This window comes from Fischerella sp. (assembly GCF_013388695.1).
Classification (GTDB): domain Bacteria; phylum Cyanobacteriota; class Cyanobacteriia; order Cyanobacteriales; family Nostocaceae; genus PCC9605.
In genome coordinates this window covers 1-57,671 of sequence record NZ_JACAEU010000103.1, presented here as the reverse complement: position 1 = coordinate 57,671, position 57,671 = coordinate 1, and the positions used below count along the sequence as shown (strand labels likewise).

Genomic DNA, 57,671 nt, shown 5'->3' with positions numbered 1-57,671 from the left:
TTCCAGAGGCTATGTCAGGAAATAGAAGCATTGTGGCAACCGGATAGATCTTTGGGCACTTCCCAGGAGTTCCCTAAACGTAAGCAGCAAAACTTATACCCAGGACTAACACTCCTGTTTCGCGCATCTCTCTACAAAGCTAATCGCGATCGGCAAATATTAGAGCAATGTTGCCGAAGCTTTTTGTACGATCGTGAGTGGCATTGGGCTAATCCTCATCCAGCTTTTATTCCGTGGTACAGCGAAGCCTGTGCACTGCTGTTCGATGAGACAGGCTACCGAATGTTCCGGAATTTTGTTTTTGAGATGAATGATTGGCTGCTACCGATGCAGCAGTGGGATAACCAGCAATACGTCGATGCGCGGGGTCGATTTTACGATCCTACACAACCAGAATACGGTTTACCCAATGCCGCTGCAACGGGAAGTTATCTACAAAGTCTAGTCAATGCTTATCGTTTGGCAGTGCAAAATGATGAGACAGAACGAGCCAGAGCCTATAAATTGGCAATCTGGCGCGGATTACGCAGCATTCGCCAGTTGCAATTTAAAGACGACGTGGATATGTTCTACATCCGGGAACGAGCAAAAGTTGAGGGCGCTGTCCGTAGGACTGTCTACGACAATACGATTCGCCTCGATAACGTCCAGCAAAGTCTGATGGCGATTCTCAAGCTTTGTCATCTACCAGAATTCACCAACTAAGCACCGCAACCGAGGAAAAGTTTTCGCTTGATTAAGCGGGGGGTAGATATCGCTGTTCTGATGGCGGAAATTACAGATACAGGATTACCATTTCTAACTTGAACTAGTCGATCAGTGTCCAGTGCGTCCCATCCGCCGTGGTTTGACTATAGCCACACCAGCAGGAATGCGAATGATTGCAAAGCCACAGGTAAAGCGTGTAAGTACGATAGTAGCAGTTTAAGCAACTAGGAGGGCATTGCCCTCCATACAGGTTGTCAATTGCACAACAATTGCTAGGGAACTACTTTGATTAAGCGAGAAACAGTCATGTCAATTAGCCTATCAAAAGAGGCTGGACTATGTCCTCCATGCTCTTGTCCAGCAGGACACAAATCTTCTTTTTTGGGTACAAATCCCCATTCAGCAGGAGAACAACCTATAAAAAAGTGTCTAATCATTTGAACCCGTGCCGTTGCCACAAATTCTCCCGCATTGTTATATGTTATGGGGCCACTGGCAATGAGGTATTGAGCAGAAGTAGGGGAAGGAGGTTCATCGGTGACTCCTGCATGTCCAAATTCTTTAATTACCTGTTGTGAATTTGATGGATCGCCAGAGTTAAATGTAACCTTGTTATTTGTGTAAATTTCTGATAGCTCAGGATATTTTTGTGAATCAGTTCGGAGTGTATATTTCGGCCCTGCTCCGACATGCGGGACAATCTTTGTATCATCTATCTTATAGGATTTAGGTAAGAAATATTGAGGGCCAATAAAAAAGGTAACTGATTCCCCTGGCTTAATAACTAATGGATTGGGAGGAGAGGAAGTTCCACCATAATAGGCTCCAAGAGTTGGATGGTATTCTGATGATGGATTTACTTCAAATGGTTGATCTTCTCTAGGCATGATGTCTAGAGCTTCGTAAACATCAATATCCAAGCAGTTCTTACTTGGATAGGCAGGACAACCTGTTATTGTCTGGGCTACAGCCTTTGAAGTTTTTGTTTGTCCCCAAGAATCCCAAGTAACAATTGCTGCTGTAATACTAGCAATGGCAATACAAGCAATAATCGCTGTCGTAATAAACGCGATAAGCTTTTTCATAAGTCAAACTCCAAGTTACGAAAAGCTTACAAGCAATCTCACCATTATTTGATTTTTTGCTCGGTGATAAGCTGATGTGCATTTAAGTTGCATAATCAGGGCGGGCGAGACGCCCACCCCACAAGAGTTTGATTTTTTTGAGAATGCAAATTAAATGCCTTTTAGCTTATTGCTAAGCTGAAATTGCAAATTACTACTGGTACTCCAGATGTAGCTTTTGCGATTACGCAATTTTTTATAAAACTTTACTTTTAGGTTGTTAAATACACGTAGAAAGTAAGGAATCGCGCAAACCTTGTTCTCCAAATTCTCGTATTGCCTAGGAGTAAATTTGACAAGCTTGATTTGGTAAAGAAAATTGTGCTGTATCGCTACTTCAATTTAGAGAAGCAAGGTTTTGATCTATTCTGGAGTAGAAATAATCCAAAAAGCGCGGTGAATCATGGTTGTGAAGTTGCAACGACCGATATTGGTGGGAGGTTTGGGACTTTCGTTTTCCCTGTGGATTTTACAAAGTTGGCACGATTCGATAGTGCAATTGGGTGAATATAGTGTATTGAGTTTGTTGTTAATTGGTGGCGGTTTGTTGTTATTAAAGCAAAATCGCGCCAAAGACAATTCACAAGTGCTAGATAGTTTGCCCGTAGATCGGGAAACTGTCGAAAGTGCGATCGCCAAAGCTGAAGTCGTGATTAATCATTTAGCAGGCGAAGCAGAAAATCATGTAGAGACGTTGCATGCAACGTCTCTACTGCGAGAAAAAATTCCCCAGTTGTACCAAGAGTTAGACAGGCAAGAAATTCATCTAGCTGTCACTGGCGGTAAATCGGTGGGTAAATCTACTTTGATTGAAGTTTTAAAGTCCAACTGGCAACCAGAAATACAGCGACAAGTCTATTTGCAAGAGACAGCGCCTTTATTTGCACAAGCAGGCGAAACATCAGATGCAACTGCGTTAACAAAAGCAAAGGCAACTGATTTTATTCTGTTCCTGACAAACGGCGATTTGACAGATACAGAATTTCAAACCATACAACAGCTAAAAGCAGAAAATCACCGCTTAATGCTGGTGTTCAACAAACAAGATCAGTATTTAGTAGATGAACGCGCTAGCGTTTTGCTGTCATTAAAACAGCGGATACAAGCAAATGTTGTGGCAACTGCGGCCTCTCCCGTTCCCGTTAAAGTCCGCAAGTACAACGATGATGGTTCTGTGCAAGAGTGGATGGAACAACCAGCGCCGGATATCCAGCAATTAACGCAGGATTTGGGCGAAATTTTGACACAGCAAGGACAGCAGCTGGTATGGGCAACGACGATGAGAAAGGCATTGTTGCTGAAAGCTGAAGCGAAAAACTACTTGAATGGAATAAGACGCGATCGCGCTAACCCAGTCATTGAACAATATCAATGGATAGCCGCCGCCGCCGCTTTCGCTAACCCAGTACCAGCCCTAGATATCCTGGCAACAGCAGCAATTAACGCCCAAATGATCGTCGATTTGGGTAATGTCTATCAGCAGAAATTTTCCCTAGAACAAGCAAAAACCGTAGCTGGGGAAATGGGGAGTTTAATGCTAAAACTGGGTTTAGTTGAACTTTCTAGTAAAGCTATTGGTACTGTTCTCAAGAGTCACGCTGTTACCTTTGTTGCTGGTGGTGCAGTCCAGGGTGTAAGTGCAGCCTATCTAACACGCTTAGCAGGGCTGAGCTTGATAGAATATTTCCAACAGCAGGAAGTAGCAGCAAATACTGCCACTGGCTTTAATGTTGAGAAATTAGGGCAAACCTTGCAAAAGGTATTTCAACAGAACCAGCAGGTTACATTTCTGCAAGGCTTTGTTAACCAAGGCGTAAAGCGTTTGTTACCAGAAGTTTCTGAGGGTGAACTAGTTGGTGCCCAGAAGGCGGTGGGATAATTTCGCAGATCGACAGATTTTGTAGCGGATGTAGCGGATGGAATGTGTTTGATTAGCATAGGTAATCATCCGTTACATCACCTTTAGCGCCAGAGTATTGCACAGAGGTAAGGGATGATCTATGTATGCACAGCACCAACATCTGACCTTAATGGAGTTTTTGGAATGGATTCCCACGGGAGGACGATACGAGCTACATGATGGGGATGTTGTAGAAATGGCACAGCCCTCTGGAAATCACGCAGCTGTAACTGGATACTTGATTCAACGATTAACAGTAGAGATTGACCGATTACAGCTGCCCTACTTCATTTCACAGCAGGTGATGGTATCACCAGATGGGTATCAGCGATGCTATCTACCCGATATCACCGTCATCAATTCTACTAAACTGGAGGCTGAGCCGTTCTGGGAGGAGCGTTCAACCCTGACGCTTGGGGCATCAATCCCTCTGGTTGTTGAGGTAGTTAGTACTAACTGGCGAGATGATTACTACACCAAGCGTGGTGCTTACGAGGGATTGAGTATAGCTGAATACTGGATTGTTGACCATCAAGCCCTGGGAGGAACTCAGGTTATTGGTAAGCCCAAACAGCCAACCATCTCAATTTACTCTTTAGTAGAAAGTGAATATCAAGTCAGCCAGTACAGGGGTACTGACCGGATCGTATCGCCAACATTCCCAGAGTTGAATGTGACTGTGCAACAAGTTTTTGAATCGCGATCGCGCTTTTAATTGCTGGTGCTTAAACTTGTCTAAACAACAGTATTTACCACTAAGTACAGCGTTTCATTAATTCGTAGCGAAATTATTTATGAAAAGACTCTGCGTGCCTCTACTGTGACTCTTCTACAGGCGTGCGTTTAAAAAAGCTACGATTTTACGCAAAGCTGTACTAAGTCTGATTACTCCTAAGCTATTTTTGCTCAATTTTGGACGCTACCAATTCTTTTACTTGCTCAAATAACTCTTGAGCTTGCCTGCGAGTGCTGGCAATTTTTTCTAAAAACTCCGCTTTTCTGTCTTCACTTAAAGATTGGGCATTAATAAGTATATTCCAAAGATTTGCTTCAATAGCTCCATAAAGAAGTGAACTGCCTGCGCCTACATCGCTAACAACAAATCGATTTGAGAACATAGCAGCATCTTTTGCTAAATGTAAACCTTCCAAAATGTTGGCGCAAGCATTGAGAGGCACTTCAATTGCTTTATTTGTTGCATCAGCAAGAGCTTTTTTTCTGGCGTTCTTCTCCTCGTCGGTTGACTTCGGCAAAGAAAGAGCAGACATATACTCGTTGAAGCATTCAATATCTTCAATCGCCGAATTTTTAGCAGATTCTAGCATTGCTTCCAGTTTGCTGCTGAGTGCAAATATATTGTTGGACTCGTCAATATCCTTTCGCTTGGAAGAGATCCGCAACGCCATCAGAAGCAGCCCAAAGCCCATGCTAGCACTTACGCACGCTACGGAGCCTCCTCCCGGAGTCGGGCGATCGCTTGCTGTTTGAGCGATGAACTTTTGTAGAGGGGTTTCCCAAAGGGAATCTGGACTGGGTTGTTGTTGAATTTCAATCGCCCTGATCAGGTTTTTCAAGATAAAGGCAGTCGTTACTGGCCCAACACCACCAGGAACGGGTGTATATGCTTGAAGAATTGTCGCAGTGGAAGTAACGTCTAAGTCTCCGCACAGTTTTCCGTCTAGTTCTGCAATTCCAGCATCAATAACCACTTGTCCCGGTTGCAAAATATTTCCATCTAACAATTTGGGCTTACCTGTTGCAGCCACTACTATTTCACAATCTTTCAGGGCATCTTTTAAGGAAGCAGTCTGAGTATGGCAGATTGTCACTGTTGCGCCTCGATTTACTAGCATCGACGCGAGAGGACGGCCAACAGTTCGCCCTCGCCCCACAATTGCGACTTTTTTACCTTTGATGGGACAATAGGTTTCTAATAGTTGAATGCAGGCTTGTGGTGTTGCAGGTAAGATGGCACTGTCTTCTTTACCGAGAGCGAGAAGACCCATATTATATGGATGTAGACCATCTACATCTTTGCATGGTTTCATTCTCAGTACAGCTTGTTCGCTGTCGATGTGAGATGGGAGGGGAAACTCCAAGATTATTCCATGTACGGATTGATCGTCAGCAAGCATCTGGAGGGTTTCATTCAAAGTTTCCTGACTGACATCTGGACTCAATTCGCTGTGAACAACTTCAATTCCCAAAGACGAGGCTGTTTTTTTCTTGGATTGAACGTAGCTGAGAACAGCGGGATCGGATGAACAGGAAACAACTGCCAGTTTCGGGTAAATGTTCGCTTCTTTGAGTTTGTTGACTTGAGTAGTAATTTCTTCTTTGATTGATTTGGCGATCGCATTTCCACGCAGTTCAATTGCAGATTGCACGAGAGTGTACCTCCAACAGTAAAGGGCTAGCAAAAGTAACTAAATTTCTCGTCAATAATATGACGTTTATCTTTCAATATCCACGCTACGACTCCACCCATGTTGGATTGTTTGTTGCACATACCACAGGCGTTCTGTTGGGTCTTTAACAGCATCTAAATATACGGACATTATGACCCCAAGGAATTTGTCGAACAAGCTGTTGGACAATTTGCTCTTCTGGATACGCCTCAGCAAAAGCTCTCATGTACATGAGATTAGTACGTGAAAAGCCTTTCATCTCTGGAAAAGCTTTTTGCAAATCCGCTGCAAGGCGGTTAATTACTTTTGCTCCCCAACCTTGCTGCTGCTGTCGCTGGAGAATGTCTCGTCCAATTTGCCAGTAAAGCAATGTTAGCTCTTTGTTGACTGCTAACGCTGCCCGCAGTTGAGCGTTGGAAATTTTAGTTTTTAATTCTAGCAGTAAGTCGTCATAACCAAGGATATCAGAGGCGCGGGTTTTTGATAGATCGGATTTACGGTCTTGAGGCATAAACCAGCAAATAGCAGCGAAAATATAGCGCTAATATACTTTAGTTTAAAGTCAGCAGTGTTGATTACATTTTGTAAAGAATAATGACAAGCGATCGCCATTCTATATTTTCATTTTTTGCTGGTTTACGAGTCGTACTTAACTCATTGTCATTTAGCCACTTATCTGCTTGATGTTAAGTAAATTACCTCACTATAATAATGTGTTATTTGTAGCTGTAACCAATAAAACTAAGCAATGGGTCTATGTTTAAGAGAAAATGCTAGGAATTGTGGATTAATTTATTAAAATAGTCTTAAATTTTTATAAAGGTTTATAATCAATTACTAGTAAGAGAGACGATGGCAGCAGAGTATCCAGACATTGATATTGCGCCATATATAGATCACACCCTGCTGATACCAACGGCTACAAGCGAGCAGGTTGAGCAATGGTGTGAAGAAGCAGAGAGATTTCAATTCGCAGCAGTTTGCGTATATCCAGTTTACGTGAGGCAAGCTGCCGAACTCCTCCACGGTAAAAAGCCGAAAGTTTGTACTGTGATTGGCTTTCCCACTGGAGCGACGACTTCAGCAGTTAAGCTGTACGAAGCCCAAGAAGCAGTAGAAAATGGCGCTACTGAGTTGGATGTAGTCATAAACTTAGGTTGGTTGATCGCTGGCAAAACTGATGAGGTGCATAAGGAAATCGCTGAAATTTGTGAGGAAACAGGGCAAACAGTAAAAGTAATTTTGGAAACCAATCTCCTGACGGATGCTCAGAAGCGACTAGCTGCGGAAATATGTATGGATGCAGGGGCGTCGTTTCTTAAAACCAGCACGGGTTGGAACGGAGGTGCAACAGTAGCGGATGTGCAACTTCTTTATGAAGTTGCCCGAGACAGAGCAGCAATTAAGGCATCAGGAGGTATTCGCACAATTGACCAAGCTCTAGACTTAATTATGGCTGGTGCTACGAGATTGGGCACTTCTCGCGGTGTCGATTTGCTAAGGCAGCGCGATACCCTGGAAAAGAGTAAGTAATCATTTGTCATCTGTCCTACCCTACGGGAAGCCGCCCGGAGGGTGTCTACGTCCTTTGTCCTTTGTAATGACCAATGACTAATGACTAATGACTAATGACTAATGATCAATGACTAATGACTAATGAGTAGAACTTATAAAGCAACTGGAATTAATTTGAAAACACAGGCTTTTGGCGAATCGGATCGGCTAGTGACAATTTTGACACAGGAGTTTGGTCTGATTCGGGCGATCGCACCTGGTTCTCGCAAGCATAACTCCAGCCTTGGTGGTAGGAGTGGGACGTTTGTAGTAAATGAATTATTGATTGCCAAAGGGCGATCGCTAGATAAAATTACGCAAGCACAAACAGTAAAATCTTATCCCGGTCTTGCTAAGGATTTGGTCAAATTGGCAGCTAGTCAGTACTTGGCAGAGATAGTACTGTGTCAGGCTTTAAGCGAACAACCTCAAACAGAACTGTATGAGTTACTTAACGAACATCTGAGACGCTTAGAAGCTTTACCCAGTGCAAACACGTATAGTGTAATGGCGCATCTGACACATGGACTATTTCAGCTTTTGGCTTTAGCTGGACTGACGCCGCAAGTACAGATGTGTTGTTTATCCGGACGCCCCTTAAAACCCGATTTTACAGACCCTAACTGGGTAGTAGGATTCAGTATTAGTGCTGGTGGAACGATTTGTTTAACAGCTTGGGAACACGTGAAGAAGGAGGGGGAGGTGGGGAGATGGGAAGGTGGGAAGAACCATCACCCCATCACCCCATCACCCCATCACCCCAACCCTAAGGTAAAGCATCCTACAAGTGTCTACACCCCATCACCCCAAAGCGTCGGCTACGAAACCATTATTCATCGCCAAGAAATACCGGTACTTTCCAAACGCCTGAATGCTCAAGAATTGAATATACTCCAGCAGCTGTCGCAATCAGAGATAATGCAAGATGCAGCCAGAGAAGATGACTGGTTATCTGTTGAGCAAATTTTGCGTCAGTATGCTCAGTATCAATTTGGTCGCCCCATTCGCTCTGCTGCCTTGATAGATTCTTATTTTGCTGCTAAACCATGATGCAACCGTCTGATTTGGATACAAAAATCCTGCCACTGTCACCAAGCCATGCCAAAAAACAGAATAGGGCATCAGCGCCTAAATTACAAAATCACCTAAGTGCAGTTCCCAAGTCAACACCCAGTAAAATCTATCCTCAAGAAATGTCTAAACAAGACTTTTCTAGAGATGAACAAAACTGGACACAGGAATCACCAACCAATGTTAAAAAATCTGACTCTAGTGAAGCAAAGGGTCTGACTTCGCCAGTAGTAACTGCTGCTGTACCGGAAAAAATGGCTCAAGAAAAGTCTGGTGCAGATGGCGGTGGAGCAGCATCAAGTGATATACAAGAACGTGGGTTTTGGCCTGTATTAAAAAACCCCAATTTTTTGGCTCTTTGGGGTGGTCAAGTTTTTTGCCAATTGGCAGATAAAGTGTATTTGGTGCTGATGATTGCCTTGATTAATTCTCATTTTCAGATGGGCGATCGCACGATTAGCGCTTGGGTATCAGCATTGATGATGGCTTTTACCATTCCCGCCGTACTGTTTGGTTCTTTGGCGGGTGCATTTGTAGACCGCTGGTCGAAAAAAATTGTACTAGTGGGAACGAATATTTGGCGGGGTATCCTAGTTTTGATTATTCCCCTGCTACTATGGCTAACTCAAAATTGGCAACCGATCGGAGTTTTGCCTGTGGGTTTTGTCATCATTCTGGGAGTAACTTTTCTAGTTTCAACACTGACACAGTTTTTTGCACCAGCAGAACAAGCAGCAATTCCCTTAGTAGTGAAAGACAAGCACTTACTTTCGGCAAATTCTCTTTACACAACAACAATGATGGCATCGGTGATTGTGGGATTTGCCATTGGTGAACCACTTTTGGCTGCGGCCGATCGCCTTTGGTTGCTACTTGGTGGAAACGACGGACTCGGAAAAGAAATAGTCGTGGGTGGTAGTTATGCGATCGCCGGACTGATTTTATTGCTCTTGGTCACAAACGAAAAACCCCATGCAGCCGAAAAAGAATCTCCACATATCTTTGCCGATCTGCGGGATGGATTGCGCTATTTAGGGAAAAATTATCGGCTTCGCAATGCCTTGATTCAGTTAATTATCTTATTTTCTGTATTTGCTGCCTTAACAGTTCTCGCCGTTCGCATGGCAGAAATAATTCCCAGCTTGAGGGCAGAACAATTCGGTTTCTTATTAGCATCTGGAGGTGTTGGCATTGCTGTTGGGGCAATGATGTTAGGTCTGTTCGGTCAACGCTTCTCCTATAGCCAATTGAGTCTACTTGGTAGTGTGGGTATGGTAGTATCCCTAATTGGTCTATCAGTCTTTACGCAACAGCTATGGATTGCCCTGCTACTAGTAATGCTTTTGGGAATCTTTGGGGCGTTAGTAGGAATACCAATGCAAACTGCGATTCAAACAGAAACACCTCCGGAAATGCGTGGTAAAGTGTTTGGTTTGCAGAACAATGTCATTAACATTGCTCTGAGTTTACCCTTAGCATTAGCAGGTGTAGCAGAAACCTTTGTGGGATTGCAGGCAGTATTTTTGGGATTGGCGGCGATCGTCTTTTTGGGTGGTCTATTAACCTGGTATGTTTCCATCCCGGATGAAAATTAATATATAGCTACGCTGTTTTCCATAGCTAAAACCTGAATAAAAATTTGAGCTATACCCTACCAGATCCAGATATCCAAATTGTTTTTATTGCCTTGGCATCATGATTGAGATATACACGAAAAAGAAATATTTCGTGGTAAGCTGATGTGGATGGTAAAATATTGCACAATTTCTGCCAGGTATCATTATCATGCCTGCAAGAGCTAGACGCAATTTCCAGCGTCTAGCCAGCTTGTTAGGAAATCATTCTTAAATTAACCACTGATAAATAAAATAAATTAAGTCATTTAATACATTGGTTTAGCAAAAAATTAAAATTTTTTGTTTGAAGTCGATACTGGCTGTATTTTATGATAAGCATTGGGTCAGAAAGTCCACATTGACAAAAAACAACAAAAAAAGACAAAAAGCTGATAGATTAAACCCGCTTTCCTATTTCCTAAATAGTTAATAAAGAATGCGTATAGCTTGGATCGGAAAAAAATCACCCTTTTGTGGCAACGTAACCTACAGTCGAGAAATTACAAATGCTTTATTAGAGCGGGGACACCAAGTTAGCTTCCTGCATTTTGCTCAAGAAGAAACCCAACTCGATAACTGGCCAAATTGTCCAGAAGTTCCCCTACCCTTCATTTACAAGTCCCAGGTTTACACTATTCCCACTTTCAAAGCGACTAAGGTCTTAACCCAGTCGCTGCGACGTATCAAACCCAATATAGTTCATGCTTCTCTCACCCTCTCTCCCTTGGACTTTGTTCTGCCAGAAATTTGTGAGGAGCTAAATTTGCCGCTAATTGCCACTTTCCACACACCATTTGCAGGTAAAGGGGCAAAGCTGGTATCGGGAACACAACTTTTGGCTTATCAACTCTACGCACCTTTTTTAGGTAATTACGATCGCGTGATTGTATTTTCCCAAATTCAACGCGAATTGTTGGCACGTATGGGTGTACGGTCAGAAAAGATTGCTGTCATTCCCAATGGTGTAGATGTTACTAAGTATTCTCCTGGTATCTCTCAAGTTAAAGCAGAATTTGATGCCGATCGCTTGTTTGTTTACCAAGGACGGTTAGCTCCAGAAAAAAACGTCGAACCCCTCCTCCGCGCTTGGAAGCAGGCAGATATGGGTTCAGAAAGCAAGTTGCTGATAGTTGGCAATGGCCCTTTGAAACCTTCTTTGGAACCGTTTTATAATTCTGAACACGGCATTCATTGGTTAGGATTTGTGGCTGATGAAAACCGCCGCATCGAAATTTTACGTGGTGCAGATGTATTTATATTACCTTCGCTAGTAGAAGGCTTATCTTTGTCTTTATTAGAAGCAATGGCCTGTGGAATAGCTTGTTTAGCAACTGATGTGGGTGCTGATGGAGAAGTATTAGAAAAAGGAGCAGGTGTAATTTTGAATCCGAAGACAGTGCGGCCCCAACTTAGAACCCTCTTGCCATTGTTCCGCGATCATCCTGAGTTAACAACCCTGCTAGGGCAGAAAGCCAGAAAGCGGGTGTTAGAACGCTACACCCTTAGCAGTAATATTACTCAATTGGAACTGCTATATGAAGAAGTGATCCGACAGCAGCGCGTACAGCTAAGTTGGGGAGCATAGAAGAAGATGGAGGGAGGGGGAGAGTGAGAGATGGGGAGATAGGGAGAAATCTTCACTCAATCACTTCATCACCCAATCCTCTTTTCTTTGTTACCTTGCTTTTTGCATAAGACTACAGATTGTCTCAACATCTGTGGTCAACATAATTAAACGTAAAATATCTTGTATTTTATACGGGCGGGCAGGATGCCCACCCTACAATATTATTAAAGCTCTTGTGGGGTGGGCTTCTAGCCCGCACTGTTTTTAGTTTATTTATGCCTTTCTACTTAATAGTAATGCGTGTTGCTTCTTAACGGGTTTATAAATTTTTAACAATACCGAATTACCATAACTATTAGTAAATATTTATACTTACAACTAGATGAGAGAGCTAAGAAAGAAGAAAGAAAACTTGCTAATTTGGGACTATACCTTTTAAAACTCGGACTTGAATATGAGAAGCAGCAAAGCTCTCAAGGAGAAGTTGAGAGCTAACACAGGGGTATAACAAAAGGCAAACTCAAGGGGAGTAGTAACACTCCACTCACTTAAGAAAGCTCAAACTTTCCAACGAAGTGGGACTTTTTAACAGCCATCTCAGCTAGATCCCTACTTAGGCGAAACTGCGATCGCTCTATTTTATAAACCCATCTCCCATGCAACTTGATGAAGCCAAACTCAAATGGTTTCGCCGCCAGTTGCTAGCTTGGGCAAAGCTGCACCGCAGGCAGTTTCCTTGGCGTAGCACGAAAGATCCCTATGCCATCTTGGTGGCTGAGTTTCTGCTGCAAAAGACTAATGCGCCTTTAGTTGTTCCTCTGTACCAGGTGTTTATGGAGAAATTTCCCACTGCCAGCGCCTTAGCAACAGCACCAGTTGAACAGGTAGCCGACTTATTACGGCCCTTGGGCCTTTCCTTTCGAGCCGAAAGACTGCATCATTCAGCACAACTGATTATGGAACAATACGGTGGGAAAATCCCTCAAAATGAAGCGGATCTGCTCAAATTGCCAGGTGTGGGTAAATACATAGCACGGTCGGTCTGTGCCAATGCCTTTGGACAGCACAAAGCTGTAATTGATACCAATGTTGCTCGGATTTTGGAGCGGTTTTTTGGATTAGAGGGTGGTCGGGTAAAGTCTCGTTCTCGCTTGCTTTGGGAAGCCTCGGAGCAAGCAGCCCCTGAGACACAAGTAGGAGCTTGGAATTTGACGCTTTTTGACTTTGGGGCGACAGTTTGCACAGCTAGAAACCCGCGCTGTTTTGAGTGTCCATTGCGACAGCAGTGTAATTATTTAGCTAACGCAGAGGAACGCAAAGTAACCGCACCAGGTAGCAGAGTTTTTTGAATTTAAATTTGTATTGAAATTTTTTCAATTTCTTGTGGAGTGGGCATCTTGCCCGCCCAGATCGTGCAATTTAAATGTGGAACAGCTTGCTAAAAATAATGGCTACGTCCTCTTTGTCGCAAGTAGTCATAAATTTTCCATGCCACTAGTCCAAACATCAAATTGAGTAGGAAACGGCTAAGTATAAACCACAAAGTATTAGGGTAAAAAAGTTGGGAGGGGCTAAAAATACTCAGACTTCTTATCAATAAAAATAGTCCAAAAATCGCATTGCCACCCAACATGAGAGCAAATATTACTAAACCTCGCTGCCAAAAACGGTGCTGGGGTGTATGACCACTAATCAGGGAAATCACTGCTTTTCTCTGTATTTTCCGTAGTAATTGTTCTAGTCGCCAGAACATCCACAACAAAAATGGAAATAAACCATAACTAAGTAAAGGCAGTGGTTCTGGATAACGCCAAGCGCTAGATAAAACATTTACAAGAGCATGGCAAATGACAGAATTGAGCCAAGCTTTGGGAATACTTGGGGTGGATTGACGTAAGTTAATGTTTAATCCAACAGACAATCCTAGGGCATATCCCCAAGGTGCAGAGAACATGGCGTGGACTGGTGTGCCAATCGCCCGCTCAAAAATTGATGCCGTGTCGTTGAAAAGATAAATCCAGTTTTCTTGAGCAGTAAACCCAAGAGCAACGGCTATGATAAACAAGAAAATGGTGCTGGGGCGTAATCGATACCTACGTTGAAAGTACCAAATAGGAACTACAACTGCTACTAATTTACAACCTTCTTCGATGGGGCCTACCTCTATTAGTTGCCGCAGGGCAATACCTGTGAGTGTGTGTCTGATTGCCCGCCAGCTTGCCCAAGAGTTGATTTGGGTTTCGACAACGAATTCTAGACTGAGGGCGACAAAACCAGATATTGCCCCGATCGCAAAAAATAACAGCAGCCGCAGCAGGGATGGAGCAGTAAAAACGCGCCCGTAGTAGTAAATCAGAAGCAGCAGGGGAGGTATCGCCGCCCACAGCAGTTCAGGGTAGAGACGTAGCATGCTACGTCTCTATACCTGAGCAATAACGGTACGATGACGAGGACTATTGCTAGTGATGTTGGGTGTTTGGAAACCCGCTTCTACTAACGCTTGCTCAATATCCAAGCTGAAGTATTCATCTAAATAGGGTTCGGTGCTTTTGAGCAGTGTCAAAACGTAAGGAGGCATTTTCTTGTAAGCTTCGGCTTTGGGGTTCATGTCCATAATTGCCAAATGCCCACCCGGACGCAGCAAACGCCGCGCTTCTGCAAAAATCTGCTGGGTGGGAGACTGGGGCAATTCGTGACACACCAAGAAAATTGAGACTAAATCAAAGCAAGCATCTGGTAATCCAGTTGCCTCGGCAGCAGCGTGAACCCAATTTATGTTGTAGTGGTGCTGTTGCGAGCGATATTGGGCAACAGCTAAGAAGTAGGGAGATAAATCTAAGCCTGTGATTTTGGCCTGGGGATAAAGTTCTTGCAGGGCAAAAGTACTCATACCCACACTACATCCCAAATCGAGGATATCTTGGGGTTGGTTGGGAATTTGCTGTTTGAGGATGTCATGGTAGCTTTGACGCAGCTTAGCATCGCCTTGCGCTCCCGCACCAGGCCAAATATTGGCGTGGACGGCATAAGCAGCAACTTCTACTTCTAGGGCTGCATCCCAGCTGAGATTGCCTTTTTCATAGGCGTGGAATGAAGTGACGTAGTACTCTGGGTAGTTTAGTTGCGACTTTTGTACTTTCGTTAGTTCGCTTTCCCAATTATGCGATCGCAGTGCTTGCACTTGGTTTCTCCAAGGCACTCCTATTTTCTCAGCCCGTTTAATCATCATTTCACGGGCTTGGTGCTTAGCTAGGTTATATAGTGGCTTGATTGCCAGTACCCCATTAATCAAGCGCGAAGATAATCCCGGAGTATTATTTACAGCCGTATTCATCAGTAAAGTTGCTCAAATAATCTGCTTTGTGTTGCAATCAGGAAAAAGCCTGTTTATCTGCATCATAGCCCTTAAGAGCAAATTCCTGAAAATCTCGTACGAATCCACTTACTCTTCTACCGTTACGTCCTACTGCCATAATATCTAAGTATTTTCTCGTTCGACGATAAAGAGTATTTTATGATAGTCGTGCCATTATTTAAGGTATTAATAAACAAAGTTTCAGAATATACGTGAATAGTCATACATTCCACTGTTATTACAGGCAGCGCCAATATCAGGATTTAACAACATTGATTTATTTTCAGGCGTTTTTATTTTATGATTACTTTTTTATGAATTTAACCTTTAAGACATGTACAAGAAGTATGTAGACGTATTGAGCTTTACTCCTCTTTATCTGTTAGCTTAGTAGAATTTGCTACCAAAAGTTAGTAAATAAAAATACTTGAATCGTAAAGAGTTCCCAAAGTTACTAGATATGAAGATAAAATCTGAGAGTAGGCCTGTTCTTCATCGAAAAAAAATTAATATTAACAATATCAGCAGGCTATCCTAAGCTATATGAATGTGTTGGAGTATTTTTACTCAATAACACGTAGAACTTAAAACACTCTTGATTGCATGACAACAAAGTGGGTGCATCTGGGGTGAATTTAGGAAATACATGCAACGTAGCAATTTTTCTTTTGTTCATGCAGTTTTCTTTTTTCTTTACTAAATCTATTTAGAGTTATCAGGATTACAAGGTAAGTAGGCATCCATGTCCAACTCTTATTTTGATACAGAAAATAACCGCTATAAATCTTTTGAGCTACCAGGGTCAAGACCACATTACAATCCCGATCGCCCTGGACAGGTTGAGCATATTTTTCTTGACCTCAATCTGAATATTCACAACCAAAGTATTCAGGGCCAGTGCAACATTACTTTGTTGCCTATCCGTAACGGCATTGACCGTTTGACATTGGATGCTGTGAACTTGAACATTGAATCTGTGCAGGTGGATGAAGTACCGCAGAAGTTTGATTACGACGGGCAAAAACTGTCAATTCAACTCGATTCTCCGACACTCATCGATCGGCGAATTGCGATCGCGATCGCCTACTCGCTAGAAAAACCTCAACGCGGTATTTACTTTATTCAACCAGACAAACACTATCCCCATAAACCCACCCAAGTCTGGACACAGGGAGAAGATGAAGACTCGCGCTTTTGGTTTCCCTGTTTTGATTACCCAGGACAATTGTCTACTTCTGAAATTCGCGTTCGTGTTCCCAAACCTTTTCTGGCGATCTCCAATGGCGAACTCATTGCTACAGAAGCAGACAGCGATAGCAAAATCTACCACTGGTTGCAGCAGCAAGTACATCCTACCTATTTGATGACGCTGGCGGTAGGTGACTTTGCCGAAATTCGAGATGAGTGGAACGGCAAACCCGTCACCTACTACGTGGAAAAGGGACGGGAAGCAGACGCCAAACGCAGTATGGGTAAAACTCCGCAAATGATGGAGTTTTTAAGCGAAAAGTATGGTTATCCTTATGCCTACCCCAAATACGCGCAAGTTTGCGTAGATGACTTTATCTTTGGTGGCATGGAAAACACCTCAGCTACGCTGTTAACCGATCGATGTTTGCTGGATGAGAAGGCTGCACTAGATAATCGCAACACGGAAAGTTTGGTTGTTCACGAACTAGCACACCAGTGGTTCGGTGACTTAATCGTGATTAAGCACTGGTCTCATGCTTGGGTTAAGGAAGGAATGGCTTCTTACTCAGAAGTGATGTGGACAGAACACGAATACGGTACAGATGAGGCAGCCTATTACCGCTTGCTAGAAGCCCGCAGTTATCAAGCGGAAGATAGCAGTCGCTACCGCCGTCCGATGGTGACGCACGTTTACCGGGAAGCGATCGAACTTTATGACCGCCACATCTACGAAAAAGGGTCTTGTGTTTATCACATGATCCGGGCGGAATTGGGCGAAGAACTGTTTTGGAAAGCCATGAAAACATTTGTGCAGGACAACGCCCATCAAACTGTAGAAACAATAGATTTGTTGCGGGCAATCGAAAAGGCTACTGGGCGCAATCTCTTGTTTCTGTTCGATCAATATGTTTACCGTGGCGGCCATCCTGATTTTAAAGTGGCTTACTCTTGGGATGGAGACGCAAATTTGGCAAAGATAACAGTGACTCAAACTCAAGCTAAATCAGATCAAAATGGCAGTAATAGCAATTTGTTTGATCTGCGCATCCCGATTGGTTTTGGGTACAAACATGCAGAGAAGCAAAATGATGCATCTTCTGAGTTAAAAATTTTCAAGGTGCGGGTTCACGAACGCGAACAAAGCTTCTACTTCCCACTCGAAGAAAAACCTCAGTTTGTTAGCTTTGATGTTGGCAATAATTTCTTGAAAACTGTCGAGTTAGAATATCCAATACCAGAGTTGAGAGCGCAGTTAGAATGCGATCCCAACCCCACCTCCCGCATTTATGCAGCGGAAGCTTTGGCGAAAAAAGGAGGGTTAGAGGTACTTAAGGCGCTGGCGGCGTCACTGCAAAATGATTCTTTTTGGGGTGTGCGCGTGGAAGTAGCCAAACAACTAGCAGAAATCAAGCTGGATCAAGCCTTTGATGCTTTGGTAGTGGGGTTAAAAGATTCCAATCCGCACGTGCGCCGGGCGGTGATACAAGCACTAGGGAAAATCAAAACTTATTCTAGTTATAAAGCTGTGAAAGCACTGGTGGAAGATGGAGATGCCAGTTACTATGTGGAAGCAACAGCTGCTCACACTATTGGTGCGATCGCTGCTGCCAATCTGGAGGAAAAACCCAAAGAAGAAAAAGTTTTGAAACTGCTGAAAACTGTTTTGGAAGAAAAAGCAGGTTGGAATGAGGTGGTACGGAGTGGTGCGATCGCTGGTTTAGCAGAACTCAAAACCTCGGAAGCAGCTTTAAATCTAATTTTGGAATACACCAAACTGGGTGTACCGCAACCTTTGCGCTTGGCTGCAATTCGCGCTTTGGGCAAAGTTTCAGTTGGTCAAACTCCTGCCAATGTAGAACGAATTTTAGAGCGTTTGAAAGAACTGGCGAAGGAAACTTTCTTTTTAACTCAACTAGCGGTACTGACAGCACTGGGAAATATGGAAACTGCCAAAGCGATCGCCATTTTGCGATCGCTCGCTGACCAAACAGCAGATGGGCGCGTGCGTCGCTATGCTGAAGAAGAAATTGCTAAGGTGCAAAAGAATATTGGTACAGACAGTGCTGTTAAACAATTGCGTGAAGAACTCGACCAACTCAAGCAACAAAATCAAGAATTGAGAAGCCGCCTGGAAAACTTGGAAGCAAAATCTAAGTAGCAGCTTGAATCAAAAAGCTTTGTACTTTGACCAGACGCGAAATTTCGTGTCTGGTCAATTTGTTGTATTGTTAACAAAAATACAAAATGAAATTTAGTTTTAAGTTGATATCTCAAACTCCTACCATTGCATTGGTTTGTTGGGAGTTTATATGCTGCGATCGCCATCTTACGAGAAGCTATTAAGTAGGTCAACATAATTAAACGGGCGGGCTAGAAACCCACTCCACAATATTATTAAAGCTCTTGTGGGGTGGGCATCCTGCCCGCCCCGTTTTTAGTTTATTTATGGCTTTCTACTTATTACCTCTAATATCATATCCGGTAAATCACTTATAAAACATCGATGGGTAATAGGGAGTGGGAACTAGGGACTGGGGAATAGGGACTAGGGAATAGGGATTAGGAATTAATAAATCTTAATATTGCCCGATACCCAATCCCCGATACCCAATCCCCAATCACCAATTAGCAGCCTAGGCGACAGTATAACTATTCAAGCGGGTATTCTATAAGCTGTTGCTATCAACAACGAGTTATATAGCGTTTATTAAGCAACTGAGGTACACCTAAATCTTTTTTACCAAGGTTAGTAGTTTTGAAAACGTACCTCACCAGGTCGGAAACCGCTATAAGTATTAATTCTTACTTAATAATACTAATTCTGAGTCTTTAGTTTCGTCTCAGAATACCTAATTTAAACAGTTAACAACACTCTAATAACTCATAAATGTACTGTTTCAAATATTTTTATGCCCTAAGGTCTATAAAATTATTCACGAAGTTTTTTAGACTTGTTCTTATCAAATGTGATGAATCAAAATAGCAAAACACGCTAACATTGTATCATGTGGCTTAAATTTGCTATATGAATTTTGCGTGAATTCATATAAATTCTTCGTGAAGCTTAGTCTAGTGGTGTGAGAGGGAACGTTACACATATTAAGAATTGATAGGTGTAACGAAGTTTTCATGTAGAAAACACAAAGTTTTTGGTTTTTTTGAATGTAAAAAGTATTCTCAGCATTGAGAAAAAAGTTGTTCTCGATTTTAGTACCTGAAGTTGCCTGCATTTGTGGATATACGTAAATCTGTTCTGATGATTTTTGAACAGTTCCATCCAAGCAGTACTACTCTGTTGAGGAATGCGAAATGAAAGTGATTTTTTTACACAAGCATGACACTACCGAGAGGTACAATCAAACTTTTTGAATATTTTCCAGTAATAAAAACATCTCGGTAATTGCACACAACTTGTGCAGGATGGTTGTTATGCAGAAGCCTGTTCTGACTATTTTTTACCAGTTCAATCCTTGGAACACGACTATTGGTGGAATTCAGACACTGATAAATATTTTTATCAAGTATGCTCCCGTCGAGTTTGATGTACGGCTGGTAGGAACAGGATGCGATCCCAACCAACCCGCAGGTAAATGGCAAAAAGCAGAATACGCAGGTAAGGCAATTTATTTCCTGCCTTTATTTACTTTGCACAATGATAACGTTAGGAGTGCAGTGCCTACTACACTCAAGTACACAGTTGCTTTGTTTGGGCGTTGCTATGCCTCAGACTTCATGCACTTTCATCGCTTGGAGCCAACTTTAGCAACCCTGAACTGGCAGGGAGAGAAAACTCTGTTTGTTCACAATGATATTCAAACGCAAATGCAAGCTGCGGGCGATCAAAAGGCGATACTGTGGCGAAAATTTCCAGCAGCATATTTTGCTTTGGAAAAGTTTTTGATTGGGCAGTTTAGCCAAATTCTGTCATGCAATAGTAATTCCACAGAATTATATCGACAGCGTTATCCAGAGATAGCAGAGCGTGTCTCTAACATTAAAAATTCATACGATAGCGAGATTTTTTATCCGGTCAGTCAACAAGAGCGCGAAACTTCCAGACAGGAGTTGGTATATCGAATGTGTTTGGATGGGGAAACACGTTTTGTCTTGTTTGCAGGTCGGTTGCATCCACAAAAAGATCCAATTCTGCTGGTACGCGCTTTTGCAGCTTTGAATGAACCAAAAGTTCACTTACTGATAGTAGGTGATGGGGAGTTAGCCACAGAAGTAGGTAGAGAAATTGAGCAGTTGAGATTATCTAGTCGGGTGACGATGCTTGGGCCTGTTGCTCAAGCCGAACTCGCACAGTTGCATCGTGTTTGCAGTGCCTTTATTCTCAGCAGTGCATACGAAGGTTTACCCTTGGTAGCGCTAGAGGCACTTGCCAGTGGAACTCCAGTAGTAACAACTAAATGCGGTGAAACACCAAAACTGCTTGCTACTGACAGTGGAGTTGTTTGCGAGGAAAGAACGCCAACATCCATAGCCAATGCTTTACGCCAAGTATTGCAGCATCCAGAAAATTATCCCGCCGACGCTTGTGTGCGGACTGTACAACCCTATGCTGCACGCATTGTTGTCAATGACATCTACCAGCAAATGTGGCAAAGCTGGGAACAGCGACTCAAAAAGGATGTGAACAGTATTCATAAAACCTATTGGTAGCTATCCCAAGATTCAAATTGTTGTACGTATTTCAGCTTGTACACTATAGCACGAGCATTACTGATTAGTATGAGAATTGTTGTTATCGGTGCAAAAGGTCTACCTCCAAAACAGGGCGGTATTGAACATTACTGTGCAGAAGTCTATCCGCGCATGGTCGCGCAGGGTCACACCGTAGATTTATATGCTCGCTGTTCCTATACCGAAAGTTCCTGGATTGACCATTATGATTTTCAGGGGGTAAGAGTTACTTCGTTACCTGGTTTAGAACTCAGAGGTGTGGACGCTTTTATTACCTCAGCACTAGGTGCGATCGCTACAACTGGTAATAAATACGATATTGCTCATTTCCACGCTCTTGGCCCATCTCTGTTTACTGGTTTAGCCAGAATTACTAGTCCTGCCAAGGTTGTCGTCACCTGTCAGGGGTTAGACTGGCAGCGTGCTAAGTGGGGCAGTTTTTCTACTCAGCTAATTCATCTGGGTGAAAAGGCAGCAGTACGTTTTGCTCACGGAATCATTGTGGTATCGGATGCGCTCAAGTCCTACTTTTTACAAACCTATGGTCGGGAAACAATCTACATTCCCAACGCTCCAGCCTGCTATGGTGAGTCAGACCCAAATTTTACCTACGGAACTCAGCTAGGTCTAGAGCCAGGACGCTACATCTTATTTGTGGGCAGATTGGTACCAGAAAAGCGTCCTGACTTACTCGTCGAAGCCTTCAGCACTTTGAAACCAAAGGGATGGAAACTAGTTATAGCTGGAGGTGTCAGCGATACAAGATCCTTCACAGCCAAGCTATTAGAAAAGATTGCCAGCAACCGCGACATCGTATTTGCAGGAGAGTTACGGGGCCCTCGTCTGTGGGAGATTGTTCGAGGTGCGGGGTTGTTTGTTCTGCCTTCTGATTTAGAGGGGCTTCCTTTGGTGATGTTAGAGGCAATGCAAGAAGGAATACCAGTACTGGGAAGTGATATTCCACCCCACCAGCAATTGATTAGTCGGGGAAGGGGAATGCTTTTTGAGGCTGGAAACCTCGACTCTTGTGTTCGTTCCCTAGATTGGGCAATTCATCACCCAACAGCAATGGCTGCTATGGCTCAGAAAGCCCAAAAACACGTGCAACTTTATTACAGCTGGGATCGCATTACTTCTGAAACGTTGAAACTATATACAAGTCTTTTGAATTTACCTGAGTCAGTAGATATACGACAGCCTAGTTCTACCAAACTTGCTGGGATTGTTAGTAAAGAATAACTTGTCATTCGTCATTTGTCCTTTGTCTTTTGTACAAATCTAATCACTAATGACTAATGACCAATGACCATTGACTAATGACTAATTAGATAAAGGTAGATGTAATGGAAAAAGGCTTTTCATCAGTATCAGCGGTGTTGAAGCGACGTGCAATACCTGCTCTGGCTACGTTTGCTGCTGTCATTGCTGGAGCGATCGCCTACCTCCAGATGGCTCCACGCAAGTACGAAACATCTGCGCGACTGATACTTGACGACAAAAGAGTAAGCGTTTCGGAATTGGGTCGCGATCTTACCCAACTACGTTCAGGTACGCCGGGTGGCCCAAACCCACTGGCTGACCAAGCAGAATTAATTAAGTCACAACGTGTTCTCCAAAAAGCGATCGCTCAGGTTGTTTCTCAATCTCAGGCTAGTTCACCCGAAACCGCGCTGACAACGGGAGAGTTTCGCCAAGATTTGAAAGTGAAAATTGTTCCAGCTACCAACATTCTAGAGGTGAGCTATGAAAACGAAGACCCTGTACTTGCTACCAATTTAGTAAATGCCGTTACCCAGGCAATGGTTGAGGATAATACTCAAATCATTCGCCAAGAAGCTGCCAGCGTACGAAAGTTTTTGCAAACAAAGGTACCAGAAGCTCGCCAGCGTCTAGAACAGGCTGAACGGATTGAAAACAAATACAGACAGGCTAGCGGTATAGTCTCCTTTGAAGAGCAAACCAAGAGCTTGGTGGATAGCCTAGCCACTTTGGAAGAACAGGAGCATACTCTTTTAGCTCAACTCCAAGAGTTGCGTTCCAAGGAAGCTTCGCTACGACAAGTGACTGAGGCCAGAGGTCTGAATAAAGCCTACGCAGCTGTACGCGGCGGTCAAAACGAAGAACTGAAGATGTTGCGTGCTAAGTTGGGGGAGTTGGAGACGAAGCTAGTTGAAGCTCGTTTGCTCTTGACAGACAATCATCCCACTGTCATTAATTTGCTTGAGCAACGAGATGGGCTGCGTGCCTTATATCAAAATGAACTGGCTCGCGTGTCGCCAGCAAATCAAGCCATCGCTTCTAATACTGTCGCCAGCGATCAAATCAGTCAAGATTTAACATCCCAACTTATCACTAATGAAGTTGAGCGTTGGGCAGTTGAAAATAAGCTCAGAGTTGTGCAAGCTAATCATGCCGATCTCCAATCTCGCTTGGCACAGCTACCTATTAAACAACAACAGTTGACTCCACTTACACGTCAACGGGAAGAAGCTGTGGAATCTTTGAAGTTACTGCAAAGCAAACTGGAAGAAGCACGAATTGCTGAAGCCCAACTGGTTGGTAATATTCAAATTATCGAAGCAGCACAAACACCAACTAAACCTACCTCACCCCACAACAAAGCTGTACTGGCGATCGCTATCTTGTTCGGAACTGCTTTAGCCACAGGCATTATACTGCTACTGGAGCTAATGGATAAAACTTTAAAGGATGCTTCCGAAGCAGAGGAACTGCTGAAGTTGCCATTGCTGGGAGTCCTACCACATCTGCCAGCTAAGACTCTTGTTCTTGAGCCATCCGAACGATTCTTAGATGATGTTAGTCTGGTTGAGCCTTACCGCATGCTTTTCAAAAATATCGAGTTTCGCAGTACTGAATCGTTGCAATTGATTGTTGTGAGTAGCACCATTTCCGGAGAGGGTAAATCCGTAGTTGCCTCACATCTAGCTGCTGTTTCTGCCATGTTATCTCGAAGGACACTGCTGATTGATGCAGATTTACGTCATCCCATGCTGCACACACTGTTTAACTTAGCTCCTCAGCCAGGAATTACAGATGCGATCGGCAAAGAAAGATCCTTAGATAGAGCAGTGCAACGAACTAAGATTCCTAACCTCTCTGTATTGACTTGTGGAGAATTGCACGGACGTCCCTCGCAGTTGCTAGAGTCAGATGCGATGAAATCTCTGCTAGCAGAAGCAGCTAGTAAATATGACTATGTCATTGTAGATACTCCTCCTCTAAGTGCTTGCGCTGATGCTCATACATTGAGTAGGCAAAGCGACGGAATTGTATTGGTTACACGTCCCAGTATCACGATCAAGGAGGTTATGCAAAGAGCAGTATCAGAATTAACAAATAATCAAATCCCAATCATGGGAGTAGTTGTGAATGGAATGACAGATCAGACCGAACAATATTACCGCTATCTCGTGAACGGTTATAAACCCCTATCATCCCAGTCTAGGAGACGTTTGAGCGAAGGTAATTCCACCAAAATTGCTAACAACCGTTTGAGATCTAAATGACGATGTTGACTAATCAACGCGCACGTTCCTCTATAATGCCCCTTGTGGTTGGGTTGGCAGGTGTAGGAGTGGGTTTAGTTGCAGGATTCCTCGCAGGCGCTAAACCCCTTTACCTCTACCTAGTTCTGTTGGCAGTACCTGTGACTGTCTTCTTCTTTGCCAGGTTTGAGCAAACCGTACTGGGTCTACTGATTCTACGTACTTCTCTCGATCCTTTCTCTGCTCAGCAGATACCAGCTGCGTTTGCTGTAGGTCTAGACGCTCTGACCTTACTGTACGTGACCGTGATGCTATTAGTTGGTCGGTCAGTCCGCACCGATAGTTTTTGGTGGTTTTTAGTGGGCTGGGTGATGCTACAGGGCTTATGGGTAATCCTCCTACCTATAGGAGGTCTGGGGTTAGATGGTTCGTTTTTGCCAGAAGCTATCCGCGAGTGGGTTCGTCTATTTACTTGGGTCATGGTTTACTTGCTGGTAATGCAGCTTAAAGATAGACTCTCTCCCGAAAAGGTTATTTCTAGCTTGTTCTTGGCTTTGGTTATACCGATCGCAGTAGCGCTGATACAGATTTTCCTACCTTCGCTCCTACCTCCCTTCTTAGGGGCTGGCGATGGTCGAATCAGAGGGACTATTGGTCACCCTAATGGCTTCGTAACCTTGCTGTTGCTGTTTATCGGTCTAACGTTTTGGAAGCTAAATCAGTCTAGGCAACGCTTACCCTGGCTTTTGTTGTTAGGCTTGCTGGTACTCTGTTATGTGAGCACTAAATCCCTATTTGGCTTAATGATGCTTTCTGTTTTTATTCTTGTTTTGATTGCACCTAGATTAAGCCCAGTTACCCTCATTGGTGGGATGCTATTGGTTGCACTAGTCATAGGACTATTTGCCAGTTCAGAGTATGGACAACATCGCCTCACCTCGATCGCTAACACGCCCCTACTCAATCCGGACATTGATATATCACGGGCGATTCTTCTGTCACAAGGAGACATGAACAGCTTCAACTGGCGGCTTTCTCAATGGAATTTAATACTCAACCGCTGGCAGTACTACCCAATTTTCGGTTACGGTTTGGGGTTGAGCATTCCAGTAGCTGGCAATGGAGCTTATCCCCACAATGATTACCTCAGGGCATTGGTAGAAGGAGGAATCGTAGGTTTGGTAGCTTTTCTGATCTTTCTCGTTGCTCAGGGTGTGCGTCTTGTCCAGTTGATGCGATCGGCACCTCGTGGAAGTGCAAAGCGGAACCTGTGTTACATCATGTTAGCTGTTTTTCTCTCTATGCCAGTGGCAATGATTACTGAGAACATCTGGAGTCATACTACTCTCTTTTTCTACTGGATGATTCTGATGGCGATCGCTGGCTGGGACTGGAACGATTTGGGATCTACAAAGACTACTGTATCGGTTAGTCCTTAGGCGCTGCTGATGTCATAGGTGAAATTCAGACTGTGATAACAGCCTTTCACAAGTATTACTCTGGTCTAAACATTAGCTTGAATACTTGTTTTTTTCACTGATTATTTAGCAATCCAAGCAATAGCAAGGAAACTATCAATGAATGCTGAACTCAAACCCAATGCCAAACTTCAGAGATTTAAAATTAAGGATTCTCAAGACAAGATGAATTACTTTATGAAGTATGTTTTCCAAGATTGGAAAGCTAACAAAGAAGGAAACTCTAAGTCACGATTCATAGTATTTATGTTTCGTATAGCACAATTATTCAGATGTTTACCCACATCTTTTTATGTGTTATCCATCTTTTATCGAATATTGTACACACTAATAGTTGAGTGGATATTAGGGGTTGAGTTACCTTGGGACACTAATATAGGACCAAATCTTAAAGTTATTCACGGTGTAGGTTTGGTGGTCAATCATGAATCGGTAATTGGTGCAAATTGTACCTTAAGACATTCCACAACTATTGGTAATAAAAAACTACCAGATGGTTCATATAGTGCCTCCCCAAAAATTGGTAATAATGTAGATATTGGAGCAAATGTTGTGATTATCGGTCCAATTACAATTGGCGATAATGCTGTGATTGGAGCAGGTTCCGTTGTTGTTAAAGATGTTCCTGAGGGGGCAGTAGTTGCAGGAAACCCGGCAAGAATTATTCGCATATTAAATACCACTGTGCCTGCTGTTGGCAAGTAAAAAGTCAATGATTTTAAATTGGCAGGATTATCAATACTTCGAAAACCTATTTAGTGAATAAAAAACGTTGATTTTTTCACGCTTTATGAAGATTTTCGCCAAGAAATACTTAGAAAAAAACTTCACTTGGAGAATGGGATTTGGAAAACACTGCAATGGTTATTTAAGAAATTAACTTTTGGAAAATTTGAGTTAGGGCTGACAGAATACTTTATTCTTTTAAAAAAGAAGCAGATTTAATTAGTTTTGCTCCAATTGACGATAATTGGTACAAATTGTACTTTAAGGGACTCAAGCTATGCCAAAGGTTTCTGTTATTATTCCTGCGTACAATTCAATGAAGTATCTCCCAGAAACTGTGGAGAGCATTTTGCAGCAAACATTTACTGATTTTGAAGTATTAATTATTAATGATGGTAGTTATGACAATATTGTGCAATGGGCTTCTGGGCTAATAGATCCACGAATAAAACTCATTTCGCAAAAGAACCAAGGTGTATCTGTAGCACGTAACACAGGTATTGCTCATGCTCAAGGAGAGTACATAGCATTTTTGGATGCTGATGACTTTTGGCACGCAACTAAGTTGGAAAAACAGGTACGTTGTCTAGATGATAACCAGGCTGTAGGTTTGGTACATACCTGGATGGCTTTTGTTGATAGTAACGGTAAGTCTATCGGTAGAGTCATCGCTTCTCATGCAGAGGGAGATGTATGGAAACAACTTCTTGAGTCAAATCAGATAGCATGTTCTTCTGTAATGGTGCGTCGCTGTTGTTTAGAAACAGTCGGAGGATTTGAACCAAATTTAAATTTTGCTGAAGATTGGGATTTATGGATTCGCATCTCTTGTCATTATCCCTTTGCTGTCATTAAAGAACCTCTCTATTACTATCGACAAATTCCTAATAGCTTATCCAAAAACCTACAAGTGCTGGAAGAATCTTGTCGTTTTGTCATTGAAAAAGCATTCCAATCTGCACCAGCAGAGCTACTTTTTTTGAAGAATCGCAGCTATGGTTATGCCAATCTTTGCTTGGCTTGGAAAGCTTTACAAAGTAGTGATAGAGATTACAAACGGGCAATTTATTTTTGTCAGCGAGCTATTTTCTATTATCCCAGATTACGCTACTCTCGCGAGTACATTCGCTTAAGTTTGGCAATACAAGTACTGCAATTATTTGGAAACAATGGCTATAGCAGATTGCTAAAGCTAGCATATGCCCTAAGATGCCACATTTCAAAAGTTACACAATTACATCCCATTCGTAGTTCAAAAATTATTGATGAATCTATTCATTCTGTGTAATGAGAAGTAAGCACGCTTTGTGCTTACTACAAGCCAATAAAATTTGTAGTTATCTTTTCAACAAACAGTATAATTGTGGAATTTCAAATAATGTTGAACCATATAGATACTGATTGGCAAGATGCGGCTCCGCAGAAATTGCCAGTCGCAATTAGCAAAATTGAACCAGCGATCGCCCTACTGCATTGCATGGATTTGATCGATGATTTTTTAGATCACATCAACATTTCCTTCGAGACTTACTGCAATGAGTTCGTCGGTAGCTGGATGTTTGGCTACATCAATGCCTTGAAACAGATAGGTGTCAGGACAGTTATGTTCTGCATTTCTGCTCGTTTTACTGAAGTTTCACGCTTCACCCACGTACCTACAGATACGATTATTTGCGTTTTGCCTGCTTCTAAAGCGTATCTTGCCTACCGTGCTGTTCGCCGTCAGGCACTCAGTGCTTACGGCGCAAGTGAGGGGCAGACTTTCAAAGACATCCAAGACTCCAATCCTACCCGTCGTTCTCTACTAACACAACTGAAGAATCTAGCCCAAAGTGTTGGGACTTACCTATCTACACCACTGAAATTACTTGCTCGCGAAATCCGGCGTGAAGGTTGCAGTGCAATTTTATGCCAAGAGTATGAATATGCTCGCTTTGATGCTTGCGTGCTTTTAGGAAAGCTGATGAATCTGCCAGTATTTGCGACTTTTCAAGGGGGTGACAATACACACAGTTTTCTAGAATACCCCCTGCGACAGATGGCATTTCGGGGATGTACAGGTGTAATTATCTCTACGCAAAAAGAGATTGAACGGGTTCGCGATCGCTATCAAGTACCATCTGTTAAGATAGCTCGGATTTTCGAGCCAATGGATACGGAAACATGGTACGCGCTCAACCGTAGCGAAGCACGGGCTAGATTAGGCATTCCCCTTCAGGCTAGGGTGGTGGTGTGTCACGGACGCATTGATTTTCATCGCAAGGGGCTAGATATTCTGGTAGCTGCTTGGGACAAAATTTGTCGCGATCGCCCCAATCAAGACTTGCGGTTGTTGCTTGTCGGGACAGGGCCCGACGCAGACAAACTACGTCAATGTATTGCAAAGATGCAATTGCCAGGCGTAATGTGGCGAGACGAATTTGTTAGCGATCGCGCTGTGCTTCGGCTTTACCTTTCGGCGGCTGATGTTTACACTCTGGCTTCTCGACAAGAAGGTTTTCCCATCGCACCTATTGAAGCAATGGCTTGTAGCTTGCCTGTGGTAGCGGCTGATGCTCCCGGTGTCCCTGACATTCTAGAAGGAGGGGAGATTTCTGGGGGGCTAGTTGTACCAAGGGAAGATGCAACAGCACTGGCACTAGCGCTTGGTCGTGTTTTAGATGATGAAGCTTGGGGACGTGAGATGGGCAAACGCGCTCGTCGTCGTGTGGAAGAATACTTTTCGCCTGAGGTAATTGGCAAACAATTGCGAGATTTTATGTTGAGGCAAAAGGTGGAGTTCAGCGAGACAAACACACCCCAAAAGAACCTAAGTAGGTTGGCGAAAACAAACTAAATTATATGAACTATTTTTTTCTACTACTAACCACTAACCACTAACCACTAACTACTAACTTTTCAGGAGTTCAAAAATGCCAAAAGTTTCTGTTGTCATTCCTGCCTATAATGCTATGGCTTTCTTGCCAGAAACTTTAGCAAGTGTTTTGCAGCAAACTTTCACTGATTTTGAAGTATTGATTGTTAATGATGGCAGTTCAGATAATATTATAGAGTGGGCTTCAGCTATTACAGACCCGCGAGTAAAATTAATTTCACAAGCAAACCAACGAGTCTCCTCAGCACGTAATACAGGCATCACTAATGCTCAAGGAGAGTATATAGCATTTCTAGATGCTGACGATTTATGGGAGCCAACAAAACTAGAAAAGCAGGTACGTTGTTTAGATGAGAAACCGGAAGTAGGTTTGGTATATACTTGGACGCTTTTAGTTGATAAAGAAAACAATCCTACAGGCAGAATTTTTGCTTCCCATATCGAAGGTAATGTATGGAATAAATTGCTAGAAGATGACCCAATTTCTAGTGGAAGTTCACCGATGGTTAGGCGGAGTTGCTTTGATACTGTCGGGCTATTTGATCGGAATTTGGCTTATGCACCAGATTTGGATATGTGGGTTCGCATTGCTTTTCGTTATCCCATTGCAGTAGTCAAAGAACCTCTACTGCGCTATCGGCAACTTCCTAACAGTTTCTCCAGAAACCGGGAAGGGATGATTAAAGATCTTCGCCAGGTTGTCGAGAAAACATTTGCATCTGTCCCCCTTGAGCAGTTGTATTTGAGAAATCGGTGTTATGCCAGTATATTTTTTGGTTTAGCATGGCTTGCTGTAGATGAAGGAGACTACAAAAAGGCGATTCATTTCCGCCAGCAAGCTCTTTTACACTATCCTCAACTACGCTACACCGAGAAATATCTACGTTTGAGTTTAGCGATCGCCACGATCCGTTGGTTTGGTGCTAATGGCTACGATGGAGTGCGATCCTTAACCCGTGTCTTACGCCGACGCATGCTTGGTGTCTCAGTCTAATTAGCAAAAAAACAAAGGTATGACTGGGTTTTCACAATTCAAAATCCAAAATCCAAAATGGTATTACTAGGTGAGTAGATGAACAGTAAAGAACTCGTCATCGAAGCAGGTCGGATAGAGAAGCAGTACTGGAAAGATTTATGGAGATACAGAGAGCTATTCTACTTTTTAGCTTGGCGCGATATTTTAGTGCGCTATAAGCAAACTGTCATTGGAATGGCATGGGCATTAATTCGGCCGTTTTTAACGATGGTGGTGTTCACCATTGTGTTTGGTAGTTTGGCAAAATTGCCCAGTGAAGGTGATGCGCCTTACCCAATTCTGGTTTATGCCGGTATGTTACCTTGGCAGTTTTTCTCCAGTGCGCTGACTGAATGCAGCAATAGTTTAGTTGTCAACGCCAACCTGCTTTCTAAAGTCTACTTTCCGCGTCTGATTGTGCCAACGAGTGCCGTAATTGTTAGCTTTGTAGACTTCATGATTTCAGGCATGATTTTACTGGCGCTGATGGCATGGTACAACTTTGCACCTGATTGGCGCATTTTGACACTGCCACTATTTATTCTGATTGCCTTTGCAGTGTCGATGGGTGCAGGATTGTGGCTAGCGGCTTTAACAGTGGAGTATCGTGATTTCCGCTACATAGTAACTTTTCTTGTGCAATTTGGTTTGTACATTTCTCCTGTAGGTTTTAGCAGCAAGCTTGTTCCAGAACAATGGCGATTGCTGTATTCACTCAATCCAATGGTAGGAGTAATCGACGGTTTTCGTTGGGCAATTTTAGGCGGCGAATCACATATATATTTACCTGGATTTGCATTGTCTTTGGTGATTGTGGCTCTACTTTTGTGGAGTGGAATTTGGTACTTCCGCAAGATGGAACGCACATTTGCTGACGTAATTTAAAAGCTTGGTAGAGATAGGATTTGGAGTGATGTCAGACACTGTAATTCGAGTTGAGAATTTAAGTAAAAAGTATGTCATTGCACACCAAGGACAGGTAGCTAATAACTACAAGACATTTCGCGGGGCGATGACTAATGCTGCAAAATACCTGATTACTAATCTCATGCCTCATAACAACAAAGAAGCAAACTTAAAAAGCCAGGAAGAGTTTTGGGCTTTGAAGGATGTGTCATTTGAAATTAAGCAGGGTGAGAGAGTAGGTATTATTGGACGTAATGGAGCAGGGAAATCAACACTATTAAAAATTCTCAGCAGAATTACGGAACCAACAAAAGGAACTATCCGAATCAAGGGAAGAGTTGCTAGTTTATTGGAAGTAGGAACGGGTTTTCACCCAGAACTTACTGGTAGGGAGAATATCTTCCTCAATGGTGCAATTCTGGGGATGAGCAAGGTAGAAATTCAACGCAAGTTTGATGAAATCGCAGCCTTTGCAGAAATTGAAAAATTTTTAGATACACCTGTCAAGCGCTATTCGTCAGGAATGTATGTGCGCTTAGCTTTTGCAGTAGCCGCCCACTTAGAGCCAGAAATTCTGATTGTAGATGAAGTTTTAGCAGTAGGAGATGCCCAGTTTCAAAAAAAATGCCTGGGCAAAATGGAGGATGTAGGCAAACAAGGTCGAACAGTTTTATTTGTGAGTCACAATATGGCAACTATAAACATGCTTTGTCAGAGAGCAGTTTGGTTAGTTAACGGTTGCGTACAAATTGATGGAGAAACAGAATACGTTACCAGTGAATACTTGACTTATGGAGTAAAGCATGAAGGGGAAGTAATTATTAATAGTAGTAATACAAATCAAAAATTCTATTTTAAACGAATTATTTTGTTTAATCAACAAGGAAATAAAACTTCTCTGTTTAGCGTCCGAGAACCCATCAAAATTTACCTAGAGTATCATGCTATCAAATTCATTGAGGCTTTGGAAATATCACTCAAAGTAACTAATTATTTTGGAATTACAGTATTCACTAGCCATCGTTCCTCATATATATCTTCCAAAGTTGGCGTGGGAAATCATGTTCTAGAAATTGAAATTCCTGCTCTTTTTCTAGTGCCTGGAACCTATTATATTACGATATCTGCACACATACCTAATGTTGAATTTATATGCCGAAATGAATCAATATTAACATTTGAGATTGAAGAAACAGGAAGTTATATGGCAATTTATAAAGGAAGCAACTATGGAGTTGTATTTTCAAATCTTACTTGGAAGGAAAACTGCTTAATAGTAGATAAATAAAGCTAAACTGTCTCAGATAGTTTGTGTAATGATATTGAGTTAATTTCAGCAAATTATGAATGGCAATATCTCACCAATAAAAATAGCTTTCATTTCTCACTATACAGAATTATATGGTGCGAATCGCTCACTTCTGAATCTCATAGATGGTTTGAAGTTCTATGATGTTGTCCCTTACGTTATTTCTCCTGCAAATGGCCCAATAATTGATGCCTTAAAATTCCGCAATGTCAAATATGCTATTGTTCCTATTCAGTGGTGGATAGATAATCTTAGGCATGAGGATAACCCAATCAAAAAAATATACCAAATTTCTTCATATTATCGTCAGGCTTTTAAAAGATTGTATTTAAATTTCCAGGTTATTTCCTCCTTAGCAGATATACTAAATGGATGGGATGTTGATATAATATACACAAACTCCTCTGCAACCCCAGCAGGTGCTTTAGTTGCTCAAAAGCTTGGTTTACCCCATGTTTGGCATTTGCGGGAATTTATTAACATAGATTATCAATTTCATTTTGATTGGGGAAAGTTATTAGTTAAATATATTATCAACCAAGCTGATGCACAAATTGCTATTTCTAAAGCAATTCGTTCCCATTTTGTAAATAATATTTATTCCAATCGGATTCAAGTTGTCTACAATGGTATTGCCTCAATTTCAGAATTTGATTACTTATATCAACTCGGAAACTCTTCAATAAACATTAATAGACCATACACATTTGCATTGGTTGGTGCTATTCACCCTAATAAAGGTCAAGAAGTAGCAATCAGAGCCTTAGCTCTATTAGTTAATAATTTTTTAAGAGAAATACGTCTTTTAATTGTTGGAAAGGGTGATATAGTTCCCCTCAAAAAGCTAGCCCATGAATTAGGGATTCAAAATCAAGTTGAATTTTGGGGTCATATAGACGATCCATATAAAGCTTATTTAGCTTCGGATGCTGTTCTTATGTGTTCAAAAAATGAAGGGATGGGCAGAGTTACAGTAGAAGCAATGTCTGTTTGTCGGCCTGTAATTGGTTATGATAATGCCGGCACCTCAGAGATTATTCAACATGAATATACAGGTTTGCTACATCGAGGTGAACATGAGGCACTTGCTACATGTATGAGAATATTTATTGAAAACCCTGAGTGGGCAATAAAGCTTGGTAATAACGGATGGCATTTTGCTCGTAAGGAGTTCAATACAGAAATTTATTCCGAAAAAATTTATCAAATTTTATTATCAGTACTTCAAAAAAAATATTTAACTTCCAAGGATGTGATGAAAATTTAGGAAATATGATTAGTGTTATTACCCCAGTTTACAATGGAGAAAAATTCGTTGAGTTTTGCATCAAGGTTGTCATCGACCAACAATGTCTTGATGTTGAACACATTATAGTAGATGGTAATTCAACAGACCGAACTGTAGAAATTATCAAAAAATATGCAGATAGTTATCCACATATTCGATGGATATCTGAACAAGACAAAGGACAGTCGGATGCAATGAATAAGGGAATTGCTATGGTTAGAGGAGAAATTCTCGCAATTTTGAATGTCGATGATTATTATGAGCCGAATGTGCTGAATCGAGTCTTAGAACTCTTTAAAGAGTTGCCTGTACCAAGCTTACTCGTCGGAAATTGTAATATATGGGAAGCAAAAGATAAGCTTGCCGCTGTAATCAAGCCAGCTAATTTTAATTTGAGTCATATACTTCAGGGATTGAATCTAAATAATTTTCCAGCAAATCCGTCTGCATACTTTTATCATACTTCTTTACACCAACAAGTAGGACTGTACAAAGTCGATGAACATTATGCTATGGATTTAGATTTCCTACTTAGGGCTGTTCAAGTAGCAACGGTTAAGTATGTGGATGAAACTTGGGGAAACTGGATGAGAACTGAAGGTACAAAAACTGTCACTCTCTGGCAATCGTTTGAACAAGGACAACAACTTGTAGACAAAATTCTCAGAACCTACAGAAAGGATTTGCCCTGGTTACAACGTTGGCGTATCACAATTCAATACGAACTTGATATTTTGTGGAACAGACATTTGAAGTGGAGACCTAAATACTATTTAAAAACATACTTAATTCAACAAAAAAATATACTTTTAGCACTTAGCTATAAGTTGAAGAATTTTGTAGAAATTATCAGGATTAAATTCTCGAAATACATCTAAATTAAGAAGTGCAATTGTAGGAATGGGATGATTTAACCAACATAAATATCACACTCAAATCTTAGATTAAACGCTTATAAAATAAAAAGGTGGAAAGCAAATGAACGTAGTAAGCAGAGTACAATTTCCTAAAACTGCTGAAATTTCTGATTTATACTTCAAAGTTTCTAATGATATATTAATTAATTTTGATGGAGACAAAAACCAAATTATCTTACATCAAGATAGTACCATATCTTTGAACACTTATTTCAACTCAATCTACGAAAAATACTATACAAAATATACCTCTATTAAATCACTGTATTATTTACTGAAGTTAGAGGGAGATTTTGAGGTTTTTGCTTATAGAGAAACTTCGGAAGCGAGTACAAGAGAACTTATTTTTACTCAAACTATTAAGGATTGCCAATTATCAGATTATGTGAAAGTTATTTTGCCAGAACTCAAGCAAAGCCAAGAATCTGGACGCATTTATCTGGAAATAACTTGCATCAGCAAACAAGGTTTGTTTACAGAAGGGTTAGTTGTAACTGAACAAGAAAAGTATCGGGATGTGTCATTAGCTATCATCACTTGTACGTTTAAAAAAGAAGTTTATGTAAAAAAGACAGTCAATACTATTTTGCAAGACAGTTTCTTGCAGGATAAAAAGTTCAAAGTTTTTGTAGTAGACAATGGCAGAACTCTAAATGCGAGTGATTTTAAGGACTATAGAGTTAAGCTTATTTCTAATCGCAATTTCGGTGGAAGTGGCGGTTTTACCAAAGGATTAATCGAAGCCTTACAGGAAGGCGTTTATACACACTTCTTGTTTATGGATGACGATATCGAGTTAGACAGTGAAGCTATTTATAAGCTTTTTTGTTTGTATGAGTACGCGAAGCAAGATTTTGCTGTAGCTGGTAGCATGCTGGATTCATACAAAAAACACATTTTGTATGAAGCAGGAGCAATATACAACAAATCCATCGACGATGAAGGAAAGATCAAGCAGGATAAATTCACAGGCTATCCTCTAAAGCACAATCTTGATTTACGAAATACCACCACACTGAACTCACTTTTGTTAGAAGACAATATAGATTATGGGGGATTTTGGTTTTTTGGCTTTTCTAAAGAAATTGTCGAAAGAATTGGATTACCGCTCCCCTTGTTTATCAAAATAGATGACATGGAATTTGGTTTAAGAATTAACGAACATTTTGAGAACGGAATAGTGGCTTTTCCGTCTGTAGCTGTGTGGCACGAACCCTTTTATGCTAAAAGACCTATTTGGGATTTCTACTATTACATTCGCAACCACTTAATAACCAATTCAATTCATAGTTCATTGAAATATGTGAAAACAGTTAAAATTTTCACAAATTGTATACTCTATTATTTATTCATCTTTGATTACAACTCCGCACAAATGGTAGTCAAAGGTTTTGAAGATTATATGCAAGGCCCTAATTTCATTACAAGCAATACTCCAGAGATACTGCATGCCAAGATTTTTGAATCCAGTAGAAGTTATAAAAACCAAACTATACTGACTGATTCCGTTTCAAGTAGTGAAATTTCTCAAATTACAAGAGCCGATAAAGTTCAAAAATTGGTTAGTTTGTTAACGCTTAATGGTCATTTACTCCCGCAATTTCTAATTGCTGATGAGACTGCGGTCATTCGATTTAGTGTTAAAGAAAAAGAACGTGACACCCTTTGTAAAGGGTTAGCTAAAAAAAGAATTCTTTATGTCATAGAGGAAAATCCTAACTCTTATCAGTACGAATTGGATCAAAAAGCTGGTCTTAATATTTTATTTACTTGGTTTAATTCTGCAATTAGAAGTTATGTGAGATGGTCAAGTGTCAGTGCAGAGTGGAAAAAAGCATTCAAAGATTTAACCTCTATGCAATTTTGGCAAAAGTATCTTGAACCTCAAAAATAAGACAAAGTTTCAACATCCAAACTATGTCAAACAAGGAGAAGCAGCATGAAAGTAGATTGGCTAATTATAGGGGCTGGATATTCAGGCTGCGTGCTAGCTGAACGGATTGCTACTCAATTGGCACAACGAGTACTGATTGTAGAACGGCGAGACCACATCGGCGGCAATGCTTACGATTCCTACAACGAGCATGGCATCTTAGTACACAAGTATGGCCCTCATATCTTCCACACCAAGTCTAAAAAAGCTTGGGATTATCTCTCTCAATTTACTGAATGGAGACACTACTATCATCATGTGCTGGGAGTAGTAGAAGGCAAGAAAGTGCCTATTCCTTTTAATCTAAATTCCCTCTATGCTCTTTTTCCTCCACGCTATGCAGAGAAGTTGGAGAATTTGCTTCTAGAACATTTCGGTTTTGGAGTTAAAGTCCCTATTCTCAAGTTGCGTGAAAGCGCCAGCGGAGATTTAGATTTTTTAGCCAACTACATTTATGAGAATATTTTCCTCCACTACACAATGAAGCAGTGGGAGTTAAAACCCGAAGAATTGGATCGTGGAGTAACAGGACGTGTTCCGGTTTATATCAGTCGGGATAACCGTTATTTTCAGGATAGATATCAGGCTATGCCAAAGCACGGTTACACCGAGATGTTTCGCCGAATGCTTGCTCACCCCAACATCAAGGTACTCCTGAACGCAGATTACCGGGAAATTATCAATGAAATTAATTTTAACCGGATCATCTGTACCGCACCAATTGATACCTTCTTTGATTACATGTATGGCGAGTTGCCTTATCGTAGTCTGCGCTTTCAGTTTGACACTTTGGATCAAGAGCATTATCAAGAGGTTGGTACGGTCAACTACCCCAACGAATACGACATCACCCGCATTACTGAACAAAAATATTTGTCGGGGCAAACATTACCCAAAACGACTTTGGTGATGGAATATCCTCAAGCTTACGTACCAGGAAAAAACGACCCCTATTACCCCATCCCCCGTGAGGAGAACCGCGAACTGCTAGACCTTTACCTCAAAGAGGTAGAGAAACTGAATGGTACGGTAATATTTGTGGGACGGCTTGCTGAATATAAGTACTACGACATGGATCAGGCTATGGTTCGGGCGCTTGGTGTGTTCGAGAAAGAGATAGCTAATTCGATGTAGGAATAATAAATCTCTTACAAAAGTCAATTTCTGAAAGTAATGCCATAAGCCAATGAAATTTTTGGAGTGAATATGAGTTCTTCTCCACTTTATCTAGATCCAATAGTTATCCCCTTAGTTACAGGAGAAACAGTGCTAGATGTTGGGTGTGGTTTGGGACGATGGGGGAATTTAATTCAAGCTAATTATTGGGAAGCCGGATTAGAAAAATCTCCATTAGTTGATGGTATTGATGCGTTTCAAGGCAATGTAGAATTTTGTTCTCAACAGCAAGTTTATCGTCATGTTTGGCATCAGGTTATGCCATCATCTTTATCAGGTCAATGGGATACAGTTTTAGCGTGTGAAATAATTGAACACATTGAACAAGCAAAAGTTGAAGAGTTTTTAAATACTTTGGAAAGTGCTGCTAAAAAAAGAGTCATAATTTCAACGCCTAATTATCCTTGCTTTAGAGAAGGTTTAGATACTGTAGTCGGGTTTAATGATTTTGAAGCTCACTTGAGTTATGTACCGCGCAGTTATTTTCGCGATCGCGGATATAAAATCGTGGGTGCTGGTTTGCGGAAATGGACGAAGTATCCCGGTCTATTAATAGAAAAACTTATTGCTCCTTGGAAGCCTGGTTTTGAATCAATTTCAAGATTAATCCCAATTTTTGCAGACTCAATTGTTGCTTATAAAGATGTGTAATGGCAGATCAGTTGCCAATTGGTGGAGCAAGAGGTGCACGCCGTTTCCCACCACCACCGATACTTTTCGGACTATTATTATCAACTATGTGAAGTGCTTGGAATAGTTTCATAGAGTCTTCATAGAAATCGCCATTTGTACTAACGAAATCATATCCGTAAGCATCATGAAACTCTTCCACAACTCCTTTTTCCACTGCAAAATAATGAATGTCCCAGCCTGCGTCATCAACAACGTAAGCACCGTAATCTTGTAAGGCATGAAAAAGTTTTTTTCCAGGGCGTGTTTGCAACTTGAGACTCGCCTCAGTTACCTTGGGAGGAATTGCTAGTAGCGAACCTTGCACAAGAGCAGGGTTTTTACCATGATAGTGGTTGGCTGCATAGTTATCTGCATTGTCTGCCGGCCAGCGATGACCGGGAATCTTTTTAGAGTAGTAAAGGTATTTTTTTCCCCAAATCACAACTTTTAAGGCGTGACGAATAGGTTTGTTGCCAATCAATTCACCTTTGCGAATAGAGCCACCAATAGCAGAAAGACCAGAACCAAAATGCGATCCGCCTATTCCCTCTCCGTAAATATCAAGGTCATAATAATAATGGAAGCCATAGAGTGGGCTTCCAGGTTGACAACGAGCCAGTGGGGCGATTTGCACTAAGGTTTTACCATCTGGCAACAGAAAAGCAGAAGCATTGTTGGGTGTATAATACGGCTTACTCGTAGCATCTGGAACAATTAAGTCGTCTGGAATCGGCAATGGTGCAATTCCCACGAGTTTAGTGCCTTTACAACGCCCTTCACCCCAAGCACCAGGCTCATATAATTCACGCAATGGATCGCCTTTTTTGAGCTTGAAGAAGTATTCTTGATCCGCCGAAATAGTGCTTGCTTTACCAATTTTTGCTGGTACATAACGGGCTTTGGAACCGATGGGCATATTCCAAATAGACGTGGATGAAAAGGGCCAAAGAAACTTGTCTCGCGTGGGAGTTTGGCTGGGAGTTGCCAGACTGCCAAGAAAAAAAGCAAGAATTACGCTAGCGATAAATATCAGTAGAGTCGGCAAGCGCAAGCGGTTTATTACAAATTGAAAAACTTTCATGAAATAGCCTCTATAAATCAACTGGAGCGGAGGCTGTAATATTTCTCGTCCTAGTGTAGCTCACGAAGGAAGATGATACCGAGTAGTTTTATATTTTTCAAAATTTTGCAAGTTCTATTGTATTTTTTAATACAACACAAACAAATAAAACTCTTTTGATGTAGAGCCTGTAATGATAGCAATATTAAAGTGTGGCTGGTCTCTGTATCATCACTAGTGGTGATAGTTAAGATACAATGGATACCATAAGGTTTTTATACGGCTAAGATATATTCTTTTTCAAACTTAAGTTTAAGTATTTATACTTTTGTATATTAATATAAAATAAAAGATAAAGAGTAACTTTTAGTAAAGTTTGGCTAAATTCCGCAAAGCTACAGAGGAATAGTCGAACGGAATTTTGTTGAGCTGGAAGGATGCCGGATGCGGCTCTGGAAAGCAAATTTTTATTTTAAATGAAACGAGGTAAATAAGCGAGTGAGCTTGCAGACCCTTACACAAAATAATCGACGCTACGATCCAAAGGCGATCGCTCGTTACTACCGCTATCGTCCTTGGTTGGCTTGGGGGCGGGCGCTGAAAATTATTTGGTCTTTTGCCGTATTTATATTAAGCCTCAAGTGGGATGAATGGCAAAATCAAGTAGAGCAAAACAAGTTGAAACGAGCTGCCGAACTGCGGCAATTGCTCACACGCCTAGGGCCTACTTTTATTAAAGTTGGTCAAGCCCTATCAACACGACCAGATTTGGTACGCAAAGATTTCTTAGAAGAATTGGTAAAACTGCAAGACCAATTACCGCCGTTTGATAATGCGATCGCCTACCAAATTATCGAAACTGAACTAGGTCGCCCAGTCAAGGAAATATATAGTGAGTTGTCACCCACTCCCGTTGCTGCTGCTAGCTTAGGTCAAGTCTACCAGGGTCGTTTGCTAAGTGGTGAAGAAGTGGCGGTGAAAGTGCAACGACCCAACTTACGTCCAGTTATCACCCTTGACCTTTATTTAATGCGGTGGGCTGCGAGTTGGTTAAGCCCTTGGTTGCCTCTCAATCTCGGTCATGACCTAAGTTTGATAGTGGATGAGTTTGGTACTAAATTATTTGAAGAAATAGATTATCTTAACGAAGGTCGCAACGCTGAAAAATTTGCAACCAACTTCCGCAACGACCCCCATGTTAAAGTCCCAGCTATTTACTGGCGTTATACCTCAACCCGGGTTTTAACCCTAGAGTGGCTGAATGGATATAAGCTTACCGATACTAAAAGAATCAAGGAAGCAGGTTTAGACCCGGAAGCTATCATCGAAATCGGCGTCACCTCTGGTTTGCAACAGTTATTAGAACACGGTTTCTTTCATGCTGACCCCCATCCCGGTAACTTGTTTGCTATGCCGGATGGTCGAATGGGTTACATTGATTTCGGCATGATGGATCAGTTGGATGAAACCACTAAAGAAACTCTGGTTGATGCAATAGTGCATCTGGTCAACAAAGACTACAGCGACTTAGCCGAAGATTATGTGAAGCTGGGTTTCTTGACATCAGACACAGATATTTGCCCGATTGTACCAGCATTAGAAAGGCTGTTGGGTGATGCCATTAGCAGGAACGTGGGAGATTTTAATTTCAAAACCATTACAGATCAATTCTCGGAGCTGATGTATGAGTATCCATTCCGAGTTCCTGCCAAATTTGCTTTAATTATTCGGTCTTTGGTGACACAGGAAGGTATCGCCCTCAGCCTCAACCCCAACTTCAAAATTGTGGAAGTGGCCTATCCCTATGTAGCAAGGCGTCTGTTGACAGGCGAATCTCCGCAATTGCGCCGACGGTTGCTAAATGTGTTGTTCAAAGATGGTAAATTCCAGTGGCAGCGGTTAGAAAATTTGATAGCGATCGCCCGCACGGATGAAAGCTTTGATGTCTTGCCTACAGCTAAATTAGGATTGCAATATTTACTGTCTGATGAAGGCAAGTATCTGCGTCGACAATTGGTATTAGCCCTCACCGAAGATGACCGTTTGCATACCGAAGAAGTCCAACGTTTGTGGAACTTAGTTAAAGATGATTTACAACCAAATCGCTTGTTAAATGTAGCGATTGGAGTTTTAACAGATTTATCTAAAGAGGGGGTTGCGGCAATATTACCCTCAGTTACAGCTTTGACAACTTTTGGTAGTCAGCAGTAACAAAGTTCAAAAAGTAAGAAGTAAAACGGTAAAATTTTTCTATTGCCTTTTACCTCTTACTTTTTAATATAATCAGGAGTTTTCATGTACTACTACCCTCTACAACCGCCTTATTTACTACTAGTTTTTGGGTTATTTGCTGCTATCACCTCTGGTCTAGCCTTGTCTGGAACGCTAAGAATAATTGTGAGTAAATGGCAAAGTGATGGTGCAGAAAATTCCGGTTCTAAATTGTCTATTAAACAGTTAATCGTGCCATTTCTAGGAATAACTGGTGGTGTAGCACTCTTTCTTTGTTCAGGGTTTGAGATATTTGGTTTTCCACCTTTGCTTGCCTATGCAGTTGGTGTGCCAGTCACTCTTTTGACTTGCTTACTAGTTTGGTTGCAACTGGGAAGTATGATGGCTTTTGTAGAACGGCAAGGAATGCAATCTCTTGATTTAGATTCTATGAGGTAGAAAAAGCTCGATTTAACTATCATATCCCCCCTAGCCCCCCTTAAAAAGGGGGGAATAATTTTCTCTAAGTACAGCTTTGCATCAAATATTAGCTTTTTTAAACGCAGAGGAGCGCGGAGTCAGCGCGGAGGTACGCAGAGTTTTTCTGAGTTTTCTTCGCTACGAATATATGAAATTTTGTACTAAGTTCTCCTTAAAAATGGGGATTTAGGGGAATAGAAAACAGCTTGGAAGTTGAGATAGATAACTTTTTAGACAACCTCTAAAATAAGCAGTTAAGTAGCTATAAAGCAGCATAGAGTTTATTTCGAGATTTTATCTTTAAACGTACGATATTTACGCATAAGTCTCTTAGCTTTGTGGCTCAAAAAACTGCTTGTAGACCTTTGCAAACTTGTCAGAGGACTAGGAAGATTAAAGGTTTTTGGTCTAGATTCTGGTGAATGCAAATACCGATAGTATAGAAACACATCCCTGTAGGGAATATCAACATCTTCCCCAGCACACAGATGTGTAAATTGTGATGAACCGATGCTCATGTAATGTAGGTATGTCAGTCGCCGACCTTGATCGTATAGAACATTATCTACTACATCAAATTTAGAAGACCAGTGATTACCAGTTACCTGGTCTACATCATGATAAGCAAAGTTATAATAGCTAACCCCACTACGCAAAACCATGTAGTTAAATAAAGATTGATCGGGGCCTCCTAATGCCATAACATCAGCTTCACCAGACTTTAATTTTTCTAGTAAATCGGCTAACATCATCTCAGTAAAAATTTGCTTTTTAGCTGCAAACCAACCAGCACAAAATATTTGAGAGGATAATTGTTCTTGAGTGAAAACTTTTCTCAAAAGTTCTGGTGAACCATCAAAAATATATTTCAAATCAGACCGATATTGAAAATCATTTGCTACCCAATCATGGTTATCTAATTTTTGATACACATAGTCTAAAGAACCCATTAATAGGGTATCTGCGTCAAAATAAATAAATTTATCAAAGGGCCCATTCAGACCACAAAGTTTTCGGTGCATGGCTAAACGATAGGTTCCCGTAACACCCCATTCTCGCCAAACTCTTTGTGTTCTGGGATGAGTTTTCCATGCTTGAGTAACAAAGTTCTCCCAGTAGGCGATCGCACTTTCATTTTCAAACAATGTGACATTCTTTCTAGATGCAATTTCCGCACGTACCTTATCTAAACGGCGATCGTAGGGAATTACGCAAACAGGAATTTCTCTACCAGCATTGGCTTCTATGCTATTGAGTAAGGCAACCAATTGATCGTAAACGACATCATTGGCTAAAGTATAAATGCCATTTGTCATTGCAAACCTCTAAAGGAAATTAACGACGAAATAGTTTTTGCAGTAAGGGAACTCTACCTTCGTGGAGATAACGATAGTGTTCCCACAATTTCCAATAAGGACAACCAGGTTTAATAGCTGTACCAGCCCAATGCAGATATTTCAGCCTCTGAGTGCGATCGTAGAGAACATAGTCTTTCTCTTGAAAATGGCGAGAACCAGCCCAACTACCGGGTTCTCCCCCTGGAAGTCTGACGAGGTTACAACGTTTGTCAATGTGTTTGAGAACTAAATAGTTAAGAATAGGTTGGTCTGTTACCCCACAAGAAAAGTCAAAATATTCCTTGTGCGTTGCACATTCCTGCAACGTTTCTTCCATTACTTGCTCTGTAATTATACCTTTTTTGGAAGCCCAAAAGCCACTATTGAAAACATCCTGAAGTTGTTCTTCTGTAAAAATTTGTTTTTCTTTGACAAGTGGAGAAAAGATATTCCGCAATCCCTCACTTTTGTGGTGATAATCGCAACAGAAAAAATCAACTTCCAATAGCCTGTTTAAATTCTCAGCAATTTTTTCAAAAACAATAATATCCGTATCTACATAAATGAATTCATCTAGCGGCCCAAACCATACTGCCAGTTTTCGCATCTTGTTAGGTAGAGATAAGAAATCTCTAGGAAAAATTTCTCCGATGCGTTTGGTGAAACTATTAACAAAGTCTAGGTCAGGAAAAATTTGTACATTGTGTAAATCGCCTAAAATATCTGCTACTTTGTGATAATCATCATTAAATGGGATGAGAACAACGGTCACTTGTTGATCGTAAAGGCGAATGCTGTTGAGTAGTGCGATCGCATTATCCAAAACGCGGTCATTGGCAACTATATAAATTCCCCGCTGCATAATTTATCCTTTAGTAATTAATTTTAATTTTCGCAAAGCCCTATTTAGTAAACTAGGATTTGGAGACTGATAATTTTCTGGAGGAATGCTAAATACTGGACGCTTTTCAGGTTCATGAAGGTAACGATAGTAGAGAAACAAATCTCGATAGGGAAAATCTATGTTTTCACCAGAACAAACCGCGTGCATCATTTTAGGCTGAACACCGATGTAATGCAGGTAAGTTAGGCGGTTTCCTTTGTCATATAAAATATGATTTCGTTCTTCAAAGTGTTTTGAAGTTGCAGAACATCCAGTTTTTTGATTTTCTGGTAATTGCACAGCAAAGTTATAACTAGAAAGACCAGATCGCATCACCATGTAATTCAACAGTGGTTGTTCACCAGCACCTGCGTATAAAATTTCTGCCTCACCGCTTCGCAGTTGGGATAACAACCACTCTCTTTGTTCTGCGTTAAACATTCCCCGTTTAGAGGCATAAAAACCTGAGCAAAATATTTCAGTATCAATGCGGCTTTGTTCAAAAATTTCAAGTAATTTAGGAGATTGAATATTATAAACTTTGCTAACATCTGTAAATTGGAAATCATAAACTACCCAATCATAATCTTTTAGTTTTTCAAACACCATTGCCAGTGAATTCATCACTAGAGTATCGCCATCTAAGTAAATAAATTTATCGAAGGGGCCATCAAAAGCACAAAAACGACGATGAGCACCATAAAGACGAAATTTGCTGCGGTTTAAACGTTCGGGCGCTGCTGCTAGCATGAACTGATCCCAGCGCTCAATCGAGTCTTTATCATCGTAGATAAATACATTAGGTCGTTTGGCAACTTCTGCTGCTAGCCTGTTTATCTGTTCGTCAAAAGGATAAATACAGACAGATATTTCTCGCCCTAAAATAGCATCAATACTATTGAGTAAAGCAACGATTTGGTCGTAAACATAGTCATTGCCTAATGTACAAATTCCATTCATAAATTTATGCGTGTTGATCAACAAATTCTGATAACCAATTTAAAAGATTTAGTTTGTGTAAAATAATTTGACGTGCTTCTTTGATTGCATTCTTGGCTGCATACCAAGCATCAGGAGTAGCTGTTACTTCTCGGATATAGGCAACACCTTTTTCATCCAAACTAGGTAATCGCAGAAAACTGCCTGGTGGCAATAATTTTTCAGCCGCAGGGCCACCATAGTAAATTGGCAGACACCATGCTAAGAGAGCATCCCATAATTTTTCGCTGACATACCAATTATTGTCACTGTAGTTTTCAATTGCCAGATTGTAATAGTAAGGAGCCATGCCATACCATTTGTTGACTAATTCTCCTGATGTTTTTGCCCATGCAGGTAAATTGCGTCCGTATAATTCAAACTTAATTCCACTCGTTTGTAAGGATTGCAAAAACTCTAAACGCTGACGATGGTTAGCTGTGCGGTTAATACCAGAGGTAATCCAACTGCAAGGAGAAACTTTTTCCGGCGGTGGCATTTCATTTAATTCCCGAAACGAATTACCGTGATACCAAATTGCAGGCATGTAGTTGGGAGTGGGAGCAAAATCATCGGGCCCTGAGACATAGCCACAAAATTTTTGTGCCTGTTGATAATTATATTTAGTAATGTCTAAAACTTCCTCTAAAGGAGGTTCGCGAAGCAAATAAATAATCCGTTCTTTGTTTACACCTCGCAGCAGATTTTCGATATTGACTTCTGGTGTTTGCTGTTGTTTACGAATGCGGTTCCACCAAGATTTTTGTTGAGGAGGTTGGTAAAAATCAAACTGATACATCAGCAGAAAATCTGGTTTTGGTGCAGGTGCTTGCATTTGCATATTGCCCCAAATACCAAGTGGATGAGGGGTTTGTTGCCACAGCCAATCTATTCTTTTTTCTAGACCTCGATAGCTGCTAATCATGCCAATAGTTGCTGTTACCATTTTCTTAGACTGGATAATTTGAATTAACTAAAAACTTGATTTTGTCTTCAAATACCTCGACTGTATCCAACAGATAGATAGCAGAATGATAGGCTTGCTTAATTAATTCATTTTGTTCTTGAGGCTTGTCTATCAAATTATCGGCAAGAGAACGGAGAGAAGCCAACATGGAATTAAGACGTGTTCGTAACTGATCGGAAATTTCTTGAAAAGTGACTTTTTCATTGGTGAGATTATCGTTAGAGTTTGGAAATGATGTTGAGGAAAAGCGCTGTTGCAGTTTAACAATATCTTCCAAAACATCAATAATATTGAAGATTTTAAATGCTGATTTGTAGGATTCTTCTATAAGTTCCTGCCGTTCTTGAGAATTGTCTACCATATCATCAAGTACTAAGCCCAGGAAACCAATCATAGAGTTTAGCCGGGTGCGAAGTTCGTGCGAGATGCGAATTAAGCTTTGATGGTGGGTAGAAGTTTCTGCGCGATCGCTAAATTGCAGCGCATACAAACGGGTGTAGAAACCGCCTTTTCGTAAAAGTTCTTCATGGGTTCCTATTTCTACCACACGTCCTTGATCTAATACGGCAATTTGATCGGCTTTTTGGACGGTAGACAGGCGGTGAGCAATTACTAAGGTTGTGCGATCGCGACTGAGATCGTCTATTGCAGCTTGTACTAGCCGTTCAGAAACCGTATCTAAAGCGCTGGTGGCTTCATCAAGGATCAGAATTTCCGGATCTTGTAGTAATGCACGAGCGATCGCTAATCTTTGCCTTTGTCCTCCAGATAGCATGACACCGCGATCGCCAATCAAGGTATCAAAACCTTGTGGTAATTTGCTGATAAACTCGTAAGCATTCCCTCGCTTTGCTGCTGCAATAATTTCCTCTTCATTAGCATCAGGTTTGCCATAGGCAATATTATTTCGCACTGAATCATTGAAGAGAAAAGTATCTTGACTGACAATTCCCATCGCTTTTCGCAGCGATTTTAAATCGAATTCACGGAGATCTTTGCCATCGATGGTAATGCAGCCTGAGATCGGATCGTAAAACCTTGGTAATAAGTCTGCCAATGTAGATTTACCCGCACCAGAACCACCAACTAAAGCTAAAGTAGTACCGCGCGGTAAGTAAACATCCACATCTTTTAGCACCAATTTATCATTACTAGGATAGGCAAAAGATATATTATCAAAATGCACTCCTTTCTCTAATTTGGTATAGAAAAGCTTACCTTGATTCATGAACGGCTTATGATCGCGCCGTAAAAATTCAGCCACAATATCTACACTGGCTGCGGTATTAGCAAAACTACTCCGAAGAGAATTTAACTGAGAAATAAATGGTAGTAGTCGCAGTAATATTAATAAATATGTCAGAAGAACCGCAGATAAAGAAGCGATTTGGTCAGCAAAAAATGTTCGTGCAAAAAAGACAATTAGCATTAAGGCTGTGATGCCGGCTACTTCACTGGTAGGGCCAATTGCTTCAGAATGAACTTGAGATTGAAAATCTGCTTTTTCTCGGTCAATAATTAGCTTTTTAATTTTGTGATATTCTCTGTCTTCATTACCAGTTGCTTTCACTAAGCGGATTCCACTTAGTGTTTCTAGCACAGAAACAGAGTATGATGTAGAAATATCTGATAATTGCTTGCCAAAATTTCTAGCTTTGGAAATGGCATATTGATTTATTAAAGTCACCAAAGACAGCAACATTGTCGTCACAATTGTTAGCTGCCAAGAAATTGATAACAACAAGCCAACAAAAACTAAAATCGTAATTCCCAAAATTACTAATTTGACTGCACTACCAATAGCACTAGCAGCACGAGCAGTTTCGCCACCAAGACGATTAATTAAATCGCCAACTTTCATTTTGGCATAGTAGTCTAAGTCAATTTCTAATAATAACTTTATTCCGGCTTCGCGGATATCAGACGTAAGCCTGCGCGTTAAAACACTTGATGTCAACGTGCTAGAGTAGCTCGCTAAATTTTTGCATAAAATTACAAATATAATTGCTCCTGACATTACCCAAAGGCGATAATTCTCTGGCAGATTATCAAAGGGAAATAAAATCGCTTTCAGAACTGGAGGAGCACCAGTTAAATCTACCTGTTGTCCGACAATTTTTAAAATGACTGGCACGATGAGGGCCGTACCCACCCCATTAAATAATGCTCCAGAAAAGCCCAGTATTATTGTCAGGATAATCCAGCCTGGATAGGGTTTAGCAAATCTTACTAGTAGTGGTATTAATTTATTGGTAAACATTGGTGATTTAGATCACAAATTACTTAGTGATAACATAGTTCGTTAATTAGTTTATGAATCCGTAAATCTTCCACAGCAAATAAATCATATTCTGAGTATGCTCAGTGAAAACACAGATACAAATATCTATTAGTGAAATCCATTTAACCCAAATTTACAATCGCCTACCCTTAAAGTCACAACCGCGTAATTACCGACTTTAGAGTAAATGCCATTGCTTCTAGGCTATATTTTTCTACACATCTTTCTCTCGCTTTCTTGCCGCGCTCGTTTGCTGCGTCTAAATTCTCAAATATCAGTCGAATTTGTTCTGCAAGTTGTGCAGGAGAATTTGGATCGGCTAAATAACCTGTGTCGCCTAAAATTTCTGGAATATCTCCTACTCTTGTTGCTAAAATAGGCTTGGCCATTGCCATGCCATCTGTTAGCTTAATGGGAAATTGTGCCCGCGCTACAGGCGTATCCCGCTGTGGCACTACCACCACATCAGCAGCAGCCACAACTTCTGGCATCTTTTCTACTGGCATCTGGGGTAATTTAATAATCCAACGTCCCCAACGCTCAATTAGCTGCTCATCGTAATCATCATAGGGATTACCACCTACGATCGCTAGCCTGAAATCAGGTTCATTGAGTTGGTCAAGTGCGGTTAACACATCCTCGATACCCTTATGTGGTCGCGGTGCACCTGGAAACATCAGGAGGCGATATTCTGCTAGTCCGTAATGTTGTCGGCTGACTTGCGGATCGTATTTTTGAGGGTTGAATAAGTCAGTATCTTTACCATTGGGTATATAAGTGCCACCAAAGCGATTGAGCAAAAATTGAGTATCTGCGGTGATAGCATCAGCGCGATGCGTCGATGCATCCATCCACTTTAAATACAAAGGATGGTCTGGATTTCTCAAAGCACCATTTTTTTTAAGAATGTCTCTACCTAGCTGCTTCCAAGTAGGACGGTACTGCCACTCATCACCTCCATGCCAACTCAACTCCCAATCATCAATATCCAAAATCACTGGTTGACGGTGAGAAATTTTGTTAAATAAAGCGACACCATAGCTGGTAAGTTTTGGTTTTATGGCATAGACAATATCCCCATCAATTTTTGTCAACAGTTGCTTCACTGAAGCAAAAAATTCTGGATAGTTGCAGCCTGGTAAACAGTAAATTGGCAAGTCTGGTGGTGGTTCGGGATAAATACTTTTGCCAAATAAAAACCCCAAAATCTCGACTTCAAAATTTAATTTTTTAAATACTTGACCCAGCAAATATGCTCGATCTACACCACCTTTAGAGAAATTGGGCGTTAAAATAGAAACTTTTGACTTATTTTTTTGCCGATTCATAATAGAAATTAGGCGTCAATCTATCAAATTGTTTTTAGGGAGTTGCGAGAATTTCTTTGTAAAGCATTGCCATCTCTGAAGCGACAACGCTCATGGTACGTACCAGCCCAATACCTTGACGCAGTCTAGCGAGTAAATTCCTATCCTTAGCAAGAGTGGCGATCGCTTCTGTCCATGCCTTAATATCTTTGGCTGGAACTAACCAACCATCGACCCCGTGACGAACTAATTCCGCAATTCCTCCTAAATTTGCACCTAATACCGGAGTGCCAACAGCTTGGGCTTCTAGAACTACCAGAGGCCCTGTTTCTAGCCATTGGGACGGTACAGCCAGTAAATCAAAATTCGCCAATGCCTCAGAGATTGCTTGACGTGACAGTGGTTCAGCAATGCGAATCCGACTGTCACAAGCAGCAAGTGCTAAAACTTTTTCTCGATTCGTTTCACCGTATTTATCTGGATGAGTAGCATGAAGAATTAATTCCACAGGTACATCGGCAGGCAAAAGGTGTACTGCTTCTGCGATTATTTGCACTCCCTTGGTTTCTTGCCAGCGACCCAAAAAGCCAATTTTTAAAGCAGCGTTTTCTGCTTTGGTTGGTGTTATTTGTTGGGTAAAATTGTTTGCAACACCCTGTCGGCAAAGAATCAGTTTTTCTTCAGGCACACCATTCAAACGGAAAGCATCATACTGCCAATTGCTGGGAACAACAATGCGATCGGCTAATTTTGCTAGCTGCCTTAGCTGATACTGATGTTCAGTTACCAAAGGGGGAATACCAAAAGTTCTACCTAATAGGCGGAGTTTAACACTCTTGGAGCCACGCAATTTTGTTTCTGCGGCTACACCGACAGGGAGAGGAACTTGACTTAGTGTTTTGATTGCCCAAGAAGGTACTCGTTCTGGAATGCCCAAACACCGACTGCAAAGGGTAGCATCAATCAGCCCATTGCAAGGTTCTTGAGCATATCGCATCATTGTACCGCGCAGACATAGAGGCTCGGGCATATGCACGGTGACTACAGTTGCCATACCTAGCTTGCGGGCAACAGCTAGGTGATGCAAGCCGCAGTCAAATCGCCAAGAGTGCTGATGGTACACATCTGCTTTATGGTTTTTTAACCAATTGGCAAAAGTTTCAAACCCTCCGTGAGGTAATTGTTTGTGTTGCTGTATCTTGTTAGGGTTAGGGAAGACAGGATAGCGATAGACTAAAGTACCGTTATATTCGTAAAAGTCTTCCTCTGTGCTTTGTCGGGGGGCAGCAACTACACTTTCTATTCCATGCGCTTGCAAGCCATGTAATAGGGAATCTATGTATACTTCTACACCACCTGATGTATCTGGAAAATACCAGGTAGTTGTATGAATTAACTTCATTTATTAGCCCGCACAAGAAACGATTCGGAAACCTAGACACCTCAGTTACAGCTATAAATAAGCTCTAAAAAACAGGGCAAATTTAATAAAAGCGCTGACGGTGTTGTCAGGTAGATGTATTCTTAGTTGCTCATGTTGGGTTGGGAACGGCACATATCAAAATGGCATTTCCACACTAGCTAACTAGCTGTCAGTGTATTTAAGAATTAGCTATGTTTACTTGAACACACACAGAAAATAATTTAACACTATAATTTTTATGGTTCCTATCGCATTTTCACTGAATATTCAAATTGATTGGATTTTTGAAGATAATAATTGAGTGAATTTACCAGTGAGAATAAAAATATTTTATGTTACACCGATTTTAGCCATTTTTTATGGCAAAAAGCACATCTGTATAAAAATCAGAGAGAGAATTATCAAAACAAGGGCTAGGAATAATTTATCAGTTAATTATGTCACTTTCAAAAATATAAAATATACCCAACCTCTTTCCTTGGTGGGAGATTAAGTTAGGGGTAAAATCTTACGTTTAATTTTGTTGACCTATTTATCAGTTATCAGATTCCTAAAAAATAGGTTTGATAAAGATGATTTTCATCAGAGCAATCAAAGAATAATTTGATTTATTGAAATCACCTAACTTTAGTTATGTTTATTGTCTGATAACTGGTAACTGAGTGCTGACAATTTCAAAAATATTACCAGTCGATTAATTGTAGTCGTCCAGTTTGGATATAGTCTAATATCCGATTAATTTGACGACGTTCTGCATCGTTTAAATAACCATTAGGATGTATATTAGACGTAAGCAATTTATGGTCTTGACGGCTCATTTTCCCTGATTTAATAATCCGCTCTACAATTTCCTTTACAGCGGATTCTAACTGATTGTCCACGCTTTTGTATATGGAAGTTTTATAGCTCATATTTCTCCTGATAGATGCAAAATTTTATGCCAATATCTGCTCTACTTCTGATGTACAAAAGGAAGCTGTAAAGGAAATGTTAAGAATATTTGATTTAACAGCTTAGAGCAAATCTTGATTATTTTTTTGACCGAAACTTTTTGGTATCTTTACAGCACCAAAGAACAAAATAAATCTAACTTTCTATATACTCTTACTCCCAGAGAAAATTTACTGATAAATCAATATTATTGGTATGAATTGTGAGAGTATTTAAGTAATTACACTGTTGTATTTGCTTGTTTTTTATGAATTTTTACAGCTACAATCAGAAAAATATAAATAAATGAATATCAAACATCAACTTGTGAGGGAGGTTGTTGTAATGCAGGTAATCCGTCTGGAGGCACTTTCAGACAATTACGTTTTTCTGTTACACGATCGCCAACAAAATATCGCCGCCGTTGTCGATCCAGCAGAGGCAGAACCAGTTTTAATAAAACTTCATGAATTACAAGCAGAACTCGTAGCGATTTTTAACACACACCATCATTTGGATCACGTCGGTGGTAACAAAGAATTGATACGAAGATTTCCCCAAGTAAAAGTTTATGGTGGAGCCGAGGATCGGGGAAGAATTCCAGGACAACAGGTGTTTTTGCAACAAGGCGATCGCGTACAATTTGCAGACAGAGTTGGAGAAGTTATCTTCGTACCCGGACATACTCGTGCTCACATTGCTTATTACTTCCCTCCCAACAACCCAGAAGAGACAGGGGAATTATTCTGCGGTGATACCCTCTTTGCTGGTGGATGCGGTCGCTTATTTGAAGGCACGCCCACGCAGATGGTAGACTCCCTGAGTAAGCTGCGTTCTCTACCAGATAATACGCGGGTCTGGTGCGCTCATGAATACACTTTAAAAAATTTGCAATTTGCTCTAACCGTAGATAGTGATAATCCCGATTTGCAAACTCGTTATGATGAAGTGAAAATGTGTCGCAGCCGGGGAGAAGCAACTGTTCCCTCTCTTTTAGGAGTTGAGAAACGCACAAATCCCTTTTTACGTTGGGAGCAGCCAGCATTACAATCAGCAGTAAACAGCCGCGATCCAGTGCAAACCTTTGCGCGTCTGCGGGGAATGAAGGATAGATTTTAGTCAAGAGTCATTAGTCATTAGTCATTGGTTATTTACAAAGGACAAATGACAAATGACAAATGACTAAGGACTTTTCGTAAAAAGTGTTGCGATCGCACCCTGCATTTCGCTAGGATCTGTAGGCTTATTGGCTATAAGCAAAGCTCCTGGGGATAAAGCTACACTCTTGTGAACTATCTTGCTGAAACCCCAAGATATTGAGATTTTACAAGCAACAGAGAAAAAAGAAGAACAATGGCGAAACGCATACAGTTAGTTTTAACTCAGGATGTCAGCAAGCTGGGAAAATCCGGCGACTTAGTAGAAGTAGCTCCCGGTTATGCTCGTAATTATCTAATTCCCAAGAGTATGGCAACTTTTGCTACTCCTGGTATTCTTAAGCAAGTGGAACGCCGCCGAGAGTTAGAACGCCAGCGGCAATTAGAACTCAAGCAACAAGCACAAGAGCAAAAAGCAGCATTGGAAAAAGCTGGTAGCTTCAGCATTGCCAAGCAGGTTGGTGAAAAAGAAGCTATTTTTGGTACAGTCACTACCCAAGATGTAGCCGATGCTATTCAACAAACCACAGGTTTAGAAGTCGATCGCCGTGGCATTACCATACCCGATATTAGTAGGCTGGGTACATACGAAGCTGAAATTAAGCTGCACTCTGAAGTAACCGCAAAAGTAAACATTGAAGTTGTAGCCAGCTAAAAATCAACCTTGCTCTCATATGGAACACAGACACATCAAACACATCTGTGTTTATCTGTGTCCATTTGTGCTCGAATTCTTCTAAATATAATTTGTAGTGTGTAGAGACGTTGCATTGCAACGTCTCTTGTTTAATTTAATAATAGTAATTTTGAACTATAAGAGAATATGGCTACATAAAAATCCAAAATCTAAAATCTAAAATCTTATATGTCTGAAGAACTAAATTTTCAAGGATTAGGCAGCGATCGCCTACCTCCCCAAAACATCGAAGCAGAAGAAGCGATACTGGGGGGAATTTTGCTTGATCCAGAAGCCATAAGCAGAGTCAGCGATCGCTTAGTTCCGGAAGCTTTTTACATTAGCGCTCATAAAGATATCTATCAAGCTGCTGTAGTACTTCACAGTCAAGGTAAACCCACAGACTTGCTTTCGGTTGCAAATTGGCTGACTGACCACGATTTACTAACTCGCGTTGGTGGTAGAAATAAATTAGCCTCCCTTGTAGACCGGACAGTGTCAGCAGTCAATATTGACGCTTTGGCATCGCTAGTAATGGAAAAATACCTGCGGCGTCAATTAATTAAAGCTGGCAATGAAATTGTTCAGTTGGGTTATCAAACAGAAACCGAGTTACCACAAGTCCTCGATCAAGCAGAACAAAAAGTTTTTGCTATTACGCAAGAACGACCCCAATCAGGACTAGTTCATATTTCCGACAGCTTGGTTAATGCATTTGAAGAAATAGAAACTCGCCATCAAGGTGTAGCATTGCCAGGTATTCCTTGTGGATTTTACGATTTAGATGCTATGACCAGCGGCTTTCAGCCTTCTGATTTAATCATTGTTGCTGGTAGGCCTTCAATGGGGAAAACCGCGTTTTGTCTCAATCTTGCTTACAATGTTGCTGCTTTATATAAATTACCAGTTGCTATTTTCAGTTTGGAAATGTCCAAAGAGCAGCTGGTGCAGCGATTAATAGCTAGCGAAGCAGAAATTGAATCTGGTTATCTGCGGAGTGGACGCATCAGTCAAACTCAGTGGGAACCTTTAAGCCGTGCGATTGGCTTACTTTCAGAGATGCCAATTTTTATTGACGATACGCCGAATATTACAGTAACAGAAATGCGTTCTCAAGCGCGGCGTTTGCAAGCCGAAGTTGGTACAGGATTGGGACTAATTGTTATAGATTACTTGCAATTGATGGAAGGAGCGGGTGATAACCGCGTGCAAGAATTATCTAGAATTACCCGTAGCATTAAAGGATTAGCTCGTGAATTATCTGTGCCAGTCATTGCTCTATCTCAGTTGAGTCGAGGTGTAGAAGCACGTACCAATAAGCGTCCAATGTTATCTGATTTGAGAGAGTCTGGTTGTTTAACTGGTGATACTCTGGTGACATTAGCAGATAGCGGTTTACAAGTAACCATTCGAGAATTAGTGGGACAATCCGGTTTTGCCGTTTGGGCTTTGAATCAAGCGACAATGCAGTTAGAAAAGGCAATTGTTAGCCATGCTTTTTCAACAGGTATCAAACCTGTGTTTACCTTAACAACTCGATTGGGACGAAAAATTCGTGCCACAGCTAATCACAAATTCCTCACAATTCATGGCTGGCGTAGACTAGATGAACTAAGTCCTAGACAACATATATGTTTACCAAGGCATCTACCCAGCCTTGGTAAACAAAGCATGACTTATGCTGAAGTTGCATTATTAGGGCATTTAATTGGTGATGGTTGTACATTGCCACGTCATGCTATACAGTACACTACCAAAGAGATAGATTTAGCTGAGAATGTTGTTTTCTTGGCAAAAGAAGTTTTTGGAGATGCAATTGTTCCAAGAATTTCACCTGAACGCGGCTGGTATCAAGTTTACTTGTCCGCAACACAACGCTTGACTCATCGTGTGAGAAATCCAGTAGCCAAATGGCTAGACTCTCTTGGTGTTTTTGGTTTAAGGTCTTACGAAAAATTTGTTCCTCAAGAATTATTCTCACAACCAATAGAGTTAATAGCTTGCTTTCTCAGACATCTTTGGAGTACAGATGGTTCTATTAAGTTAGTTGGAGGTAAAAAATCAAGACCTATTGCATATTATGCAAGCAGTAGCTACAGATTGGCTTTTGATGTACAAACTCTTTTATTAAGGCTTGGTATTAATGCAACACTCAAGATAGTTCCTCAATTGGGTAAAGGTAGAAACCAGTACCATGTAAAAATAACTGGTAAACCCGATCTTGAGTTATTTATTCAAAAGGTTGGAGCAGTGGGAGAATACAAGCTAGGTTCACTCCAACAAATTTTTGAACACCTAGAAAACTGCATTCACAACACCAATAGAGATATAATCCCCAAAGAAGTTTGGAAAATACACGTTGTACCTGCAATGCAAGCTGTTGAATTGACAACAAGGGCATTACATTCCAACATTGGCACATCCTATTGTGGCTCTGCGCTTTACAAAACAAATTTGAGTAGAGAAAGAGTTTTAAAAATTGCAGAGGTTGTTCAATCAAATGAGCTGCTTGCTCTTGCCAAAAGTGATGTTTATTGGGATGAAATAGTTTCAATTGAATCTTGCGGCGAGGAAGAGGTGTTTGATCTGACTGTTCCTGGCTTGCATAATTTTATTGCCAATAACATTGTTGTTCACAATTCTATTGAACAAGATGCGGATTTAGTAATCATGCTTTACCGCGACGAATATTACAACCATGACACTCCCGATCGAGGTATTGCAGAAATCAATATTGCTAAACACAGAAATGGCCCAACTGGCACTGTCAAACTTTTATTTGATCCGCAATTTACCAAGTTTAAAAATTTAGCTAGACCAAATTATTAAAAATTAGTTAGTAGATAGTAGGTAGTAGATAGTAGATAGTAGATAGTAGATAGTAGATAGTAGATAGTAGATAGTAGATAGTAGATAGTAGATAGTAGGTAATAGTTATCTGTTAATTTTTTTCCCACTAACCACTAACCACTAACCACTAAACACTAACCACGAACAACT

General features: G+C 41.1%; 42 protein-coding genes and 1 pseudogene (1 of these 43 running past the window's edge). 29 read left to right on the top strand and 14 right to left on the bottom strand.

Annotated elements, in window-relative coordinates:
• Window positions 1-705, top strand: partial view of a hypothetical protein gene (locus HXY43_RS14120; protein ID WP_290883839.1) — the 3' end only. The gene continues 903 nt to the left of window position 1, outside the view; only the last 705 of its 1,608 coding nucleotides appear in the window; its start codon lies off the left edge, out of view; its stop codon occupies window positions 703-705.
• 275 nt (window positions 706-980) lie between these two features.
• Here the strand turns inward: HXY43_RS14120 and HXY43_RS14115 are convergent, their stop codons facing one another.
• A complete protein-coding gene (locus tag HXY43_RS14115; protein ID WP_290883837.1) occupies window positions 981-1,793 on the bottom strand; it encodes a hypothetical protein in 813 nt (270 codons plus the stop codon).
• 442 nt (window positions 1,794-2,235) lie between these two features.
• On the opposite strand from HXY43_RS14115, the gene HXY43_RS14110 reads away from it, so the two are divergent.
• The gene (locus tag HXY43_RS14110; RefSeq protein WP_290883835.1) at window positions 2,236-3,711 is read left to right on the top strand and encodes a YcjF family protein; all 1,476 of its coding nucleotides are present in this window, start codon (window positions 2,236-2,238) and stop codon (window positions 3,709-3,711) included.
• A gap of 121 nt (window positions 3,712-3,832) precedes the next feature.
• Window positions 3,833-4,447: a Uma2 family endonuclease gene (locus tag HXY43_RS14105; protein WP_290883833.1), complete on the top strand. Its 615-nt coding sequence runs from the start codon at window positions 3,833-3,835 to the stop codon at window positions 4,445-4,447.
• A 181-nt stretch (window positions 4,448-4,628) separates the two neighbouring features.
• Here HXY43_RS14105 and HXY43_RS14100 read toward each other — a convergent pair whose 3' ends face one another.
• Both HXY43_RS14100 and HXY43_RS14095 read right to left on the bottom strand, forming a co-directional pair.
• Window positions 4,629-6,119 carry a cyclodeaminase/cyclohydrolase family protein gene (locus tag HXY43_RS14100; RefSeq protein WP_290883832.1) on the bottom strand — a complete coding sequence of 497 codons (1,491 nt, stop codon included), beginning with the start codon at window positions 6,117-6,119 and terminating at the stop codon, window positions 4,629-4,631.
• Window positions 6,120-6,264: 145 nt separating this feature from the next.
• Window positions 6,265-6,651: a DUF1016 N-terminal domain-containing protein gene (locus HXY43_RS14095; protein ID WP_290883831.1), complete on the bottom strand. Its 387-nt coding sequence runs from the start codon at window positions 6,649-6,651 to the stop codon at window positions 6,265-6,267.
• A 341-nt stretch (window positions 6,652-6,992) separates the two neighbouring features.
• On the opposite strand from HXY43_RS14095, the gene deoC reads away from it, so the two are divergent.
• The 5 genes and pseudogenes from deoC (at window position 6,993) to HXY43_RS14070 (ending at window position 13,297) form a co-directional block, all read left to right on the top strand.
• Window positions 6,993-7,673 carry a deoxyribose-phosphate aldolase gene (gene deoC, locus HXY43_RS14090; RefSeq protein WP_290883829.1) on the top strand — a complete coding sequence of 227 codons (681 nt, stop codon included), beginning with the start codon at window positions 6,993-6,995 and terminating at the stop codon, window positions 7,671-7,673.
• 123 nt (window positions 7,674-7,796) lie between these two features.
• Window positions 7,797-8,757, top strand: a pseudogene (gene recO, locus HXY43_RS14085) (DNA repair protein RecO).
• Entirely contained in the window at window positions 8,744-10,360 is a 1,617-nt protein-coding gene (locus HXY43_RS14080; RefSeq protein WP_290883843.1) for an MFS transporter, read from the top strand. Before recO ends, HXY43_RS14080 begins: the two are co-directional and overlap by 14 nt.
• A 457-nt stretch (window positions 10,361-10,817) precedes the next feature.
• Window positions 10,818-11,966 carry a glycosyltransferase family 4 protein gene (locus HXY43_RS14075; protein WP_026734358.1) on the top strand — a complete coding sequence of 383 codons (1,149 nt, stop codon included), beginning with the start codon at window positions 10,818-10,820 and terminating at the stop codon, window positions 11,964-11,966.
• A gap of 638 nt (window positions 11,967-12,604) precedes the next feature.
• On the top strand, window positions 12,605-13,297 hold the full coding sequence (locus HXY43_RS14070) for an A/G-specific adenine glycosylase (RefSeq protein WP_290883826.1): 693 nt from the start codon (window positions 12,605-12,607) through the stop codon (window positions 13,295-13,297).
• Between the two features lie 89 nt (window positions 13,298-13,386).
• Here the strand turns inward: HXY43_RS14070 and HXY43_RS14065 are convergent, their stop codons facing one another.
• Both HXY43_RS14065 and HXY43_RS14060 read right to left on the bottom strand, forming a co-directional pair.
• Complete coding sequence (locus tag HXY43_RS14065) at window positions 13,387-14,358, bottom strand: PrsW family glutamic-type intramembrane protease (RefSeq protein ID WP_290883824.1); 972 nt, start codon at window positions 14,356-14,358, stop codon at window positions 13,387-13,389.
• Between the two features lie 9 nt (window positions 14,359-14,367).
• Window positions 14,368-15,282 carry a class I SAM-dependent methyltransferase gene (locus HXY43_RS14060; protein WP_290883822.1) on the bottom strand — a complete coding sequence of 305 codons (915 nt, stop codon included), beginning with the start codon at window positions 15,280-15,282 and terminating at the stop codon, window positions 14,368-14,370.
• A 763-nt stretch (window positions 15,283-16,045) separates the two neighbouring features.
• On the opposite strand from HXY43_RS14060, the gene HXY43_RS14055 reads away from it, so the two are divergent.
• The 16 genes from HXY43_RS14055 to HXY43_RS13980 all read left to right on the top strand — a co-directional run bounded on the left by HXY43_RS14055 (window position 16,046) and on the right by HXY43_RS13980 (window position 38,960).
• Window positions 16,046-18,652: a M1 family metallopeptidase gene (locus HXY43_RS14055; RefSeq protein WP_290883820.1), complete on the top strand. Its 2,607-nt coding sequence runs from the start codon at window positions 16,046-16,048 to the stop codon at window positions 18,650-18,652.
• Window positions 18,653-19,923: 1,271 nt separating this feature from the next.
• A complete protein-coding gene (locus tag HXY43_RS14050; RefSeq protein WP_290883818.1) occupies window positions 19,924-21,159 on the top strand; it encodes a glycosyltransferase in 1,236 nt (411 codons plus the stop codon).
• Window positions 21,160-21,228: 69 nt separating this feature from the next.
• On the top strand, window positions 21,229-22,419 hold the full coding sequence (locus HXY43_RS14045; protein ID WP_290883816.1) for a glycosyltransferase family 4 protein: 1,191 nt from the start codon (window positions 21,229-21,231) through the stop codon (window positions 22,417-22,419).
• Between the two features lie 104 nt (window positions 22,420-22,523).
• Window positions 22,524-24,707 (top strand): tyrosine-protein kinase family protein, encoded by a 2,184-nt coding sequence (locus HXY43_RS14040; protein ID WP_290883814.1) that lies wholly within the window; start codon window positions 22,524-22,526, stop codon window positions 24,705-24,707.
• Between the two features lie 2 nt (window positions 24,708-24,709).
• Window positions 24,710-26,125, top strand: coding sequence for an O-antigen ligase (locus HXY43_RS14035; protein ID WP_290883841.1), 1,416 nt, complete (start codon window positions 24,710-24,712; stop codon window positions 26,123-26,125).
• 138 nt (window positions 26,126-26,263) lie between these two features.
• Window positions 26,264-26,869 (top strand): DapH/DapD/GlmU-related protein, encoded by a 606-nt coding sequence (locus tag HXY43_RS14030; protein WP_290883812.1) that lies wholly within the window; start codon window positions 26,264-26,266, stop codon window positions 26,867-26,869.
• 298 nt (window positions 26,870-27,167) lie between these two features.
• Window positions 27,168-28,178: a glycosyltransferase gene (locus HXY43_RS14025; protein WP_290883810.1), complete on the top strand. Its 1,011-nt coding sequence runs from the start codon at window positions 27,168-27,170 to the stop codon at window positions 28,176-28,178.
• A 90-nt stretch (window positions 28,179-28,268) separates the two neighbouring features.
• Window positions 28,269-29,726, top strand: a complete 1,458-nt coding sequence (locus HXY43_RS14020; RefSeq protein ID WP_290883808.1) for a glycosyltransferase family 4 protein — start codon at window positions 28,269-28,271, stop codon at window positions 29,724-29,726.
• A gap of 76 nt (window positions 29,727-29,802) precedes the next feature.
• Entirely contained in the window at window positions 29,803-30,759 is a 957-nt protein-coding gene (locus tag HXY43_RS14015) for a glycosyltransferase family A protein (RefSeq protein WP_290883806.1), read from the top strand.
• Between the two features lie 78 nt (window positions 30,760-30,837).
• Window positions 30,838-31,665: an ABC transporter permease gene (locus tag HXY43_RS14010; RefSeq protein WP_290883804.1), complete on the top strand. Its 828-nt coding sequence runs from the start codon at window positions 30,838-30,840 to the stop codon at window positions 31,663-31,665.
• A 28-nt stretch (window positions 31,666-31,693) separates the two neighbouring features.
• Entirely contained in the window at window positions 31,694-32,974 is a 1,281-nt protein-coding gene (locus HXY43_RS14005; RefSeq protein WP_290883802.1) for an ABC transporter ATP-binding protein, read from the top strand.
• 55 nt (window positions 32,975-33,029) lie between these two features.
• A complete protein-coding gene (locus HXY43_RS14000) occupies window positions 33,030-34,262 on the top strand; it encodes a glycosyltransferase family 4 protein (protein ID WP_290883800.1) in 1,233 nt (410 codons plus the stop codon).
• Window positions 34,263-34,267: 5 nt separating this feature from the next.
• Window positions 34,268-35,161, top strand: a complete 894-nt coding sequence (locus tag HXY43_RS13995) for a glycosyltransferase family 2 protein (protein WP_290883798.1) — start codon at window positions 34,268-34,270, stop codon at window positions 35,159-35,161.
• Window positions 35,162-35,261: 100 nt separating this feature from the next.
• A complete protein-coding gene (locus HXY43_RS13990; protein WP_290883796.1) occupies window positions 35,262-37,094 on the top strand; it encodes a glycosyltransferase in 1,833 nt (610 codons plus the stop codon).
• Window positions 37,095-37,139: 45 nt separating this feature from the next.
• Complete coding sequence (gene glf, locus HXY43_RS13985; RefSeq protein ID WP_026734379.1) at window positions 37,140-38,267, top strand: UDP-galactopyranose mutase; 1,128 nt, start codon at window positions 37,140-37,142, stop codon at window positions 38,265-38,267.
• A 72-nt stretch (window positions 38,268-38,339) separates the two neighbouring features.
• Window positions 38,340-38,960: a methyltransferase domain-containing protein gene (locus HXY43_RS13980; RefSeq protein ID WP_290883793.1), complete on the top strand. Its 621-nt coding sequence runs from the start codon at window positions 38,340-38,342 to the stop codon at window positions 38,958-38,960.
• A gap of 7 nt (window positions 38,961-38,967) precedes the next feature.
• Here the strand turns inward: HXY43_RS13980 and HXY43_RS13975 are convergent, their stop codons facing one another.
• Window positions 38,968-40,062 (bottom strand): hypothetical protein, encoded by a 1,095-nt coding sequence (locus HXY43_RS13975; protein WP_290883791.1) that lies wholly within the window; start codon window positions 40,060-40,062, stop codon window positions 38,968-38,970.
• A gap of 477 nt (window positions 40,063-40,539) precedes the next feature.
• Here HXY43_RS13975 and HXY43_RS13970 point away from each other — a divergent pair, with 477 nt between their 5' ends.
• Window positions 40,540-42,252, top strand: coding sequence for an AarF/ABC1/UbiB kinase family protein (locus HXY43_RS13970; RefSeq protein WP_290883789.1), 1,713 nt, complete (start codon window positions 40,540-40,542; stop codon window positions 42,250-42,252).
• Window positions 42,253-42,336: 84 nt separating this feature from the next.
• Window positions 42,337-42,711 carry a hypothetical protein gene (locus HXY43_RS13965; protein ID WP_026734383.1) on the top strand — a complete coding sequence of 125 codons (375 nt, stop codon included), beginning with the start codon at window positions 42,337-42,339 and terminating at the stop codon, window positions 42,709-42,711.
• 302 nt (window positions 42,712-43,013) lie between these two features.
• On the opposite strand, the gene HXY43_RS13960 is transcribed toward HXY43_RS13965, so the two are convergent.
• The 8 genes from HXY43_RS13960 to HXY43_RS26955 form a co-directional block, all read right to left on the bottom strand.
• A complete protein-coding gene (locus HXY43_RS13960) occupies window positions 43,014-44,048 on the bottom strand; it encodes an Npun_R2821/Npun_R2822 family protein (protein ID WP_290883786.1) in 1,035 nt (344 codons plus the stop codon).
• 19 nt (window positions 44,049-44,067) lie between these two features.
• Entirely contained in the window at window positions 44,068-44,931 is an 864-nt protein-coding gene (locus HXY43_RS13955) for an Npun_R2821/Npun_R2822 family protein (protein ID WP_026734385.1), read from the bottom strand.
• A 3-nt stretch (window positions 44,932-44,934) separates the two neighbouring features.
• Window positions 44,935-45,912: an Npun_R2821/Npun_R2822 family protein gene (locus HXY43_RS13950; RefSeq protein ID WP_290883784.1), complete on the bottom strand. Its 978-nt coding sequence runs from the start codon at window positions 45,910-45,912 to the stop codon at window positions 44,935-44,937.
• Between the two features lie 4 nt (window positions 45,913-45,916).
• A complete protein-coding gene (locus tag HXY43_RS13945) occupies window positions 45,917-46,876 on the bottom strand; it encodes a glycosyltransferase family 10 (RefSeq protein ID WP_290883782.1) in 960 nt (319 codons plus the stop codon).
• A 4-nt stretch (window positions 46,877-46,880) separates the two neighbouring features.
• Window positions 46,881-49,157: an ATP-binding cassette domain-containing protein gene (locus HXY43_RS13940; protein WP_290883780.1), complete on the bottom strand. Its 2,277-nt coding sequence runs from the start codon at window positions 49,155-49,157 to the stop codon at window positions 46,881-46,883.
• 176 nt (window positions 49,158-49,333) lie between these two features.
• On the bottom strand, window positions 49,334-50,506 hold the full coding sequence (locus HXY43_RS13935) for a glycosyltransferase family 4 protein (RefSeq protein WP_290883778.1): 1,173 nt from the start codon (window positions 50,504-50,506) through the stop codon (window positions 49,334-49,336).
• 34 nt (window positions 50,507-50,540) lie between these two features.
• Entirely contained in the window at window positions 50,541-51,887 is a 1,347-nt protein-coding gene (locus HXY43_RS13930; protein WP_290883776.1) for a glycosyltransferase, read from the bottom strand.
• 704 nt (window positions 51,888-52,591) lie between these two features.
• A complete protein-coding gene (locus HXY43_RS26955; protein ID WP_367161485.1) occupies window positions 52,592-52,726 on the bottom strand; it encodes a hypothetical protein in 135 nt (44 codons plus the stop codon).
• Window positions 52,727-53,183: 457 nt separating this feature from the next.
• Here HXY43_RS26955 and gloB point away from each other — a divergent pair, with 457 nt between their 5' ends.
• From gloB to HXY43_RS13910, 3 genes are all read left to right on the top strand, one after another.
• Window positions 53,184-53,957 carry a hydroxyacylglutathione hydrolase gene (gene gloB, locus HXY43_RS13920; protein WP_290883772.1) on the top strand — a complete coding sequence of 258 codons (774 nt, stop codon included), beginning with the start codon at window positions 53,184-53,186 and terminating at the stop codon, window positions 53,955-53,957.
• Between the two features lie 234 nt (window positions 53,958-54,191).
• The gene (gene rplI, locus HXY43_RS13915) at window positions 54,192-54,650 is read left to right on the top strand and encodes a 50S ribosomal protein L9 (protein ID WP_026734393.1); all 459 of its coding nucleotides are present in this window, start codon (window positions 54,192-54,194) and stop codon (window positions 54,648-54,650) included.
• Window positions 54,651-54,860: 210 nt separating this feature from the next.
• Complete coding sequence (locus HXY43_RS13910; protein WP_290883770.1) at window positions 54,861-57,500, top strand: replicative DNA helicase; 2,640 nt, start codon at window positions 54,861-54,863, stop codon at window positions 57,498-57,500.
• Window positions 57,501-57,671: the final 171 nt, after the last annotated feature.

What these genes read in the sequence shown, in the direction of transcription:
- HXY43_RS14110 (WP_290883835.1), top strand. Translation starts at nt 2,236, where the DNA reads ATGGTTGTGAAGTTGCAACGACCGATATTGGTGGGAGGTTTGGGACTT.
- HXY43_RS14005 (WP_290883802.1), top strand. Translation starts at nt 31,694, where the DNA reads ATGTCAGACACTGTAATTCGAGTTGAGAATTTAAGTAAAAAGTATGTC.
- HXY43_RS13930 (WP_290883776.1), bottom strand. Translation starts at nt 51,887, where the DNA reads ATGAAGTTAATTCATACAACTACCTGGTATTTTCCAGATACATCAGGT.
- HXY43_RS13995 (WP_290883798.1), top strand. Translation starts at nt 34,268, where the DNA reads ATGATTAGTGTTATTACCCCAGTTTACAATGGAGAAAAATTCGTTGAG.
- HXY43_RS14115 (WP_290883837.1), bottom strand. Translation starts at nt 1,793, where the DNA reads ATGAAAAAGCTTATCGCGTTTATTACGACAGCGATTATTGCTTGTATT.
- HXY43_RS14050 (WP_290883818.1), top strand. Translation starts at nt 19,924, where the DNA reads ATGCAGAAGCCTGTTCTGACTATTTTTTACCAGTTCAATCCTTGGAAC.
- HXY43_RS13975 (WP_290883791.1), bottom strand. Translation starts at nt 40,062, where the DNA reads ATGAAAGTTTTTCAATTTGTAATAAACCGCTTGCGCTTGCCGACTCTA.
- HXY43_RS13980 (WP_290883793.1), top strand. Translation starts at nt 38,340, where the DNA reads ATGAGTTCTTCTCCACTTTATCTAGATCCAATAGTTATCCCCTTAGTT.
- HXY43_RS14080 (WP_290883843.1), top strand. Translation starts at nt 8,744, where the DNA reads ATGCAACCGTCTGATTTGGATACAAAAATCCTGCCACTGTCACCAAGC.
- HXY43_RS14060 (WP_290883822.1), bottom strand. Translation starts at nt 15,282, where the DNA reads ATGAATACGGCTGTAAATAATACTCCGGGATTATCTTCGCGCTTGATT.
- HXY43_RS13955 (WP_026734385.1), bottom strand. Translation starts at nt 44,931, where the DNA reads ATGCAGCGGGGAATTTATATAGTTGCCAATGACCGCGTTTTGGATAAT.
- HXY43_RS14030 (WP_290883812.1), top strand. Translation starts at nt 26,264, where the DNA reads ATGAATGCTGAACTCAAACCCAATGCCAAACTTCAGAGATTTAAAATT.
- HXY43_RS14010 (WP_290883804.1), top strand. Translation starts at nt 30,838, where the DNA reads ATGAACAGTAAAGAACTCGTCATCGAAGCAGGTCGGATAGAGAAGCAG.
- HXY43_RS14070 (WP_290883826.1), top strand. Translation starts at nt 12,605, where the DNA reads ATGCAACTTGATGAAGCCAAACTCAAATGGTTTCGCCGCCAGTTGCTA.
- HXY43_RS14075 (WP_026734358.1), top strand. Translation starts at nt 10,818, where the DNA reads ATGCGTATAGCTTGGATCGGAAAAAAATCACCCTTTTGTGGCAACGTA.
- HXY43_RS14000 (WP_290883800.1), top strand. Translation starts at nt 33,030, where the DNA reads ATGAATGGCAATATCTCACCAATAAAAATAGCTTTCATTTCTCACTAT.
- HXY43_RS13910 (WP_290883770.1), top strand. Translation starts at nt 54,861, where the DNA reads ATGTCTGAAGAACTAAATTTTCAAGGATTAGGCAGCGATCGCCTACCT.
- gloB (WP_290883772.1), top strand. Translation starts at nt 53,184, where the DNA reads ATGCAGGTAATCCGTCTGGAGGCACTTTCAGACAATTACGTTTTTCTG.
- deoC (WP_290883829.1), top strand. Translation starts at nt 6,993, where the DNA reads ATGGCAGCAGAGTATCCAGACATTGATATTGCGCCATATATAGATCAC.
- HXY43_RS14015 (WP_290883806.1), top strand. Translation starts at nt 29,803, where the DNA reads ATGCCAAAAGTTTCTGTTGTCATTCCTGCCTATAATGCTATGGCTTTC.
- glf (WP_026734379.1), top strand. Translation starts at nt 37,140, where the DNA reads ATGAAAGTAGATTGGCTAATTATAGGGGCTGGATATTCAGGCTGCGTG.
- HXY43_RS14065 (WP_290883824.1), bottom strand. Translation starts at nt 14,358, where the DNA reads ATGCTACGTCTCTACCCTGAACTGCTGTGGGCGGCGATACCTCCCCTG.
- HXY43_RS14095 (WP_290883831.1), bottom strand. Translation starts at nt 6,651, where the DNA reads ATGCCTCAAGACCGTAAATCCGATCTATCAAAAACCCGCGCCTCTGAT.
- HXY43_RS13990 (WP_290883796.1), top strand. Translation starts at nt 35,262, where the DNA reads ATGAACGTAGTAAGCAGAGTACAATTTCCTAAAACTGCTGAAATTTCT.
- HXY43_RS13945 (WP_290883782.1), bottom strand. Translation starts at nt 46,876, where the DNA reads ATGGTAACAGCAACTATTGGCATGATTAGCAGCTATCGAGGTCTAGAA.
- HXY43_RS13950 (WP_290883784.1), bottom strand. Translation starts at nt 45,912, where the DNA reads ATGAATGGAATTTGTACATTAGGCAATGACTATGTTTACGACCAAATC.
- HXY43_RS13960 (WP_290883786.1), bottom strand. Translation starts at nt 44,048, where the DNA reads ATGACAAATGGCATTTATACTTTAGCCAATGATGTCGTTTACGATCAA.
- HXY43_RS26955 (WP_367161485.1), bottom strand. Translation starts at nt 52,726, where the DNA reads ATGAGCCGTCAAGACCATAAATTGCTTACGTCTAATATACATCCTAAT.
- HXY43_RS14035 (WP_290883841.1), top strand. Translation starts at nt 24,710, where the DNA reads ATGTTGACTAATCAACGCGCACGTTCCTCTATAATGCCCCTTGTGGTT.
- rplI (WP_026734393.1), top strand. Translation starts at nt 54,192, where the DNA reads ATGGCGAAACGCATACAGTTAGTTTTAACTCAGGATGTCAGCAAGCTG.
- HXY43_RS14020 (WP_290883808.1), top strand. Translation starts at nt 28,269, where the DNA reads ATGTTGAACCATATAGATACTGATTGGCAAGATGCGGCTCCGCAGAAA.
- HXY43_RS13940 (WP_290883780.1), bottom strand. Translation starts at nt 49,157, where the DNA reads ATGTTTACCAATAAATTAATACCACTACTAGTAAGATTTGCTAAACCC.
- HXY43_RS14040 (WP_290883814.1), top strand. Translation starts at nt 22,524, where the DNA reads ATGGAAAAAGGCTTTTCATCAGTATCAGCGGTGTTGAAGCGACGTGCA.
- HXY43_RS13965 (WP_026734383.1), top strand. Translation starts at nt 42,337, where the DNA reads ATGTACTACTACCCTCTACAACCGCCTTATTTACTACTAGTTTTTGGG.
- HXY43_RS13935 (WP_290883778.1), bottom strand. Translation starts at nt 50,506, where the DNA reads ATGAATCGGCAAAAAAATAAGTCAAAAGTTTCTATTTTAACGCCCAAT.
- HXY43_RS14055 (WP_290883820.1), top strand. Translation starts at nt 16,046, where the DNA reads ATGTCCAACTCTTATTTTGATACAGAAAATAACCGCTATAAATCTTTT.
- HXY43_RS14045 (WP_290883816.1), top strand. Translation starts at nt 21,229, where the DNA reads ATGAGAATTGTTGTTATCGGTGCAAAAGGTCTACCTCCAAAACAGGGC.
- HXY43_RS14105 (WP_290883833.1), top strand. Translation starts at nt 3,833, where the DNA reads ATGTATGCACAGCACCAACATCTGACCTTAATGGAGTTTTTGGAATGG.
- HXY43_RS14025 (WP_290883810.1), top strand. Translation starts at nt 27,168, where the DNA reads ATGCCAAAGGTTTCTGTTATTATTCCTGCGTACAATTCAATGAAGTAT.